The organism is Paenibacillus sp. OK003 (assembly GCF_900109515.1).
Taxonomy (GTDB): domain Bacteria; phylum Bacillota; class Bacilli; order Paenibacillales; family Paenibacillaceae; genus Paenibacillus; species Paenibacillus marchantiae.
Window position 1 is genome coordinate 287,420 of record NZ_FOBD01000006.1, and the last position, 57,671, is coordinate 345,090.

General features: G+C 48.4%; 49 protein-coding genes (2 of these 49 running past the window's edge). 42 read left to right on the forward strand and 7 right to left on the reverse strand.

What is annotated here, in order from left to right; translation table 11 throughout:
• From BMW94_RS11540 to BMW94_RS11565, 6 genes are all read left to right on the forward strand, one after another.
• Positions 1-1,680, forward strand: the 3' portion of a protein-coding gene (locus BMW94_RS11540) for a helicase-associated domain-containing protein (protein WP_090998405.1). It extends 234 nt beyond the left edge of the window; only the last 1,680 of its 1,914 coding nucleotides appear in the window; its start codon lies off the left edge, out of view; the stop codon is at positions 1,678-1,680.
• A gap of 141 nt (positions 1,681-1,821) precedes the next feature.
• Positions 1,822-2,259 carry a YlbF/YmcA family competence regulator gene (locus tag BMW94_RS11545; protein ID WP_090998407.1) on the forward strand — a complete coding sequence of 146 codons (438 nt, stop codon included), beginning with the start codon at positions 1,822-1,824 and terminating at the stop codon, positions 2,257-2,259.
• An 81-nt stretch (positions 2,260-2,340) separates the two neighbouring features.
• The gene (locus BMW94_RS11550; RefSeq protein ID WP_063565591.1) at positions 2,341-2,604 is read left to right on the forward strand and encodes a YlbG family protein; all 264 of its coding nucleotides are present in this window, start codon (positions 2,341-2,343) and stop codon (positions 2,602-2,604) included.
• A 217-nt stretch (positions 2,605-2,821) separates the two neighbouring features.
• A complete protein-coding gene (locus BMW94_RS11555) occupies positions 2,822-3,259 on the forward strand; it encodes a hypothetical protein (RefSeq protein ID WP_063565592.1) in 438 nt (145 codons plus the stop codon).
• A 131-nt stretch (positions 3,260-3,390) separates the two neighbouring features.
• Positions 3,391-4,308, forward strand: a complete 918-nt coding sequence (locus BMW94_RS11560; RefSeq protein WP_090998409.1) for a selenium metabolism-associated LysR family transcriptional regulator — start codon at positions 3,391-3,393, stop codon at positions 4,306-4,308.
• A 63-nt stretch (positions 4,309-4,371) separates the two neighbouring features.
• Positions 4,372-5,232: a PHP domain-containing protein gene (locus BMW94_RS11565; RefSeq protein ID WP_090998411.1), complete on the forward strand. Its 861-nt coding sequence runs from the start codon at positions 4,372-4,374 to the stop codon at positions 5,230-5,232.
• A 104-nt stretch (positions 5,233-5,336) separates the two neighbouring features.
• On the opposite strand, the gene BMW94_RS11570 is transcribed toward BMW94_RS11565, so the two are convergent.
• Together BMW94_RS11570 and BMW94_RS11575 are read right to left on the reverse strand one after the other, a co-directional pair.
• Entirely contained in the window at positions 5,337-5,783 is a 447-nt protein-coding gene (locus BMW94_RS11570) for a GNAT family N-acetyltransferase (RefSeq protein ID WP_090998413.1), read from the reverse strand.
• A 191-nt stretch (positions 5,784-5,974) separates the two neighbouring features.
• Positions 5,975-7,741, reverse strand: a complete 1,767-nt coding sequence (locus BMW94_RS11575) for an Rqc2 family fibronectin-binding protein (protein ID WP_090998416.1) — start codon at positions 7,739-7,741, stop codon at positions 5,975-5,977.
• A gap of 315 nt (positions 7,742-8,056) precedes the next feature.
• On the opposite strand from BMW94_RS11575, the gene BMW94_RS11580 reads away from it, so the two are divergent.
• The 19 genes from BMW94_RS11580 to spoVM all read left to right on the forward strand — a co-directional run bounded on the left by BMW94_RS11580 (position 8,057) and on the right by spoVM (position 29,681).
• Complete coding sequence (locus tag BMW94_RS11580; protein ID WP_090998418.1) at positions 8,057-10,921, forward strand: calcium-translocating P-type ATPase, SERCA-type; 2,865 nt, start codon at positions 8,057-8,059, stop codon at positions 10,919-10,921.
• A 185-nt stretch (positions 10,922-11,106) separates the two neighbouring features.
• Positions 11,107-11,940, forward strand: a complete 834-nt coding sequence (gene dapF, locus BMW94_RS11585) for a diaminopimelate epimerase (protein ID WP_064636605.1) — start codon at positions 11,107-11,109, stop codon at positions 11,938-11,940.
• A 176-nt stretch (positions 11,941-12,116) separates the two neighbouring features.
• On the forward strand, positions 12,117-14,006 hold the full coding sequence (locus BMW94_RS11590; protein ID WP_090998420.1) for a bifunctional homocysteine S-methyltransferase/methylenetetrahydrofolate reductase: 1,890 nt from the start codon (positions 12,117-12,119) through the stop codon (positions 14,004-14,006).
• 19 nt (positions 14,007-14,025) lie between these two features.
• Positions 14,026-14,925, forward strand: coding sequence for a YicC/YloC family endoribonuclease (locus BMW94_RS11595; protein ID WP_090998422.1), 900 nt, complete (start codon positions 14,026-14,028; stop codon positions 14,923-14,925).
• A 51-nt stretch (positions 14,926-14,976) separates the two neighbouring features.
• Positions 14,977-15,237 carry an extracellular matrix/biofilm regulator RemA gene (gene remA / locus BMW94_RS11600; protein WP_006209218.1) on the forward strand — a complete coding sequence of 87 codons (261 nt, stop codon included), beginning with the start codon at positions 14,977-14,979 and terminating at the stop codon, positions 15,235-15,237.
• 13 nt (positions 15,238-15,250) lie between these two features.
• A complete protein-coding gene (gmk, locus tag BMW94_RS11605) occupies positions 15,251-15,823 on the forward strand; it encodes a guanylate kinase (RefSeq protein ID WP_024631121.1) in 573 nt (190 codons plus the stop codon).
• A gap of 157 nt (positions 15,824-15,980) precedes the next feature.
• Complete coding sequence (gene rpoZ / locus BMW94_RS11610) at positions 15,981-16,196, forward strand: DNA-directed RNA polymerase subunit omega (protein ID WP_024631120.1); 216 nt, start codon at positions 15,981-15,983, stop codon at positions 16,194-16,196.
• Between the two features lie 120 nt (positions 16,197-16,316).
• Positions 16,317-17,552 (forward strand): bifunctional phosphopantothenoylcysteine decarboxylase/phosphopantothenate--cysteine ligase CoaBC, encoded by a 1,236-nt coding sequence (gene coaBC, locus BMW94_RS11615; RefSeq protein ID WP_090998423.1) that lies wholly within the window; start codon positions 16,317-16,319, stop codon positions 17,550-17,552.
• Between the two features lies 1 nt (position 17,553).
• Positions 17,554-20,103 carry a primosomal protein N' gene (priA, locus tag BMW94_RS11620; protein WP_090998425.1) on the forward strand — a complete coding sequence of 850 codons (2,550 nt, stop codon included), beginning with the start codon at positions 17,554-17,556 and terminating at the stop codon, positions 20,101-20,103.
• Between the two features lie 181 nt (positions 20,104-20,284).
• Positions 20,285-20,773 (forward strand): peptide deformylase, encoded by a 489-nt coding sequence (def, locus tag BMW94_RS11625; protein ID WP_090901049.1) that lies wholly within the window; start codon positions 20,285-20,287, stop codon positions 20,771-20,773.
• Between the two features lie 12 nt (positions 20,774-20,785).
• On the forward strand, positions 20,786-21,739 hold the full coding sequence (fmt, locus tag BMW94_RS11630) for a methionyl-tRNA formyltransferase (RefSeq protein ID WP_090998429.1): 954 nt from the start codon (positions 20,786-20,788) through the stop codon (positions 21,737-21,739).
• Positions 21,736-23,256, forward strand: a complete 1,521-nt coding sequence (rsmB, locus tag BMW94_RS11635; RefSeq protein WP_090998431.1) for a 16S rRNA (cytosine(967)-C(5))-methyltransferase RsmB — start codon at positions 21,736-21,738, stop codon at positions 23,254-23,256. Before fmt ends, rsmB begins: the two co-directional genes overlap by 4 nt.
• 253 nt (positions 23,257-23,509) lie before the next feature.
• A complete protein-coding gene (gene rlmN, locus BMW94_RS11640; RefSeq protein WP_090998433.1) occupies positions 23,510-24,550 on the forward strand; it encodes a dual-specificity RNA methyltransferase RlmN in 1,041 nt (346 codons plus the stop codon).
• Between the two features lie 7 nt (positions 24,551-24,557).
• Positions 24,558-25,334 carry a Stp1/IreP family PP2C-type Ser/Thr phosphatase gene (locus BMW94_RS11645; protein WP_090998435.1) on the forward strand — a complete coding sequence of 259 codons (777 nt, stop codon included), beginning with the start codon at positions 24,558-24,560 and terminating at the stop codon, positions 25,332-25,334.
• Entirely contained in the window at positions 25,331-27,538 is a 2,208-nt protein-coding gene (gene pknB / locus BMW94_RS11650) for a Stk1 family PASTA domain-containing Ser/Thr kinase (protein WP_090998437.1), read from the forward strand. Before BMW94_RS11645 ends, pknB begins: the two co-directional genes overlap by 4 nt.
• Before the next feature lie 62 nt (positions 27,539-27,600).
• Positions 27,601-28,518 (forward strand): ribosome small subunit-dependent GTPase A, encoded by a 918-nt coding sequence (rsgA, locus tag BMW94_RS11655; protein ID WP_090998440.1) that lies wholly within the window; start codon positions 27,601-27,603, stop codon positions 28,516-28,518.
• A 1-nt stretch (position 28,519) separates the two neighbouring features.
• Positions 28,520-29,179 carry a ribulose-phosphate 3-epimerase gene (rpe, locus tag BMW94_RS11660; RefSeq protein ID WP_053784310.1) on the forward strand — a complete coding sequence of 220 codons (660 nt, stop codon included), beginning with the start codon at positions 28,520-28,522 and terminating at the stop codon, positions 29,177-29,179.
• Between the two features lie 2 nt (positions 29,180-29,181).
• The gene (locus tag BMW94_RS11665; RefSeq protein ID WP_063565607.1) at positions 29,182-29,433 is read left to right on the forward strand and encodes a hypothetical protein; all 252 of its coding nucleotides are present in this window, start codon (positions 29,182-29,184) and stop codon (positions 29,431-29,433) included.
• Positions 29,434-29,600: 167 nt separating this feature from the next.
• Complete coding sequence (gene spoVM, locus BMW94_RS11670; protein WP_019424875.1) at positions 29,601-29,681, forward strand: stage V sporulation protein SpoVM; 81 nt, start codon at positions 29,601-29,603, stop codon at positions 29,679-29,681.
• A 197-nt stretch (positions 29,682-29,878) separates the two neighbouring features.
• Here the strand turns inward: spoVM and rpmB are convergent, their stop codons facing one another.
• Positions 29,879-30,067, reverse strand: coding sequence for a 50S ribosomal protein L28 (gene rpmB, locus BMW94_RS11675; protein WP_024631107.1), 189 nt, complete (start codon positions 30,065-30,067; stop codon positions 29,879-29,881).
• Positions 30,068-30,709: 642 nt separating this feature from the next.
• On the opposite strand from rpmB, the gene BMW94_RS11680 reads away from it, so the two are divergent.
• From BMW94_RS11680 to BMW94_RS11695, 4 genes are all read left to right on the forward strand, one after another.
• Positions 30,710-32,518 (forward strand): DAK2 domain-containing protein, encoded by a 1,809-nt coding sequence (locus BMW94_RS11680; RefSeq protein ID WP_090998442.1) that lies wholly within the window; start codon positions 30,710-30,712, stop codon positions 32,516-32,518.
• A gap of 28 nt (positions 32,519-32,546) precedes the next feature.
• Complete coding sequence (locus BMW94_RS11685; protein WP_090998444.1) at positions 32,547-33,410, forward strand: DegV family protein; 864 nt, start codon at positions 32,547-32,549, stop codon at positions 33,408-33,410.
• A gap of 10 nt (positions 33,411-33,420) precedes the next feature.
• A complete protein-coding gene (recG, locus tag BMW94_RS11690) occupies positions 33,421-35,466 on the forward strand; it encodes an ATP-dependent DNA helicase RecG (protein WP_090998447.1) in 2,046 nt (681 codons plus the stop codon).
• 113 nt (positions 35,467-35,579) lie between these two features.
• Positions 35,580-35,867: a stage VI sporulation protein F gene (locus BMW94_RS11695; protein WP_063565612.1), complete on the forward strand. Its 288-nt coding sequence runs from the start codon at positions 35,580-35,582 to the stop codon at positions 35,865-35,867.
• A 376-nt stretch (positions 35,868-36,243) separates the two neighbouring features.
• Here the strand turns inward: BMW94_RS11695 and BMW94_RS11700 are convergent, their stop codons facing one another.
• A complete protein-coding gene (locus BMW94_RS11700; RefSeq protein WP_090998449.1) occupies positions 36,244-36,825 on the reverse strand; it encodes a hypothetical protein in 582 nt (193 codons plus the stop codon).
• A 715-nt stretch (positions 36,826-37,540) separates the two neighbouring features.
• Here BMW94_RS11700 and BMW94_RS11705 point away from each other — a divergent pair.
• The 5 genes from BMW94_RS11705 to glsA all read left to right on the forward strand — a co-directional run bounded on the left by BMW94_RS11705 (position 37,541) and on the right by glsA (position 43,172).
• Positions 37,541-39,193, forward strand: a complete 1,653-nt coding sequence (locus tag BMW94_RS11705) for a sensor histidine kinase (RefSeq protein ID WP_090998505.1) — start codon at positions 37,541-37,543, stop codon at positions 39,191-39,193.
• 10 nt (positions 39,194-39,203) lie between these two features.
• Complete coding sequence (locus tag BMW94_RS11710) at positions 39,204-40,016, forward strand: LytR/AlgR family response regulator transcription factor (RefSeq protein ID WP_090998451.1); 813 nt, start codon at positions 39,204-39,206, stop codon at positions 40,014-40,016.
• A 120-nt stretch (positions 40,017-40,136) separates the two neighbouring features.
• Entirely contained in the window at positions 40,137-41,426 is a 1,290-nt protein-coding gene (locus tag BMW94_RS11715; RefSeq protein WP_175480656.1) for an L-lactate MFS transporter, read from the forward strand.
• A 207-nt stretch (positions 41,427-41,633) separates the two neighbouring features.
• Positions 41,634-42,116, forward strand: coding sequence for a GNAT family N-acetyltransferase (locus tag BMW94_RS11720; RefSeq protein ID WP_175480657.1), 483 nt, complete (start codon positions 41,634-41,636; stop codon positions 42,114-42,116).
• Between the two features lie 114 nt (positions 42,117-42,230).
• Positions 42,231-43,172 carry a glutaminase A gene (gene glsA, locus BMW94_RS11725; protein WP_090998456.1) on the forward strand — a complete coding sequence of 314 codons (942 nt, stop codon included), beginning with the start codon at positions 42,231-42,233 and terminating at the stop codon, positions 43,170-43,172.
• A gap of 194 nt (positions 43,173-43,366) precedes the next feature.
• On the opposite strand, the gene BMW94_RS11730 is transcribed toward glsA, so the two are convergent.
• Positions 43,367-43,708, reverse strand: a complete 342-nt coding sequence (locus BMW94_RS11730) for a YolD-like family protein (RefSeq protein WP_064636634.1) — start codon at positions 43,706-43,708, stop codon at positions 43,367-43,369.
• The gene (locus BMW94_RS11735) at positions 43,705-44,949 is read right to left on the reverse strand and encodes a DNA polymerase IV (protein ID WP_063565618.1); all 1,245 of its coding nucleotides are present in this window, start codon (positions 44,947-44,949) and stop codon (positions 43,705-43,707) included. The genes BMW94_RS11730 and BMW94_RS11735 overlap by 4 nt, the downstream gene beginning before the upstream one ends.
• A gap of 861 nt (positions 44,950-45,810) precedes the next feature.
• On the opposite strand from BMW94_RS11735, the gene BMW94_RS11740 reads away from it, so the two are divergent.
• From BMW94_RS11740 to BMW94_RS11765, 6 genes are all read left to right on the forward strand, one after another.
• The gene (locus tag BMW94_RS11740; RefSeq protein WP_090998458.1) at positions 45,811-48,036 is read left to right on the forward strand and encodes a hypothetical protein; all 2,226 of its coding nucleotides are present in this window, start codon (positions 45,811-45,813) and stop codon (positions 48,034-48,036) included.
• A 26-nt stretch (positions 48,037-48,062) separates the two neighbouring features.
• Positions 48,063-49,274, forward strand: a complete 1,212-nt coding sequence (locus BMW94_RS11745) for a HEAT repeat domain-containing protein (protein WP_090998461.1) — start codon at positions 48,063-48,065, stop codon at positions 49,272-49,274.
• Between the two features lie 22 nt (positions 49,275-49,296).
• On the forward strand, positions 49,297-50,694 hold the full coding sequence (locus BMW94_RS11750) for a glycosyltransferase family 2 protein (RefSeq protein ID WP_170867934.1): 1,398 nt from the start codon (positions 49,297-49,299) through the stop codon (positions 50,692-50,694).
• A 255-nt stretch (positions 50,695-50,949) separates the two neighbouring features.
• The gene (locus BMW94_RS11755) at positions 50,950-51,753 is read left to right on the forward strand and encodes a response regulator transcription factor (RefSeq protein WP_090900992.1); all 804 of its coding nucleotides are present in this window, start codon (positions 50,950-50,952) and stop codon (positions 51,751-51,753) included.
• Positions 51,754-51,890: 137 nt separating this feature from the next.
• Complete coding sequence (locus tag BMW94_RS11760; protein ID WP_063565622.1) at positions 51,891-53,258, forward strand: nucleotide sugar dehydrogenase; 1,368 nt, start codon at positions 51,891-51,893, stop codon at positions 53,256-53,258.
• 32 nt (positions 53,259-53,290) lie between these two features.
• Positions 53,291-54,190 (forward strand): hypothetical protein, encoded by a 900-nt coding sequence (locus tag BMW94_RS11765; RefSeq protein ID WP_254790211.1) that lies wholly within the window; start codon positions 53,291-53,293, stop codon positions 54,188-54,190.
• Positions 54,191-54,321: 131 nt separating this feature from the next.
• Here BMW94_RS11765 and BMW94_RS11770 read toward each other — a convergent pair whose 3' ends face one another.
• Complete coding sequence (locus BMW94_RS11770) at positions 54,322-55,158, reverse strand: helix-turn-helix transcriptional regulator (RefSeq protein WP_254790212.1); 837 nt, start codon at positions 55,156-55,158, stop codon at positions 54,322-54,324.
• Positions 55,159-55,702: 544 nt separating this feature from the next.
• On the opposite strand from BMW94_RS11770, the gene BMW94_RS11775 reads away from it, so the two are divergent.
• Positions 55,703-56,884: an LLM class flavin-dependent oxidoreductase gene (locus BMW94_RS11775; protein WP_090998509.1), complete on the forward strand. Its 1,182-nt coding sequence runs from the start codon at positions 55,703-55,705 to the stop codon at positions 56,882-56,884.
• Positions 56,885-57,097: 213 nt separating this feature from the next.
• On the forward strand, positions 57,098-57,671 hold the 5' portion of the coding sequence (locus BMW94_RS11780) for an ABC transporter substrate-binding protein (protein ID WP_090998467.1). Its footprint extends 701 nt past the window's final position; the window shows 574 of its 1,275 coding nt (coding positions 1-574); its start codon is at positions 57,098-57,100; its stop codon lies beyond the right edge, outside the window.

A 57,671-nucleotide genomic window follows, 5' to 3' on the forward strand; every position in this document is an offset into this window, starting at 1 on the left:
TATTACATACCAGAATCACTACTTCCTTTGTTAACCATTACCTACGCAGCACGAGTTGTACAGTTCGCTCAGCTGAAGACGAATGTAATACAGCAGGATGAAATGACACAAGATAAGGCCATATCCAGTATTGAAGTCCAGAAAGTGACGATTGTTCGAGAGGGAAAACCGGATATTGCTGCAGAGCTTCTTCATGTATTGGCTTGGATGGTAAGAGAAGGTCAAGCTCAAGGAGGACTTCCTTTAACAAGTAAAGGAACGATCCACAAAAAATTGGTGCAGAGATTAAGTCGGATGACGGTTCTGACTCCTGAAGACTTCTCTGAACTAGGTATTCGCTACGATCACGCGGATGTGTATCCAGTCCACGTAGCCCTTATTATTGATTTGCTGCTCAGTCTGGGTTTGATCGAAAAGGCGCATAATCGAATGCAAGTGTCACCTGACCGTCTTTATCACTGGTTAACGTTGTCGTGGTCTTCAATGCACCGAGAAATCTATAGCGTATGTATGGACCGATATGGTAAAGCGGAGCCGAAACTTCAGCATTTTCGTTATCAGTTGCTGATGTTTGCTTCACGGAAAAATGAATGGTTGAGTATTGCGGCAGGGATTTTAGATCACGATGGGCCAGAAGAAGCAATTGAAATAAGAGAGAGTGGAGGTTCTTCAGGATTATCCCTCTTAACACAAATCCGGGGTTGGCTCGATGTTCTGGCAGGTTTGGGATATGGTGAGGTTGGTGAGTCAGCTGCGGGAGAGCTTTTATATCGCTGGCAGATTGATCCGGGAATCTTATTAAACTTTGCGAATGACGAGGCAGAAAAACCGGAAAAGAATACGATTTTTGTACAGCCTGACTTTGACATTATGGTTCCACCAGATGTAACTCCACAGGTCCGCTGGAATCTGGACATTGGTGCAGAGCTTGTGAGCCGCGATCGAATGTCCATATACCGCATAACAAAGGAAGGAATCATCGCAGCATCAGAGATCGGTCTTACAGCGGATGTAATGATAAACTTCCTTAAACGGTATGCTGTCTTGGGAGTGCCTGAGCATGTGGAGCTAGCGATCCAGCAGTGGGGACAGGATGCAGAGGGACTTCACATGGATGCTAGGCAGAACGTTGATCAGGATGAATCGGTGGATAAAGTTAAGAAAAAGGACACCTGGATATATAAATCGAGAAGTGAATTACTTGAAAAGTTGAACAGGCCAGAGGCGGAAGCCATTCTAGATGAGTACATTGTCGGAGCAGATGAGTTCAAAGTCGGACTTGAGGTGCAGAAGGAACTCTTTTATATTCGTGGAAGAGTGGGGCTCATTCAATGTGACTCCAATCTGCACACGTATGAACAGGATCATTCCATCACGGAGCAGTCGGGTCTATTTCCTGGATATGGGGAGATCCCTGAGATGTGGCATAACGAGTGGCGAGGGTATCATGTGTCCACGGCTCGTCAGATTGCTGCAAAAGCCATTGAATGGCAAACAAAACTGGGTCTTAAGCTGAACAGCGATATTGTTTATGTTATCCCCGATCAGATTCAGGGTCATGAAGATTGGACCCTAACGGGCTGGTCCGTATCGGATGGTCGAACAAATCCCGCAGAACGTCGTACTTTTTCACCAAACGAATGGAACCAGATACGCCTGATTATTCCGGACTATGCATAAACTTGATCGACTTTGCCAAAGCAGATCGCCTGTTCCCTTTATTTCTATTTGCAGGAAAAACTCTTCTTAACTTTTCGGGGATATGATATGATGAAGTAGTCTACGTTAAGTAGAACTTTATATATAGATAGGATGAATTTCATGAGCGTAGCGGAAATGAACACGGTCGATATGGCCCAAGTGTTAACGGGCGCATATGAACTGGGCGACATGATCAACCAATCAGCCGAAGTATCGGATTATTTATATTGGAAGCAGCAAGTGGAGACGAACCCTGAAATTCAGGCGGGAATACGCAAGCTGAACGCCAAAAAAGAACTATTCGAAGAAACCCAGCGTTTTGGGCATTTTCACCCGGACTATCACGCCGCAAAAGATCAGGTTCAGGCTTTAGAGCTTGAATTGGAACATTTCGAGGCGGTAGCCCGCTTCAAACAGGCGGAGAAGGCATTGGACGATATGTTGTTCCAGATGTCGGAGACGATTGCATTCGCGGTGTCAACGACCATCAAGGTACCGAGCAATGATCCGAATCCGAAGGGCGGCTGCGGTAGCGGAGGCAAGTGTGGTTGTAGCTAAGATTATGATCAGAACATAAATTCATGACAGACCGGACCTTTCCGAGGCTCCGGTCTCCATTATAGAAAGGCGGGGAAAATGATGTTTGCGGAAAGGACAGGATTCATTATTTGGGTCAGTGATTTGAAAGCGGCTCGTAATCTCGAAAAGTATGGTACCGTTCATTACATCTCCCGCCGTATGCATTATGTCGTCATGTATGTTAATGCAGAGCGGGCTGAAGATACGATGAAAAATGTGAACAGACTTTCCTATGTGCGCAAGGTTGAACGTTCCTACCGGAATGAGATTAAAACAGAGTATGCTAGCAAAACGATGGACAAAACGAGTTTTTACGGGATATAACAAAAATGGTTTGGAAATGTGCAGTGAACTTGTTGCCACTGTACATTTCCAAACGATTAACCAGAGGGGCCCTTCGGGGCCGCTCTTTTATTGAATTAGGCATAAATTGGATTTTGTGAAAAAATCTGAAGTTACGCCTTGAGGTTGCGGGACTTATGTTGTAATATATTGGGTAAATAAATAGATAGAAAGTCCTATCTGGTGGAGAGTGATTCCCATGCGTGATAAGGTGATGCAACGTTGGAGCACGTACGAGCCTTTTTTCGTGGCTCTTGGAGACAAAAAAGTGGCCGACATCGTCATTACCAATCATGCCAAGATGCGGTATGCAGACCGTATTGAGCCGGCACGTAATGATGATGACCATATTGCGGCATGGTTATGGGAGTGTCTGAAGCAGGACCGTATTACACCATACTACCGTAATGAACAGGATGTTTACCTGATCGACGAAGATCTGGTTGTGGTTGCTGAATTTTCCGAACTTGAAGGGGAATATGACATTGCTGGCAATCCGCTTCATAAGATGATTGTTGTTACGTTTCTGGGGAAAATGTCCGAGACGATTGAACTGAGGGATTTAAAATCGTATTATTCTTGGCTAAGACATTCAAGACGAATGACTCTTGTCAAGAACAGTCGCAAGCATAAGTAAGTTTGGAATAATTCATATTTTCGAATTGATAGATTCAGGTTACATCGCATGCAGACAAGCTGCATGCTTTTTTTGTTGGAATTCAGGAAATCGGCTACAATGAGGAAAGCGTACAGAAGAGGGGCGAAGATATGAATTTTCATCAATTGCATATTTTTTATACCGTAGCAGAGAAGGGAAGTTTTTCAGCGGCTGCGCAAGCACTACATATGACACAACCTGCGGTGACGATGCAGATTCAATCACTTGAGGATTATTTTGGGACCAAGCTGCTGCATCGTTCTACCAAAAAAATAGAATTATCCGAGGCGGGTCGGACATTACTGCCTCACGCCAAACGCAGTGTAGAATTGGTCAGACAGACAGATGAGGCGATGTCCGCATTTACACAGATGCTGCAAGGCAGATTGCAGCTTGGAGCAAGTTTGACGATTGGTGAGTATGTGTTGCCACGAATGCTGGGCCCTTTTGCTCGCCAATACCCGGATATCTCGATCGTTATGAAAGTGATGAATACGACGCAAATTATGGACGATATCTTGAAACATCAGCTTAACTTTGGACTGATTGAAGCGCCAGTAAACCACCCGGATATGATTGTAGAGCCGGTCATGCAGGATGAATTGAAGCTGGTTGTTCCGGCAGGGCATGCTCTGGCAGATCGTGGGGAAGTAGAGCTTGAAGATGTGCTGAACTATGCGTTTGTGTTGCGGGAAAAAGGCTCGGGTACCCGTCAGGTGATGGAAGATCAGTTGCAGAACAGAAATATAGATCCGCAGGACATGAATGTGGTGATGGAGTTAGGCAGTACAGGTGCTGTGAAATCCGCCGTAGAAGCGGGTGTGGGCATCACGATGTTATCCCCGTCGTCGGTTCAGCATGAGCTTGCCCTTGGACTGGTTCACATGGTGGATATTCGTGGGCTTGAGTTCAAACGACAATTCTACGCTATACACCTGAAATCTTCATTGCTTCCCTTGTCAGCAGTAGCTTTTCTGAATTATTTGCGTCAGCATGAGCAGACATCATCAGTAGGACCGGCGGAATAAGAGGGTGATATTAATTTTAAATCCGTTCTGTTACTCACTAGATATAAGAAGGAGCTGTTATTCATGCATCAATTTAATGGACGTTGTGATCTTCATACGCATAGCCAAGCGTCGGACGGAATGCAGCCACCTGCCGAGAATGTGAAGCTCGCCAAACAAAGAGGACTGTCTGCAGTGGCGCTGACAGATCACGATACAGTAGCAGGTGTAGCCGAGGCACAGCGAGCTGGCCGTGAATATGGGATTGACGTTGTTTCAGGGGTAGAGGTCAGCACCCGCGCGGGCGGCAAGGATATTCATGTGCTGGGGTATTATGTGAATACAGAAGATGAGCAATTTCTGGAGCGACTGCGCGGGCTGCGGGAGGCGAGAGAAGAACGCAATCATCTGATCATTGCCAAACTGCAGGAGCTTGGACTCGAAATTAGCTGGCAGGAGGTCATTGATGGCCTTGGCCGACCGCTGGAGCCGGATGAAAGCATTGGTAGACCTCATATGGCCGATGTGTTGGTACGAAAAGGATATGCCGCTGATATGAGGGATGCATTCAATCGTTATCTGGCTGAAGGCCAGCCGGGCTATGTATCGGTTCCCCGAGTTGCACCGGAAGATGCATGCCAGTGGATTAAAGATGCGGGTGGGGCTGCTGTTATTGCCCATCCTGGTTTATACAGAGACGACGAATTGGTTCGTCGTATTCTGGAGGACTCCCGCCCTGACGGCATTGAAGTGGTTCATTCGGATCATGGACCAGAAGAGGAGCGCAGATATGCGGAGTTGGCACGGGAATTTGGGCTCATTCAAACAGGCGGTTCGGATTACCATGGTGTAAGACAAGGGGTAGTATTTCATGGGGATCTGGGTAGCAAAACCGTAACCATTGATGTGCTCAATAAACTCCGGGCTGCAGCGGGGAAGTCTTGATTCGGTGCTAAAATTGAATATGAAAAAAAGAAAGGACATAGAGATGGGGTGAGCGTTTGTCGCTAGCCATGTCTCTATGTCCTTTTTAAATTCATTATAATGGGTTAGGTGATGGAATAACTCACCCATGTGCCTTGAGTGGCTCCAAGACGTTCAAATAATTGCTGTGCCCGCTCGTTGGTTGCTGCTGTGATCCAGGACATGTAAGCACATCCGTGTTCACGTGTATACTGCTGACAGTGTTCAAACAGTCTGGCCTCTGCTTCGCCTTCTCTCCAAGCTTCTGTCACAAACAAGTCATTCATAATGGCAACGCGGTTTGCCTTCATCGTGCTGTAGGTAAAATAGAGTGTAGCGAATCCAATCAGTTCACCATCTTGCTCTGCAACGAATTGAACACCGATCTGCTGATCAAGCAGGTTTTTGATCAAAAGCTCGATTGCCTGATCACCAGGCCAGGGGTTGTTATAAAAGCCGACGACATACTCTTTCATTAATGCATTAAGCGGCAGCAAATCATTAAGTTGAGTTGGTCTGATATTTAGCGTCATGGGACACATCCTTAGAAGTTTATTTATAGATTTCACGATTGAATTATTATACATTAAAATGAATTTATATTCAAAATAAAAATAAATCAACAGCATTACGTCCATATTTATTTGAAACAAAGAAAATCCCCCGGTCAGTCTTTTGTTCCGGGGGATTTTTACGTTGCCTAAAAGGCTCGAAAGCAAACACCTTATCCATTTTTGATCGTGGAGGGCAAACTTTTAACCAGTTCTTCGTTCGGCGTCACAAACAGGGTCTTCTGATGGTCATAAATGACAAAGCCTGGTTTGGAGCCACTTGGCTTGCGCACATGTCGGATAAAGGTGTAGTCCACCGGTACGCTGCTGGATTCTTTGGCCTGACTGAAGTAAGCCGCGAGTTGTGCAGCTTCCTCCAGGGTTGCTTCGCCAAAGTCGGTGCTGCGAATGACGACATGGGAACCCGGGATGTCTTTGGTATGCAACCACGTGTCATTGGAAGAAGCCAGACGGTTGGTGACGTACTCATTTTGCAGGTTGTTTTTGCCTACGAGAAGTTCAATTCCCTCCGAAGAAGTAAACTGATGCACGGTAGGGCGGTCGTTTTTCTTCTTCTTTTTGCCTTTTTTGTTGCGGTCGCGAAGATAACCCTGCTGTACAAGCTCATCGCGAATTTCCTCGATGTCATTCATGGATGCGATCGACAGTTGCTGGAGCAGATTGTCGAGATAGTTGATCTCATCTTTCGTTTTTCCAAGCTGCTCATGAATAACAGCCAGACTGTTCTTGTATTTGTTATATCGTTTGAAATAACGTTGTGCGTTGTCAGACGGCGTAAGTAATGGGTCAAGCTGAATGGTAATATTGGCTTGATCTTCATCATAGAAGTTCACCAGCTCCACACTTTTGTCCCCTTTACTAACCTGATGCAGGGAGGCAAACAGCAGCTCACCCCATAATCTGAATTTATCCGCATCGTCGGCTTCCAGCAGATCCTTGTTCAGGTTGTCCAGCTTTTTGATATTTTTGCTCCGCTCATTTTGCAGAAAACGCAGCAGATCGCTCACTCTTTGCTTGACCGTATCCCGCTCGGCCTTGTCTCCGTAATAATCCTCCATACACTTGCTCATTGTGTCATAGGTTTTCTCTGCGTCCTGAATGCTCTGAAGCTGAACGGCCGAGAAAATCATTTTGCCTTTGGCGTTCAGCCCGGTCACAGGCGTATAACTATGATCTCTTACTGGCCCCATGATGGACTCAAAAGCATTCCACAGCGCATCGGCTTCGATTCGACCTTCACCTTCGCTTGCAGCTTGATCATCACCTTGATCGTTAGATACTCGAGAGGTAATCTCTCCTGCGATCAGCGGACTAAGACCGCTGAATGAGTTCACCAGCCAGCGAGAGGCCTCTTCTTCAGCAGCAGTATAGCTATTTTGGAATTCAGTGCTGCTCACTTCCAGTGGATTGCTTTTATGCTGCTCTGGTGGCTCGGTGTACGAAAATCCAGGCATAATGACCCGGTAACTACTGATGGACGGGGTTACGTGATGAATTCCATCCAGAATCGTTCCCGTGATCGGATCGACCAAAACAATATTACTGTGACGCCCCATCAGTTCAATGATGATTCGTTTGACCGAAACATCACCCAGCTCATCACGCTGACGCACGTCGATATGAATTATCCGCTCCATGCCAATCTGACGAATCTCCTCGATGATCGCGCCTTCGCAGTGCTTGCGCAGCAGCATGCAGAACATCGGAGCTTCAGTGGGGTTAACAAACGTTTTTTCGGTAAAATGCACACGCGGATATGTCGGGCTGGCCGAAATAAGCAATTTGCTATTTCCGCGCTGAGCACGAAGGGTCAGTACAACATCATGGCCGTTAGGTTGATGTATTTTGCTGATGCGTCCGCCCTTGCAGCCTTGCAGTTCATGTACGATAGCTCGTGTTACGATGCCGTCCAATGCCATTTTTTTCAACGTCCTCTCTATCTATAACTGAAATGAACACCGGGATATGTAAAAAAAGAACCCGTTGCAGATTCGTATTCGTTTCTATAGCAAAAAATCGGATTGCCACTGTGTATATAACCACAGACCTTTATTTTAGCTTATTCTGCCCATCAGGGAAAGGATTCGCCATCGGGTGCTAATTAGGGTCCTGTCCGAATACATATAGAGCAGGTAGTTTGTCCGGCATCGCGTACAACCTGTTGATTAGCATAGCCGGTGTAGTAGGTGTGACGTTTTACAGAGGAAATACAGACTGGGAGGGAATTTTGAAGCATGGAACATACCAAGTGGCACCAACTAAGCGTTGAAGAGCTTCGTAACACTCTTGGCGTCAGTCTTGAGGAAGGATTAACCGAAGAGACTGCAACAGAGAAGAGGAAGGTCGCCGGTTCGAATGAGCTGAGCGAAGGAAAGCGCATATCTCCAATCACATTATTGCTGAATCAATTTAAGGATTTCATGGTTCTGGTATTGATGGGGGCCACATTGGTGTCCGGATTGCTTGGAGAATACTTGGATGCTGTAACGATTATTGCCATCATCGTCCTGAATGCCATTCTTGGTTTTGTACAGGAATTCCGGGCGGAGCGCTCCCTTCGTGCATTGAAACAATTGTCGGCACCACTGGCCAAAGTGCTCAGGTCAGGTCAGGAATTACATCTGGCAGCCAAACTTCTGGTACCAGGGGATATTGTGCTTGTGGAGAGCGGTGATCGCATACCTGCCGATGTGCGCTGGCTATCCACGAACAGCCTCGATGTGGAGGAATCTGCACTTACTGGGGAATCGGTTCCTGTAAGCAAACATTGCCTTCCCATAGCTGCAGATGACGTACCGCTCGGAGATCAGAAGAACATTGGATTCATGGGAACGATGATCACTCGCGGTACCGCCAAGGGCGTTGTGATCCGGACAGGCATGGATACCGAGATGGGCAAAATCGCCGATCTGATCCAGAATACGGAGGAACAGGAAACACCGCTGCAACACAGGCTGGAACAGCTGGGGAAAATACTGATTTTTGTGGCGCTCGGATTAACCGTCATGGTTGTTGTTGCAGGTATTCTGCATGGACAACCTGCAGTAGGCATGTTTCTGGCAGGGGTCAGCCTTGCAGTGGCCGCTATACCCGAAGGGTTGCCAGCGATTGTAACGATTGCGTTAGCCCTTGGCGTACAGCGTATGATCAAGCGAAAAGCGATTGTGCGCAAGCTTCCGTCCGTCGAAACCCTTGGTTGTGCCTCGGTCATCTGTTCGGATAAAACAGGTACGTTGACCCAGAACAAGATGACGGTTACGGACGTGTGGCTGGAGGGACGCAGCATTAAGGTCACCGGGGATGGTTACGCACCGGAAGGGCAGATGCTGGAGAATGGTCGTACCTTGGAGTTGAAGAGTGATCAGACATTGCGAAGAATGCTCCAGATCAGTGCGCTATGCAATAATGCCAGTATTATCGAGAATGTTGGGGATGACACGCCGAATAAAAAGAAAGTTAAAGAGACCAAAAAGGATAGTAGGAAAGAAGCGAAGAAAGGTACTAAGAAAGATCATGTTAATGAAACAGTCAAGGAAAACAGTGTGGTATGGGAGCTGAAAGGCGACCCTACGGAAGGGGCGCTCGTAACACTGGCTTCCAAAATGGGGCTTACCCCGGCTGGTCTCAAAGAGTTATATGCACGCGAGCAGGAATTCCCGTTTGACTCTGATCGGAAGCGGATGTCCGTGCTGGTTCATCATCAGGGTGGACGCATGATATACACCAAGGGTGCACCGGATGTACTGATTGGGCAATGCAGCTACATTTTGTGGGAAGGCAATGTTGTACCTTTCACAGGAACGCTGCGGCAGAAAGTCATGGCGGCGAACGAGAATATGGCGGGTTCTGCACTGCGGGTTCTCGGGATGGCTTATCGCGATGTGCGGCCGGGTGAAAAAGTGGAGAATGAACATGCTGCTGAGAGCCAACTCGTTTTTGTCGGGCTTGCAGGCATGATTGATCCACCGCGGCGTGAGGCAAGGGATGCAATTGCGACTTGTCGCAGAGCAGGCATACGTACCGTTATGATTACCGGCGATCATGGCACGACAGCAGAGGCTATCGCCCAGCAGTTGGGTATCCTTCCACGGGGTGGGGCTTCACTTAGCGGCCAGCAATTGGCGGGCATGACGGATGAGCAACTGGATAAACAGGTGGAGGGCATTTACGTGTTCTCACGAGTATCGCCTGAGCACAAATTGCGGATTGTAAAATCATTACAGCGCAAAGGACATGTCGTAGCGATGACTGGAGATGGCGTGAACGACGCACCAGCCATTAAAGCAGCAGACATCGGTATTGCGATGGGAATTACAGGCACGGATGTGACAAAGGAAGCATCGGCGTTAATTCTGAGTGACGATAATTTCTCTACTATAGTAGCTGCAATTGAAGAAGGACGTAATATTTATGAGAACATTCGTAAGTTTATCCGGTATTTGCTGGCATCCAATGTTGGCGAGATTTTAACGATGTTTTTTGCAATGATGATGGGATTGCCTTTGCCACTCGTGCCGATCCAGATTCTGTGGGTCAACCTGGTGACGGATGGATTGCCAGCCATGGCGCTCGGTGTGGATCAGCCGGAAAAAGATCTGATGGAACACAAGCCGCGTGGCGCCAAGGAAAATATTTTTGCCAGACGACTTGGATGGAAAATCGTCAGTCGGGGTGTATTGATCGGACTTTGCACACTCGGGGCGTTCTGGCTTACCCTACAGGCCGCGCCAGATCAAGCTGGTCAGCTCATTAAAGCTCAATCTGTGGCCTTTGCTACTCTCGTTTTGGCACAGCTTATTCATGTATTTGACTGCCGTAGTTCCCGCTCCATTTTCCACCGCAATCCATTGCAGAACAAGTATCTGGTATTTGCAGTCATTTCATCCATCGTGCTGATGCTGGCGGTTATGTATGTAGAGCCGTTGCAGCCTATCTTCAAAACAGTACCTCTGGGTATGCGTGAATGGGCGATTTCTATCGTTGCCGCAGGTATTCCAACCTTCCTCATGGGAGTGGGCAGTGTGTGGGGAGGTCGTCGCAACCGTCGCCGCATGGGCCCTGGGCGTTTCGTACCGAAAAGTACAAAGTTTTCGGCATAAAATCAATAGCAATTGCTTATCGTTTTCGTTATGCTATCCTCAACATGATTCGAGGCGAAATTTCCTCGGCATTTTGCAGGATAGCTTTTTTTATTGGGAATGTTGGATATGAATATCCGGGGTATCCTGTAGAGAAGCAAGAATAACGCTTTGGCAGCAGACTGCCAAAAGGAGTGGGCAAGGTTATGGAATTTACAAAAATGCATGGACTCGGCAATGATTTTATTGTTGTATTTGGAGAACAACAGCTTCCGGCTGATGCAGCAGAATTGGCTGTAAAATGGTGCAACCGTTTCTTCGGCATCGGCGCGGATGGCCTGGTTTATATACTGCCTTCAGAGAAGGCTGATTTTCAGATGCGCATCATGAACTCGGACGGTTCGGAAGCAGAGCAATGTGGCAATGCCATACGCTGTGTATCCAAATATGTATATGATCATGGTCATGTGACTCAAGAACAGATTACGATTGAAACCATCGGTGCGGGTGTACAGCCCGTAAGCTTGAACATTCGTGATGGTAAAGTGCAAACCGTTCGTGTGGATATGGGAGAGCCTATCCTGAATGGACTTCAGGTTCCAACGACCGTCGATGCCAATCCGGTGGTGGATCATTCCATCGAAGCCAATGGACAGGAGTTCAAATTTACGGCAGTCTCCATGGGTAATCCTCATGCAGTCATCTATGTGGATGATGCTGTGAATTTTGATCTATCGACATGGGGGCCACTACTTGAGGTTCATCCCATGTTCCCGAAAAAAATCAATGTAGAGTTCGCAACGGTTCGCGATCGCGGATATGTGGATATGCGTGTATGGGAACGCGGTGCTGGACCAACACTGGCCTGTGGAACCGGAGCTTGCGCAACGCTGGTGTCATCCGTGCTGAACGGACATACGGATCGCACAGCGGTGATCAGCCTCAAGGGTGGCGATCTTCATATTGAGTGGAACGAAGCAGACAATCACGTCTACATGACTGGACCTGCTGAAGTTGTTTTCAAGGGAGTCACTTCGTAAAGAACACGTTTCAATGAGGAGGCCTTAGGGCCTCTTTTTTTACAGTTATATGAATTCCTACTTGTCCAGAGGGTTATGGAAACTGAATTTCACGAAAAACCTGTGTTTTTCTTCGTTTTCAGATGTTTTTTGTGTTACATTAGTATGAAATGATCAGTCAGGCGGGGGGAAAAGGGATGAAGGCGGATTTACGCAGTGTAATGCAGGAACGGGTCCTCATAGGGGATGGGGCGATGGGAACTTTCCTGTATCAGATGGGATTCCCGGTAGGGATTTCTTATGAAGAGCTGAACTTGATATCACCTGAAGTGGTGGCAGATGTGCATCGTCGTTACCGCGATGCAGGTACGGAAATTCATGAAACCAATACGTACTCTGCCAATTACGATAAGCTGTCCAAGTTTGGTCTGGAGTCCAAGGTCGAGGATGTCAACCGTGCCGGTGTGCGTATCGCCAAAGAAGTAGCTGGCGCAAACGGTTATGTTCTGGGCGCGGTTGGCTCCATTCGTGGAGGAAAGCGGACGAACGTATCAACAAGTGAATTGAAGCGTTTCTATCAGCAACAGATTTTTGCACTGCTCGAAGAAGGAGTGGACGGCATTCTGCTCGAAACCTTCTATGATATCGAGGAAATGGATATCGCCCTTCTACAGGCGCGCAAGCTGAGTGATCTCCCGGTAATTGGACAGTTCGCTGTTGAGGATGTAGGGCACACACTGGATGGATATACGATGCCTGAAGCTTTCCGAATCATGCGTGAGCAAGGGGCTGACGTCATTGGTTTCAACTGCCGTTCCGGTCCAAACGGAATTATGCGGGCGATGGAAACCGTATCAGGTCGTATCGGTGTTCCAATGTCTGTTTACCCGAATGCGGGTGCAGCGGATTACGTCGATGGTCAGTTCCGATATGGAGCGTCCCCGGAATACTTCGGACAGACCGCAGTGCAATTCGCTGATCTGGGCGCACGTATCATCGGAGGCTGCTGTGGTACGACACCTGACCATATCGCGGCAATTGCTCAGGCTCTTGTTGAATACACACCTGCTCCCATCCTGGAACCTGATCCTTCCGAGTCAAAACCGCGTATTATCCTGCATGAGAATGTAGATGAACGGTCTGGACGGGGTGGGCAGCCTACGATTGTGGATCTGGTCAAACAACGCCATACGGTCATCGTCGAACTTGACCCACCGCGTGATCTCGACATTGCAAAGTTTATGAAAGGCGCCGAGACACTGAAAGCGGCTGGTGCAGATGCGTTAACATTGGCTGATAACTCCCTAGCAGTTACCCGGATGAGTAACATGGCTCTCGGCCATCTTGTTCAGGACCGTACAGGATTGCGCCCACTGGTGCATATTGCATGTCGTGACCGGAATCTGATCGGGACACAATCGCACATGATGGGATTTGATGCTCTAGGCATTAATCATGTACTCGCTGTAACAGGTGACCCTGCACGATTTGGAGACTTGCCCGGATCAAGCTCGGTATACGATCTGACTTCTTTTGAAATTATACGTATGATCAAACAGTTGAACGACGGCGTGTCCTTCTCCGGTAAACCGCTCAAACAGAAGGCAGGCTTTGTTATCGGTGCCGCTTTTAACCCGAATGTGAAACATCTGGATAAGGCTGTGCAGCGGCTTGAGAAAAAGATTGCTTCCGGAGCCGATTATATTATGACGCAGCCGATATACGATCCTGAACTAATCGTAGCCATGCATGAAGCGACCAAGCATCTGGATGTGCCGATCTTTGTAGGGGTAATGCCGTTAGCCAGCGGCCGAAATGCAGAATATCTGCATAATGAGGTTCCGGGTATTCAGCTGTCGGATGAAGTGCGTTCCCGGATGGCTGGTCTCGAAGGCGAAGAAGGTCGAGCAATGGGTGTGAAGATCGCCAAGGAGCTTCTGGATGTAGCAACAGAACATTTCAAAGGAATCTATTTAATGACTCCATTTATGTTCTATAGTATGACGGCCGAACTGACCCAATATGTGTGGGAGAAGTCGGAGCATCAATGTCCTACTTGTTTCAACCCTAATAATCAATTACAATAGTGTAACGGATGTGATGCCGATGTCATTCAGTATGACCGGATACGGTCAATCCGCCTTTCATTTTGGAGGCTATAAGGTACAATTGGAAATCAAGTCTGTCAATCATCGTTATTGTGAAGTGATGATGCGTCTCCCGAGAGAGTGGACGTGTTATGAAGACGGATTGAGGAAAAAGGTACAGAGCCGCTTAAAGCGTGGGCGGATTGATGTTTATGTGATGAAAGAAAAAGATGAAGACCAGGCTCTTCCCGCTGTTCTGAATGAGCAGGCGGTCAGGGCCTATCTTCAGGCCGCAGAGCAATTGGAGAGCCGCTATGGTATGCAGGGCAAACCTAGCATTATGGATATGCTGGCACTTCCAGAGGTCATGGTTCATTCGGATGGGACGAGTTCGCTTCCGGAAGAGCAGAAGGACGAATGGGAGCGTGTCCTGCAGCAGGGGTTGGAAGAGGCTTTATCCGGTCTGGAGCAGATGCGCGCCCGCGAGGGTCTTCATTTGGCCAGTGATCTGGAACGACGTGTTAGTCGTCTGGAATCACTGCATACCGAGATGCTTGCTCTTGCGCCGACTGTGGTGAGTGATCATCGCAACAAGTTAAGACAAAGGCTTACGGAAATGCAGGAAGAAGGCTCTTTCCCTTTTGACGAGCATAAATTAGGTATGGAAATTGCTATGTTTGCCGATCGTTCTAACATAGAGGAAGAGCTTACGCGTCTACAGAGTCACTTTGGACAGAGCAGGGAACTGCTGAAAAGTGATGAGCCAGTAGGCCGCAAGTTAGACTTTCTTATTCAGGAGATGAATAGGGAAGTCAATACGATTGGATCAAAAGCCAACCATTTGGCTCTGGTGAACCGTGTTGTCGAGATGAAGGCGGAACTGGAGAAAATTCGTGAGCAAGCGGCGAATATCGAATGAACGGTCATATTTCGGCAAAAGAGTCGCATGTATAGGGGGAAGAACCTGATTATGGCAATCAAACTCATTAACATTGGATTCGGTAACATCGTATCGGCGAACCGGATTATATCCATCGTGAGTCCGGAATCGGCGCCGATCAAGAGAATTATACAAGAGGCAAGAGACCGTCATATGCTGATAGACGCAACATACGGAAGACGTACTCGTGCCGTTATTATTACGGATAGCGATCATGTCATTCTGTCTGCGGTACAGCCAGAAACGGTCGCCCATCGTCTTTCTTCGAAAGATGATGACAACGACGAATAAAATGGAGTGTAATATGTCTAAGGGATTACTGGTAGTGTTGTCCGGCCCATCTGGGGTCGGGAAGGGTACAGTATGCAGCGCTTTGCGCAAACGGGTGCCGGAATTGATTTATTCTGTCTCGGCAACGACTCGTCAGCCACGTCTGGGTGAGGAACATGGCGTCAATTATTTCTTCAGAAGCCATGAAGAGTTCCTGAACATGATTGCTGAAGATCAATTGTTGGAACACGCAGAATATGTAGGAAACTATTACGGAACACCGCGTGATTTTGTGGAGAAAACGATTAACGAAGGCCGGGACATCATTCTTGAGATTGAAGTTCAAGGCGCGTTGAAAGTGAAAGAAAAGTTCCCGGAAGGGATCTTTGTATTTCTGTTGCCTCCTTCATTGGACGAGCTTAAAGATCGCATTCAGGGCCGTGGTACGGAAAGTCAGGCGACGATTGATCATCGGATGTCCGTCGCGGTAGATGAGATCAGTCTGCTGGAGCAGTACGATTACGCTGTCGTTAATGATGAAATTGATTTGGCGTGTAAACGAATAGAAAGCATCATTATCGCCGAACATTGTAAGATCAATAAATAATCCATTTACCGCCGCGAAATGCGATAATCAGTGGAGCTGCTGTCATAGGATATATAGGTAGAGCAGCTCCAGTCTGGTTAGCGTATCCAGCGGTGCACCATAAATCCGTCAGGCGGCGAATTGTGATTATACTAATGCAAAGAGGTGTTTTGTAAATATGCTGTATCCTTCTATTGATGAAATGATGAACAAAGTCGACAGCAAGTATTCCCTTGTTGTGGCCGCTTCCCGCCGGGCAAGACAGCTTCGTGAAGGTGAGAAAACGGATTTGAGAAATGCCAGATCCCATAAACAGGTTGGCGTTGCACTTGAAGAAATTTATGGTGATCTGCTCGTTGTCATCAAAGGACAGGACGAAGAGGAAGAAGAGTAAGCCGCCTGCGGCTGCTCTTCAACTGCATACGGCGCAAGCCGGATTTATTTGACAACCGCGAGGTTGTTATTTTTTTCTCTATTCATCCTTATAAAGGTTGTATATATCGGGGGGATAACCATGTTGAACGGTAAAAAAATCGTGCTTGGTGTGACTGGCGGCATAGCCGCATACAAGGCGGCTACATTATGCAGCAGGCTGGTGCAAAAAGGAGCGGACGTTCATGTCATTATGACGAATTCCGCCAAACAGTTTATTACCGAATTAACGCTGCAAACCTTGACCCGAAATGTAGTATATAGTGATACATTTGATGAGCGGGAGCCTTCGGTCGTCTCGCATATTCATCTGGCTGATCTGGCCGATCTTGTGTTGGTTGCTCCGGCAACAGCCAATGTGATTGCCAAAATGGCACATGGGATGGCAGATGATATGCTCTCAACAACCTTGCTTGCAACCACTGCTCCGGTGATGATTGCGCCAGCGATGAATGTACATATGTATGATCATCCGGCGGTACAGCATAATATGTGTCTGTTAACCGAGCGTGGAACCATGATGATTGAACCGGGTGAAGGTCAGCTGGCGTGCGGGTATGTGGGCAAAGGGCGTTTGGAAGAGCCAGAGACAATTGTCGATGTGGTGGAACGTTTTTTTGAACAGCAGGAGTCTGTCAAACGGGAACGCAATGAACAGCTTTCTTTGTTGAGTGGAAAGAAGGTTGTGGTCACTGCAGGAGGAACCATTGAACGCATTGATCCGGTGAGATATATTACCAATGATTCTTCAGGCAAAATGGGTTTTGCCATTGCAGCGGCAGCGCGTGATCTGGGGGCAGATGTAACTTTAGTTATGGGAAATACCCAGGTTCAGCCACCAGCCAATGTACATGTGATCCCGGTACAGTCTGCGCAGGATATGTATGATGCGGTAGTAAGCCAATGGGATAATGCAGATATCGTGGTTAAGGCCGCAGCTGTTGCGGATTATCGCCCCAAGGAAGTGTACACAGAGAAAATCAAGAAGAAAGGCGATACATTATCGCTTGAACTTATTAAAAATATAGATATTCTTGAAACGCTGGGCAAGCAGAAGAGCCATCAATTTTTGATTGGTTTTGCTGCGGAGACCAATTCATTAGAAATGTATGCACGTGAGAAACTGGAACGGAAAAACTGTGATCTGATCGTAGCCAATGATGTCACCCAGGCGGGTGCCGGATTTGGAACAGATACCAACGCGGTGCACATCTATGACCGTGAAGGTTTGGTGGAGGAGCTCCAGGTGGTGGCCAAGGAAGAGGTGGCCCGCAGGTTGCTTTCGATTGCGGCGGAGCGCATTGCCGGGAGGAATTAATATGGAGATCGCCAAGGTTATTGTCGATGTTCCTGTGAAGGAAACAGACCGGCCGTTTGATTATCTGGTGCCGGAATCCATGCGTGAATGGATTGAGATTGGCAGCAGGGTAGGTGTACCTTTTGGTCATCGGACGGTGCAGGGTTTCGTGATTGATCTGGTGCCGCGCACGGGTACGGAGACTTTCAAACTCAAACCGATTCAGGAATTGCTGGATATCGTTCCACCGTTGTCAGAAGATTTGGTTGAATTGGCCGAATGGATGAGTGAACGTTATGCCAGCAACCGCATTTTGTCTTTGCAGGTGATGGTACCGACTGCGCTGAAAGGGAAAGCAGAGCGGTATATTTCCCTTGGAGATGCGTTGGATGGACAAATGGCAGGTTCGGCGTCAGGTGAAGAAGTTCTTTTTGTGTGGGGCGAAGAATCGACTTCAGAAAAAGTACAGCAAGATATTATTCGGTTTGTGAAGAGTCGTGGGCAGGTTCCGCTCCAGCAACTGAGTCGTAAATACCCCAATCATGCTGCGCTGATCAAGAAGTTGTTGCTCAGTGGTGTCCTGCTGGAAAGTCAGGCGATTAAGGACAAGCTCAATAAAAAAACGATGAAATCCATTGATCTTGCTGTGGATGTGGCGGCTGCGGAAGAGGCATTGAATTCATTCCCTGCAAAGGCACAACGGCAAAAGGAAGTTTTGGCTTTCTTGCTGGAAATGAAAGAACTGTTGCCGATGGCGATGAAAGAATTGCTGTCCGCACTTCAGGTATCAGCGGCTACAGTCAAAGGTCTGGAGGAGAAAGGGCTGGTTGTAACGGAGGACGTCGAAGTCTTTCGTGACCCTTATCAGGGACGCAAGTTCCGTGCGACCGAGCCACTGAATCTGACCGACGAGCAGCAGCATGTTTATAACCATATTAATGGTCGATTGCAGGAAAGGCGCCACGGCGTCTTTTTGCTTCATGGTGTAACAGGCAGTGGCAAAACGGAAGTATACCTCCAGACCATTCAGCGCTGTATTGAACAGGATCGACAGGCCATTGTGCTTGTACCCGAGATTGCACTGACACCGCAGATGGTTGAGCGTTTTAAAGGACGTTTTGGTGATCAGGTTGCCGTGATGCACAGTCGGTTGTCTGGTGGAGAGCGTTATGATGAGTGGCGCAAAATTCGGGAAGGTCAGGTGAAGGTTGCCATTGGCGCCCGTTCAGCTGTCTTTGCTCCGTTCAGTCGTCTTGGTCTGATCATTATGGACGAGGAGCACGAGACTTCATATAAACAGGAAGAAACCCCGAAATATCATGCCCGTGATGTTGCGGTAAAAAGAGCACAGCAGCATCAGGCGGTCGTTGTCCTGGGTTCAGCGACACCTTCGCTGGAAAGTTACTATGCTGCCCGTTCACAGAGCAATGATGATTTTGCACCACTTTTGTTGGAGATGCCTACCCGCGCACTTGGTAATAAGCTGCCGGAGGTACGGATTGTTGATATGCGCGAAGAGTTGAAGGACGGCAATCGCTCGATGTTCAGCCGCGCCTTGCACAAAGGATTGGAAGAGCGGTTGGAGCGTGGGGAACAGACCGTGCTTCTGCTGAATCGACGTGGCTATTCCACCTTTGTGATGTGCCGCAGTTGTGGATACGTTGCAGGCTGTCCCGAGTGTGATATTTCATTAACTTATCATCAGCGCTCCAATAATCTTCGTTGTCACTATTGTGGATATGCGGAAGCGGCGCCAGAAGTGTGCCCGGATTGCGGCAGCGAGCATATTCGATATTTCGGTACAGGTACGCAGCGGGTAGAGGAAGAATTGGCGAAGCTGTTCCCGGGTATTCGCGTCATTCGGATGGACGTGGATACAACGAGCGAAAAAGGGTCGCATGAGAAATTGTTGAAGCAGTTTCGCGAGAAAAAGGCAGACGTATTACTGGGTACCCAAATGGTTGCCAAAGGGCTTGATTTTCCTGATGTCACCCTGGTTGGTGTCATCACAGCAGACTCGGCGCTCAATTTGCCTGATTTCCGGGCTGCCGAAAAAACATTTCAACTGCTCACCCAGGTGGCGGGCCGTGCAGGTCGACATCAACTTCCGGGCGAGGTGTTTGTCCAGTCCTATACACCAGAGCACTATTCGATTGGGCATGCGAGCCAGCATGACTATGTTTCGTTTGTCCGTGAGGAATTATTGCATCGGCGCAATTTGCAGTATCCGCCTTACTGTCGCCTGATTTTGGTGACCTTCTCACATGAGCAGCTTCCGGTACTGATCCGGCTGGCGGAGAACTACACACGAATACTGAAAGAAAAGGCAAATGCTGTTGGCTGGTTAGGCAGTTTGGATCGTTTCAGCAATGATGCCTTTGACGTGCTTGGGCCGGTAGCATCACCGATTCCTCGGATCAAGAATAGATACAGATTCCAATGTATGATAAAATGGCGGGGGGATGTCGACGCCATTGGACTGGCGCTCGCGACGGCCCGGCGCATGGACGACGATGTTCAGGCGCAGAAGCTGCAAATTAGTCTGGATGTAGACCCGCAAATGTTAATGTGAGCATTTGTAGTAAAATGCGGATGTAAACAAGCGGTATAAACATAGATTAAAACAACATGAATGATGGCTCGATCTTAAAATCAGTTTTTGATACCTGCTACATAGCAGAAAATCAGTACTTATTTTTGAAATGAGCCTGATGTCCTGAAATTATGATGAGGATTAGGAAGGTGCTTACAACATGTCGATTCGTATTATCGTGAAAGAACCGGATGAGGTACTACACAAAAGAGCTAAAGAAGTAACTAAAGTTACACCTAATGTACAGAAACTGCTGGATGATATGGCAGATACGATGTATGACGCAGAAGGCGTAGGTCTGGCTGCACCACAGGTTGGTATTTTGAAACGGCTTATTGTGATCGATTGCGGAGATGAGCAGGGCCTGATCAAGATGATCAATCCGGAGATTATTGCAAGTGAGGGAGAGCAATTTGGACCCGAAGGCTGCTTGAGTATCCCTGGCATTAATGGTGATGTGCGTCGTTTTGAGACGGTTACAGTCAAAGGGCTGGACCGCGAAGGCAAGGAACTGATTATTACGGGCAGCGGGCTGTTGTCACGCGCATTCCAGCATGAGATTGACCATTTGGATGGCGTGCTCTTTACGGATATTGCTGAAAAAGTGTACGAAATTGCAGCCGATCAAACCGGGCCGCGTCGTAACTAAGGAGTGATCGACTTGAATATTGTTTTTATGGGAACGCCTGAATTTGCAGTTCCGTCTCTCGATATGCTTATTGCCGAGGGATATAACGTGGTTGGGGTAGTGACACAGCCGGATAAACCACAGGGACGTAAAAAGGTGCTTACACCAACACCAGTCAAGGCTGCGGCAGAACGCCACGGCCTGCCTGTATTTCAACCAGTGAAACTGCGTGCTCCAGAAGCGGTGGCCCGATTGGCTGAATGGAAACCGGATCTGATTGTGACTGCGGCTTTTGGGCAGATTCTGCCCAAAGCTGTGCTCGATATGCCCGTTCGTGGTTGTGTGAACGTGCATGGCTCTCTTTTGCCAAAATATCGCGGTGGTGCCCCGATTCAACGTTCCATTATTAATGGAGAGCCGGTGACGGGAGTTACACTGATGTTTATGGCGGAAGGCCTGGATACGGGAGATATGATCTCACGTGTGGAAGTGGAGATTACGGATGAAGATACATCAGGGTCCATGTTTGTAAAGCTCAGCGAAGCGGGCTCCAAATTGCTTCAGGAAGAAATGCCGCGGCTGGTTGCAGGCGAAACAACGGCTGTCCCACAGGATGAAGCTGAGGCCTCGTATGCACGTAATCTGACTCGGGATGACGAGAAGATGGACTGGAATCGGACGTCGCGTGAACTGTTCAATCAGATTCGTGGTCTTGTGCCGTTCTCGGGTGCATTCACAATGTGGGATGAGCAGGTCTTCAAGGTCTGGGCAGCAGCAAATCCGAAGCAGACAGATGTACTCTCGTCTTCGGATGCTGGACAAGCTGAGCCGGGAACGGTGCTACAATTGGGCAAGAACGGCATTGAAGTTCGCACAGGTGATGGCTCTCTCTGGCTTACTGAGGTTCAGCCAGCAGGCAAAAAAGTAATGCAAGTTGCTGACTTTGCCCGTGGTGGTACCCTGAAACCAGGAACGGTGCTGCAATGAGCGGAAATACACCTGGCCGTCCATCAGGAAATGGTCAACAAGTCGCAGGGAATGCGTCCGGGCGCGGCGGAAATCAACGTCGTCCGAACCATGGAAAATCGGGTCGTGCAGGACATTCATCTGCATCCCCATCTTCAGCCAATGGTGCCTCACGCTCGGAGCGGCCCAAAACATCTGCTCGTGCACTCGCCGTTAAGGTACTCAGCGCCGTTGAGCAAGAAGGGGCATACAGCAATCTTGAGCTGAACCGGCGTCTGAAAGAGGCCGATCTAAGTCCGGCAGATGCTGGACTGGCTACAGAGTTGGTCTATGGTACGATCGCAAGACGGAATACCCTTGATTATTTTCTGGAACGCTATGTAGCCAAAGGTGTATCCAAGCTGCAACCGTGGGTGCGCAGCCTGCTGCGCATCAGCGTGTACCAGATGTTATATCTGGACCGTATTCCGGAACACGCGGTGGTGAGTGAAGCTGTCAATTTGGCTAAGAAATTGGGCCATCAGGGCATCTCCGGTATGGTGAATGGCGTTCTGCGGAACATGATTCGCAATCGTGATGAGCTGCGTATTCCCGAACATCTGCCTGCTGCTGAACGTATCTCACTGGAGCATTCTCATCCGCTGTGGATGGTCGAACGCTGGATCAGCCAGTATGGCGAAGAGACAGCGGAAGCGATCTGTCGTGCAAATAATGAACCGCCTGCGGTTAGTGTTCGTGTGAACACGACAATGACTACACGTGAGAAACTGATGCAAGAGATGGTGAGCACGGGTGCGATCGTGGAACCTTCCCGACTTAGTCCGGACGGTATTCTCGTTCGCAGTGGTGGCAACATGGCTCTTACGTCCTGGTATCGGGATGGCTTGCTGTCCGTTCAGGATGAAAGTTCCATGCTTGTAGCCGAGGCAGTTGGGCCTGAAGAAGGTCAGACTGTACTGGACTGTTGTGCAGCTCCCGGCGGAAAGACAGCCCATATGGCTGAGAAAATGCAGGACCGTGGACGGATTGTGGCCAATGATGTACATGCTCACAAACGTCAGTTGATCATGGATCAGGCAGATCGTCTGGGACTCAGCTGCATTGATGCTGTGACAGGTGATGCGCTTGATCTGGATGCGCGTTATCCGGAGGCATCCTTTGACCGTATTCTGCTGGATGCGCCATGTTCCGGTCTGGGTGTTATTCGCCGCAAGCCGGATGTCAAATGGACCAAAACTGTGGAAGATATCCACGATATCTCCAATCTGCAACGTGAACTGCTGGAGCGGGTTGCACCGCTATTAAAGCCGGGCGGTATTCTGGTGTATAGTACGTGTACAATCGAGCCTGCGGAGAACGAGCATAGAGTCGCTGACTTCTTGGACCGGCATCCGGAATACAAGGCGGCTGAAGAGTCTGCCTGGTCTGGTCTGGAAACAGCCGAGTGGAAGGTTGTGAACGGTGGTGTGCAGATCCTGCCACAGTACGCTCACAGTGACGGATTTTTCATTGCCAGGTTGACAAGGATAGCGGATTAACAGTTTAATAGAGCACTGAAGGATAGCCGCCGAGGGGAACTTCGGCGGATTTCTTTGTGATTAGCCTCAAGGCTTAACATCAGTAAAAAGTGATGATAGGGTGCGACGCAGCCATTGAGGTGTTATAATGCATGAAGTAAAGGCATCAAGGGTATACATGGATGTAAAGTGGTCTTTGTGATAGAATAGGACGAATGGAAAGAAAAGATGGAAGACGATTAAAAGAAAAGAAGGAATAGGTGTTGACAACAAAATGAAACCTTTTATATATGATTATTCCCTAGAGGAGCTGCAACAGTGGGCTGTTGAGAACGGGGAACCGGCTTTTCGCGGTGGTCAGATCTTTGACTGGATTTATGTGAAACGTGTGAATGATTTCAGTGAAATGACGAACCTGTCCAAAGCGCTGCGTGAAAAGCTGACTGAACAATTTGAATTTGTTACACTTACTGAAATTACGAAGTTTGAATCCAAGGATGGAACGGTGAAATTCCTGTTCGGTCTGCACGATGATCATGCGATCGAAACAGTTATTATGAAGCATAACTATGGTAACAGCATCTGTGTAACAACACAGGTTGGCTGCCGGATTGGCTGCACGTTCTGTGCATCCACGCTGGGTGGACTCAAACGTAACCTTACAGCTGGCGAAATTGTCGCTCAAGTTGTGCAAGCCCAGAAAATTCTGGATGAACGCGGTGAGCGGGTCAGCAGCATCGTAATCATGGGTTCAGGTGAGCCTTTTGAGAACTATGAAGCAACAATGACGTTCCTGCGGATCATGATTCACGAAAAAGGGCTGAATATCGGTCAGCGCCATATTACGGTGTCCACAAGTGGAATTGTACCGAACATTTACAAGTTTGCAGATGAAGATACACAGATTAACCTGGCGATTTCCATCCATGCGCCAAATGATGCATTGCGTTCCAAATTGATGCCGGTAAACCGCCGTTTTCCTTTTGACGATGTGATGGAGTCGTTGCGTTATTACTTAGCAAAAACGGGTCGCAGAATTACGTTTGAGTACGCACTTATCGGTGGTGTGAATGATCAGCCGGAACATGCGGCAGAACTGGCAGGCGTGCTGAAGAACATGCTGTGCCACGTGAACCTGATTCCGGTCAACCATGTACCTGAACGCAAGTACGTAAGAACATCCAGAAGCGACATTTTCAATTTTCAGAAGATTCTTTCGGAGCAGGGTGTTAATGTAACCATTCGTCGTGAACAGGGACATGATATTGCTGCCGCTTGCGGTCAGCTTCGTGCAAAGCATATGGAGTTGAGGTGAGAACGTTTTGATCAAAACAGTTCATGTGAGCCATATCGGACGGGTGCGTTCGGTGAATGAAGATTCAGCCTGGATTCGAAATCTTGATACAGGTTATATTCTGGGTATTGTTGCCGATGGTATGGGCGGACATCTTGCAGGAGATACAGCGAGCCGCCTGGCGGTAGAGACGTTGGTGCAGGATCTGGGAACGCTTGAGCCGGGTCTTTCATATGCGTCTTTGTCAGCCGCACTCAGCGATGCTATTTTGCATGCCAACGAAGTGATCTTCCGCACGGCCTCCTCGGATGATAATTACCACAACATGGGGACCACCGTGGTTGCGGCATTATTGAACGATACGGAAGGCGTTATTGGTCATATCGGTGACAGCAGAGCATACAAAATTGCAAACCAACATGTCATCCAGTTGACCGAGGACCATACGCTGGTTAATGAATTGTTCAAAAATGGTCAGATCAGCAAAGAAGATGTCTCCCATCATCCGCGTCGCAATGTGCTGACACGTGCACTTGGGACAGACGCTGAAGTGAAGGTGGATCTGGATACCGTCAAGCTGGAAGAAGGCGAAGTTCTTCTCCTGTGCAGTGACGGGCTTAGTAATCTGGTCAGCAATGAGCAGATCATTCAGGTCGCAGGTAATCAGGAACTGGCATTGGAAGATCGGGCGGATCGCTTGCTTCAGCTGGCTTTGCTTGCTGGAGGAGATGACAATATCACGGTGGCATTATTCGAACTGCAAAAGGAAGGTTCCGTGACATCGGAAACGGGGTGTGAGTCATGATTGGGCACCAGCTAGGCGGACGCTATGAAGTGATCGAGCGTGTCGGCGGTGGCGGCATGGCTCTTGTGTACAAGGCCCAGGATCTGTTGCTCAACCGGAACGTTGCCATCAAAGTGTTAAGGCAGCAATTTGTGCATGACGAAGAGTTTATTCGCCGTTTCCGCAGGGAAGCACAGTCCGCAGCATCTCTGTCCCATCCCAACGTGGTCAGTATCTACGATGTGGGGCAGGAAGATGACGTTCATTATATTGTTATGGAGTATGTTGAAGGTAAAAACCTGAATGAAATTATTAAAGAGCGTGCACCTCTGCAGGTGGACGAAGCGGTTCGGATTGCCTCTCAGATTGCAGATGCTCTTGATCATGCACATCATAATCAGATCATTCATCGGGATATCAAACCGCATAATATATTGATTGGTCGTAATGGCCGTGTGAAAGTAACGGATTTCGGGATTGCCCGTGCGGTTACATCCACAACGATTACACAGACCGGATCGGTGGTCGGTTCGGTACATTACTTCTCACCTGAGCATGCCAAAGGCATTGTGACTGGCGAGAAGTCGGACTTATATTCTCTTGGTATTGTACTCTATCAAATGCTGACTGGGCAGCTTCCGTTCCTGGGAGAGAGTCCGATTAGCGTTGCTTTGAAGCATTTGCAGGAAGAGTTTGATGAACCGCGCAAATTTAATCCGCTTATCCCGCAAAGCGTAGAGAACGTTATTCTGAAATCCATGCGCAAAAATCCGCAGGAGCGTTACCAATCCGCTAAAGAAATGCAAACGGATCTGGAAACCTGCCTGATGCCGGAAAGACGTAATGAAACGAAGATTGATTTTCCAGATGAGGATGATATCGATCAGACCCGCGTTATGCCGGCGATTAAGCCGGAGCCGCGTGGAGTTACATCCACAGGTGCTATACCCGTGATGGAGTCTGACCAAGACAACAACAAGGGCAAACCCAAAACAAAGAACTGGAAGAAGCCAGCGCTGCTGATCTCGTTGACCGTGCTTATTCTGATTGCCATGGTTGGTGTTGTATGGTACGTGAAAGGCATGCTTGTTGTGCCTGATGTGACTGTACCCAATGTTGTAAGTCAGACCGAAGAAAAGGCACGTCAAATGCTGCAGGACAGCGGGCTTGTGGTCAGTGATAATGTCATCCGGGAGTACAAGGAAGGCGTTGATCCGGGTATTGTGTTCGATCAGAGCAGGAATGAAGGCGATATCGTCAAAGAAGGCTCTGAGGTCCAGCTGAGTGTTGGCGCGGAAAAAGCACTGTCCAATATGATTGATCTCAAAGACAAATCTTATGATGAGGCGGTCAAACAACTTACTGCATTAGGCATTAAAGAGGATCAGATTCAGCGTAAGGAAGAGTTCTCGAATGATAAGTCATCGGGTACTGTTCTGTCCCAAACTCCTGGGGTGAATGAAGAATACGATCCGGCAGAAGTTCAGATTGTTCTGACCGTGAGCAAAGGCTCCGAAACAATAAAAATGCCTGACTTGAAAAACCGTACTCGAAGTGAGGCGGAGAGTATGCTCAAATCCGCGGGGTTAGTCCTTGCTCAGGTTCAGGAAGAGTCGAGCTACACCGTAGATAAAGGCAAAGTGACACAGCAATGGCCTGTGGAAGCCGGTGCAGACGTGAATCCTGGTGACAAAATTACCATTTTCATTAGTACTGGATATCCGCCAGAGGCATTGAGCTACGCCTATAACATTAACGTTTCGCCAAAAGAAGTAGGAAAGAGCAGCAAAATTCGAATTACTTTCGAAGATGCTCGTGGCAAAAGTCAGGAATGGGGAACCCGGACAATCAAGTCTGCCCAAACGCTGACCATTCCGCTTATTCTGGCTCCAAACGTCGATGGTGTTGTCTCTGTCTATCGGGATGGCCAATTCCTGGATACGTATCTGGTGTCCTACAGCGATGCCAAAAACGGAACGGTAGTTGTGCCTACCATTGAGCCCGAGAAAGGTGCAGAGCCGCCTCCAACAACGGAGGAGCCTGAACAAGGCGGTGGTGGTGATGAAGGCACCGTGGATACGAATCAGGAAGGTGAACCGGATACACCTGTTGAGGGTGAAGGGGAAAATGGCGAGGCAGATACTTCTGCGATGAAGAACGGAAATGGTCTCGCCAAGGGAAAAGATAAGAAAAAGGAAGTCGTTAACGCATCAAGCCGTCCATAAGGGCGGCTTATTGCCGACGTTCAGGGTAAATGTACTGTAAATTAAAGGAGGGCGACGGAGCTATGCCAGAAGGTATCATCGTTAAAGCGCTAAGCGGTTACTATTATGTCATGCCACTGGAAGACAGCGGGGTGCCTTCGGTTGAAGGCTCCGCCGTTCAATGCCGGGCCAGAGGCATTTTCAGAAAACGGGGTACCTCACCGCTTGTGGGTGACCGAGTCGGCTATATGCTGACAGAGAACGGGGAAGGAACCGTAGATGAGATTCGCAAACGTGAGACGGAGTTAATTCGTCCACCTGTTGCCAATGTAAGTCTGGCTGTTCTGTTATTTTCCGTTAAAGAACCGGACATGAATCTCAATCTGCTGGATAAATTCCTCGTACATATCGAACAAGCTGGACTGGATGCACTGATTGTGCTCACCAAACAGGACCTAGCTGATCCAGAAAACGATGCACGTGATACAGTGGCTGAAGTAAAAGCTATGTACGAGCAAATTGGATATGAAGTTATCTCTACCAGTTCACGAACCGGTGAAGGCAATGAACTGCTCAAGGAGCGTCTTGCCGGCAAGATTAGCGTATTCTCCGGGCAATCCGGTGTAGGTAAATCTTCGATGCTGAATGCCTTGATGCCAGGTCTGACCCTGGAGACCAGTGCAATCAGCATGCGCCTTGGCCGAGGGAAACACACCACCAGGCACGTGGAGCTCATACCGCTGGATAATGGTGGCTTTGTCGCCGATACGCCGGGATTCAGCCAACTGGACTTCCTGGAGATTGGTGTGGAGGAGTTATCCACTTGTTTCCGGGAGTTCGCTCAATATGCGGATCAGTGTAAGTTCCGAGGCTGTACCCATACGCACGAACCAGGTTGCCGGGTGCTTGCAGCCAAGGCGGAGGGAATGATCTCCGAAAGCCGTTATCAGCATTACGAACAATTCCTTACAGAAATGAAAGACAAAAAGCGGAGGTATTAATATGATTAAAATTGCCCCATCTATTTTATCTGCGGATTTTGCCCGTCTCGGCGCGGAAGTGGCGGAAGCCCAAGCTGCTGGCGGAGACTGGATTCATGTTGATGTCATGGACGGTCATTTCGTCCCTAATATTACGCTTGGACCTGCGATTGTAAAAGCGATCGCTCCACATACAAGTTTACCTCTTGATGTTCATTTGATGATTGAGAACCCAGAGCGTTATGTGGAGGAATTTGCGAAAGCTGGCGCGGCTGTAATTACGGTTCATGCCGAGGCTTGTGTGCATTTGCACCGGGTTATTCATCTAATCAAGGAACAGGGAGTTAAGGCAGGGGTTGCTCTTAATCCGGGAACTCCGGCTAGTGCAATTCAGGAAGTGCTGGACGATGTGGATATGGTGCTTGTCATGACCGTAAATCCCGGTTTTGGTGGACAGGCTTTCATCTCTGGCACGATGAATAAAATCAAGCAAATTCGTAGCTGGCTGAACGAAAAAGGACGTCATGACGTGCATATTGAAGTGGATGGCGGTATTGCTGCCGACACGGCTCCGCTTGTGGTTGAAGCTGGAGCGGATGTGCTCGTAGCAGGAAGTGCTGTATTTGGACGTGAAGATCGCGCTGCCGCGATTGCCGAAATTCGCAGTAGTTACGGAGGCTGAGCATGAACCTCAAGGAGACGCTGTGGACCATGGCTGCGAGTCTTGTTACGGGACTGGTGCTTGCTATGTTTGCGGTCATTCAATCCCCATACAATGCGATTACGTCATTGATCGGGGTTGGTGTTGTCATTATGTACTTCCGTAAATTTGACCGTACAGGACTTCGGGTTACTTTTGTGATATTCAGCATACTGTATTACTTATTGAGTGTATTCATGATCGCTGCCTATCAATATATCCCTACCCAAACCTAAATGACCTGATAACCAGGCTCGTCATTGTGGAATAGGGACAGAGTGTTCCGCATAAATATGGTTACATGAGCAGGTTTCTCATGTAGCCTTTTTTGTCGTGTTTAAGGCAAGGAAGGCCTGGAGCATAGGATACGGCGGATGCATGAGCATGATGGGGAGGGTGAAGTATGAAATTTTACACATTCAAACTGCCGAAGTTTTTGGGAGGGTTTGTAAAGGCGATTCTTAATACGTTTCAAAAGAACTGACATGATTAAAAAGGTTCCATTGGCGAATACCGCCGCTATGGCTTCAGGATCATCTGGAATTCGGACCTGCGAAGCGCCATGCGGCGGCCATTCACATGCTGATGTGTGTATTCATGATTTTATTTCTGAATACCAAAAAAGCACCTGCAAGGAACAAGGTGCTTTTTGCTTACCCGATTTATAGTAGCTTTGCGTGATTATACGCGAGTCACTTTACCGGCTTTCAGTGCACGGGTGCTTACGTATACACGTTTTGGTTTACCGTTCACGAGAATGCGGACCTTCTGAACGTTTACGCCCCAAGAACGACGGTTACGGTTGTTAGCGTGGGATACGTGGTTACCGGTGCCCGGTTTCTTACCTGTCACATAACATTTGCGAGACATAGATTACACCTCCTATCCTAAAATAACCAGTTGCCCTAAGGAGACACGAATGCCATTCCAGACGGGCTAAATTGTTCTTCCTGACCGCAATGGTCAGGTTCCAGTAGCTAATGGCGTTGTTCAAGCCGGCATAGCCGGATCATTTCCATTACTAAACCTGCATAAAACAATACTTGAATATAATATCATATTGAAAAAAGCTTCGTCAACTGATCCAAAAACTTTATTTATTTCTCCTGTCTAATATAGTACAATGTTGATTAGTCCATAATACAGCGGTGAACAGGCTGTTGCCGCGGGGAAGCCGGAGAAAAAACTGGCCTTAGAGGTCGGTGGTCTGCTTTTTTGGCAACGCTGTGAGCTGCGGCATTTCATCATTGGCACCAGTCTCCATGCGGCATTCATGCCGGCTCTTGATACCGGTGCATATCCGTATGCCCCGAATTAGGGGTTACAGAGCAATTGCAGGATATCGGTTGCCCGGCCGCCCAGACCGTTAATCCGGCTGACATGTTGTATGATATGCCTGTGCCGGACAAGGTATGGACGAAGAATAACGCGATAAGCGTTTGCGCATGAACAGACCAGGTAACATCTTGGTGCAAGATGTTCGTGTATCAAGCTAGGAAGGGGAATTCTCACTTGAGTATACGTTCTTTAAATGGAACAGATTTCACCGCAATGGTACTCGCCGGAGCGGAACAACTTGGACAGCATGCAGAGCACGTCAATTCCCTGAATGTTTTCCCTGTGCCGGATGGCGACACGGGAACGAACATGAATTTGACAATGAGTGCAGGAGTCGCAGAGATTAAACGCAAGAGTTCTGCCTCCATCGGAGAAGCTGCCGGTATTTTATCAAAAGGCCTGCTTATGGGCGCACGGGGGAATTCCGGAGTCATCTTATCGCAATTGTTCCGCGGATTCAGTCGTTCAGCTGCTCCTTACGAGGAATTGAATACACTCCAGTTCGCCGCAGCCCTGCAGAACGGTGTGGACGCAGCTTATAAAGCCGTAGTGAAACCCGTTGAAGGGACCATTCTTACCGTAGCCAAGGAAGCGGCGAAACATGCCAACTACTACGCAAGACGGACGAATGATATTACTGAATTAATGAATGAAGTTTTGTTAAAAGCAAAAGAAGCACTGGCAATGACTCCGGAATTGCTGCCTGTATTGAAACAGGTCGGTGTTGTGGATTCAGGCGGTCAGGGGCTTGTATATATTTACGAAGGCTTTATGGACGTTCTGTTGCAAACGGACGGGGTAAGTCGTACATCCTTCCAGAAAGACGTACAACCAACCGTAGCGGCCTCTGCATTGAAACCGGCTGCACCGTCAGAAGTGGTTTCTGCGAAGCCTGCACAGCAGGTCATCGTGCCGGAGATGCCAATGTCTGCCCAGGCGAGACTGGAAACGGAAGATATTGAGTTCCTGTATGATATGGAGTTCTTTATTAACCGCGAGCTTGGAGAGAACGCAGGCGTTGCATTTGATGACGAAGCATTCCGGAAAGCGTTGTCAGTTAACGGGGATTCCATCATTATCATTGCTGACGATGAAGTGATTAAGGTTCACGTGCATTCCAAGACACCTGGGGATGTATTAAACCTGGCTCTCCGTTATGGAGAAATCACACAAATTCACATTCTCAATATGCGTGAGCAGCATCGTGATCTGCTGACTGCAGGCATGGACATTGCGCCTTCGCCTGAGCTGTTCGCAGAGATTCCGCCTGAAGCGGCGCGTAGTGTGGAAAAAGCCGTGCTCCCAGCAGATGAGATGGCACCATATGGTTTTATCGCGGTATCTTCCGGTGACGGCATTGCAGAGATTTTCCAGAGTCTTGGCGTGGATGTTGTTCTGTCTGGTGGACAGACGATGAATCCGAGCACGGAAGATTTTGTGAAAGCGGTGCGTTCGATCGCGGCAGAACAGGTATTTATTTTGCCAAACAACTCCAATATTGTACTTGCTGCGCAGCAGGCTCGGGAACTGCTTGAAGATGAGCGTCGAATTTTTGTGATTCCGAGCAAGACAATTCCTCAGGGCATGGCAGCGGCTTTTGCTTTCCAAGAGGATGAGTCTGCCGAAACTAACCGTGACCATATGCTTGAGGCGATTAGCCGGGTACAGTCCGGTCAAGTGACTCATGCGGTCAGAGATACACAATATGATGAGCTTGATATCAAAGCGGGACACTACATCGGTATCCACAATTCCAAGATCGTGGCAACGGACGAAAGCATGCTGAACGCATGTGAAGGTCTGCTGCAACAGATGATGGAGAGCGGAGATGAAGTGGTGACCATCCTTGAAGGGGACGAGGCTACCCCTGAGATTACCACTGCGCTTGTCGCATGGCTTGAAGAACAATATCCTGATGCTGAGGTAGAGGTGCATCTTGGAGGACAGCCGGTTTATTATTATTTGTTCTCTGTAGAGTCCTGAAGCACTTAAGCAAAGAGGAGGGGATCTGATGAGCCACAAGGTTGCGATCGTAACCGATAGCACGGCAGATATACCGGAAGAACTGATCCGTAAATACGGGATTCATGTTGTTCCGCTGCGTGTTTTGTTCGGGGAAGAAGCTTATGCAGACGGCGTTGATCTGACTTCGGAACAGTTCTATGCAAAATTGGAGAAGGTATCTGTGCTGCCTACAACCTCACAGCCTTCTCCCACCGATTTTATGAATATCTATAACACACTGTTGGATGAGGACCCGGAGCGGCCCATTGTATCGATTCATTTGTCTTCCGGCATGAGTGGTACCTATCAATCGGCACTGCTTGGCAAATCGTTGCTGGAACGTGAGGTCGATATAACGGTACTGGATTCGAAGTCTGCATCCTATGGATATGGTTTATTGGTCGTACAGGCTGCCGAGCTTGCCGAACAAGGCAAATCCGCTGTGGAGATCGCTGCGGCTGTAGGCGCCATGCAGCGAAGCCGCAAGCTGTTCTTTCTCGTAGATACATTGGAGTATTTGCAGAAAGGCGGTCGGATTGGCAAAGCTGCGGCCATCTTGGGAACACTGCTGAATATTAAACCGATCTTGTCCATTGATGAGGAAGGCGTTATTTACGCAGTGGAGAAAGTCAGAGGTCACAAAAAAGCCATGGCACGCATTATTGAGCTGTTTCAGCAGGATCTGGCGGGTCAACGTGTTAATCTGGCGGTAGGTCATACCGCAGACCCCGGATCAGCGATCGCTTGTGCAGAGCAATTACGTGGACATTTTACACTGAATGAAGTGGTGTATACCAATATTGGAGCTGTCGTTGGCAGCCATGTTGGGCCTGGCGTAATTGCCATCTTTATGTGGCCTGTTCCGGAATGAGGGATTAGACATGAAATGGGAAGAAATATCGGTTAAACAAATTAGCGGCGTGAGTGCTCTCAAAGAGGGAGAGCTTCACGCCTTTGGCATCTCTACTGTAAAAGACTTGCTTGAATATTATCCGTTCCGTTATGAGGACTATCGGCTGCGTTCGCTCAGTGAAGTGAAGGACGGGGACAAAATTACGGTACAGGGTAAAGTGATGGGCATCCCGGTGTTGCAGCGTTATGGCAAAAAGTCACGCCTTACCTGTAAGGTGATGACGGAAGAATGGATGATTTCAGCCACCTGGTTCAATCGGCATTTTCTGAAGGAGCAGCTTACGCCCAATCGGGAGATTGTCATTACGGGGAAATGGGAACAAAAACGGATGCAGATGACCGTAACGGACTCGGAATTCCCGGACAAAGGGGAAGGGCGATCGGGCACGCTGCAGCCTGTGTATTCGGTATCCGGCAAGCTTACGCAGTCCTGGATGCGCAAAACGATTAATCAGGGGTTAGTCCAATTCGGGGAGATGATCCCCGAAATTCTGCCTCAATCACTCATGAACAAATATGGATTCATGCCTCGCAAACAGGCGATTGCCGGGATTCACCGTCCGCAGGATAACCGGGAAGGCCAGCAGGCCAGACAGCGGATGGTGTATGAGGAGCTGTTTTTGTTCCAACTCAAGATGCAGGCGTATCGTGCATTGAACCGGGATCGTATGGATGGTGTAGTGCACACAACGGATAATACGACGATTCGGGAGTTTGTCCGCAGTTTGCCATTTGAACTGACGGATGCGCAGAAGAAGGTAGAGCTTGAAATTCTGCATGATATGCGTTCACCGTATTCGATGAATCGATTGCTGCAAGGAGATGTAGGCTCAGGTAAAACGGTTATTGCGGCGATTGCGCTGTATACGACCGTTCGTTCCGGTTTTCAGGGGGCTCTGATGGTCCCTACGGAGATTCTGGCAGAACAGCATATGCGCTCACTGCAAAAGCTGTTTGAACCTTTTGGCGTAACGGTGGGGCTGTTAACGGGCAGTGTGAATGGACGGAAGCGCAAAGATCTGATTGCATCCTTGCAAATGGGCATGATCGATATCGTCGTGGGTACACACGCTTTGATCCAGGAGGATGTATTTTTCCGCGATCTGGGTCTTGTCGTTACGGATGAACAGCATCGCTTCGGTGTGAACCAGCGCAGCATTTTGCGGCGTAAAGGCTATAACCCGGATGTGTTAACGATGACGGCGACGCCGATACCGCGAACACTGGCCATTACGGCTTTTGGTGATATTGAGGTATCGACCATCTCGGAACGTCCAAAGGGACGGATTCCAATCTCGACGTACTGGGTCAAGCATGACATGATGGATCGGGTTCTTGGTTTTATTTCGCGAGAAGTGGACCAGGGACGCCAGGCCTATCTGATCTGTCCGCTCATTGAAGAGTCGGAGAAGCTGGATGTACAAAATGCCATTGACCTGCATATCCAGATGCAGCAGAACTTTCCGAAGTACCGTGTAGGTCTGCTGCATGGACGGATGACGGCTGGCGAGAAGGAAGAGATGATGCGTGACTTTTACAGCAACGAAATTCAGCTTCTGGTCTCCACAACAGTTGTGGAGGTCGGGGTCGATGTGCCTAACGCAACGCTGATGGTCATTATGGATGCGGACCGCTTTGGTCTGTCACAGCTGCATCAGCTTCGTGGCCGGGTTGGTCGGGGCGCTCATGCATCCTATTGTGTGCTCATTGCTGATCCTAAGACAGAGGTTGGGCAGGAGCGCATGAAGGTCATGACGGAAACCGAAGATGGATTCGAAGTATCCCGTCGAGATCTGGATCTGCGGGGACCGGGCGATTTCTTTGGCACCAAGCAAAGTGGATTACCGGAGTTCCGTCTTGCCGACATGGTTGCGGATTTTGCCGTATTGGAGCAGGCGCGAGATGACGTCTCCAGCCTGATTGCCGATGCGAGCTTCTGGACGTCTGTTGACTACGCTCCTTTACGTGACTTTTTACAGCAGCAGCAAGTATTCCAGGGTGATCTGATCGATTGATCGGGCTATGAATGTGTGGTTTTCCACATTTTCCGTGGGAAAATGTCAAGTGTACAGGCCCTCCTGTCATATGAATAAGAAGTGAGTTCATTATTCAGGAGGTGCTGTACGTTTTGGGTTACCAACAATATGGAATCAGTCCGCAGCTGGTGGAGCGGATCAAAACGAAGATGAAAAATCCCGCTGTCAAAGAGCGTATCAAAAAATTGATAGATGGGGTTACCAAGTCCGATTTGCAGGATAAGGCCAAGGTAAGAAGGCTGGTCAAGTCGTCAGCGGTCATTTTGAACGAGAATTTTTCTGCGACTCAGGAGGAACAATTTGTTGCTTTTGTTCTTGCGCAGAAGATCGATCCGAACAATACGTTTCATTTGATTAAGCTGTGGGGCATGTTTAGGTAGGGATTCGATGGAATGTTGGGTGGTATAAAATGAAACAGTTTCATTTACACGGGGTACTACGATGACAGAACAACCTTCCGATCGCTGTTATCCCCGGATTTTTTGAATTACCTTTTTCAAAGGGTAAAATCCGGGGATAAAGGCGCACGCTTCGCTTCTTCAGGTTTTTTCTGTCCTCTCCGTTATTGTGTAAATTTTAGTTTCACTTTATAAAAACCAAATTACATCGAATGTGTATGAAGTAATTTTAGTGGATGGGGGTTCATAAGTCAGCAAGATGACTTATGAACCGCCCTTTTGTTTAAATCAAAGAACATATGTTACTTGATACAAAATACTATTGGATTCAATCTTCTTTAAATTTTCGAATTGGGATTTAATCTATGTTTTCTATACCCCACTCACCTTTTTCGTTTTTAGTAAAGCAGTAGGTAATACCTTGATTCTCAATACTTCCGTCTGAGGATTTTCTAACAAAGCGTACGCCTACTCTAATTTGTTCTGGATGATCGAGTTTTTCTAAAAGATCCAACTCATAGAACATGAATTGATCGGCTGTGTTTTTGTAATAAAAGCCTTCTCTAATGGATTCCAAAGACTTGTTATTCAGATTCTGCCTAAACTTTTTTTCGTTGTTCTCTACAATCGATTCCAGATTGTTCCTTAACTTAGAGATAATCTTTTCGTCAAAGAAGCTGCTTTTATATTTGTCGAAATCAATGTAGACGCCCTTCTTAAATTCGGCCGCTGTGATGTCCTTAATTTCTTCAATCTCCGCTGGCTCAATCAGACTTTCAATGTTTTTTGGTGTAATGTTGGTTGAAGGGGCTCCGCTTGTTTTGTTGCTAGGTTTTTCGCTATTGTAAAGGGGGTAATTGTCGTCCGCTTTTCCGCATGCAGAAAGAAGTAAGGCTCCAATTATACATAGAGATAAAATACCACAAGAGAGATTTTTCATTAAGGAAACTCCTCCTTGGAATGCGAGATAAACGAAGCATGTTGATTATAATCCAGTTCTAATAGGAGAGAGACAGGAAACTGGTGTCATCCCATCACTCTTTATTCTTAACAAAAAAAGGGCTAGTGGCTATTAAAGATGCTATAAATACTAAAATTAAAATGGGATTAGAAGGTACTGTTTCGTATATGTAGTTTTCGACGATTAGTACGAGGATCGAAATACTTAAAATCACTCTCAGCACATGAGCAGACGATCGATTAGGGTTTTTGGTACGCTTGGAGATAAAGTAAATGATGTACCACAAACCACTAAAAAGCAGAAGTGAACCTACGAGTAGCATTACAAACATTTAAATACACCTTTCTTAAATAAATTTCAGTTTAATTAATTAGCATAATGTTCCAATTAATTATAACACAGTGGATTTCTGGAAGTGGAGTTTTATGTGTAGGAAAGTGAAGCTTTGTTGGTAGGGAAGAGAATGGTTTGGAGCAAAATGAATTCTGTATCGTCTGTTCAATAGGTTAGCGACTTTCGGTTACTTCCTTGTGCATTTCATTTTCACAGGATCGACTTTGCTTTCCTTCTGGGGGAGCGGTAAACTGTTGCATACGAGCATACATGGATTTCAAAGTGAGGAAAACGCTGCTGCGATTAAGGTCGTTTATTTTTGACGGATGTGGAGGAAGTCAGATTGACGGAGATGTTTACGATGCTGCTGGGTTTGTTTGAACGGGCGGCACTGCTGATTATATTTTTATTCTTTCTGTCGAGGATACCGCGGTTTAGACAGATTTTGCAAAAGGGAAAATTGAGATGGCAGGAGTACATTGCGGTTACGTTGTTATTCTGTGCATTTGCTATCTTCGGTACCTATACCGGTATTAATGTGGAAGGTTCGCTGGTGAATGTGCGCATTATTGCTGTTATGTCTGGCGGTATTCTGTTCGGGGGGCCTGTGGGCATCATTACCGGGATTGTGTCCGGGGTGCATCGGTACTTGATCGATATGGATGGGGTCACGGCGATCCCATGCCTGATCACGAGTATCCTTGCAGGTCTGGTCTCCGGGTATATACATAAGTATACGCCTAAGTCGAAGCGCTGGATGATCGGTATTGCGGCCGGAATGATCTGTGAGGCGCTTACGATGCTGCTCATCCTGCTGTATTCCTATCCCGATCCACTGGGGGCCGACATTGTCTCGAAGATTGCGCTGCCGATGATATTAGGTGAGGTGAATATTGGGCTAATCGTACTGTTGGTGCAGAGTGTGGAAGGGGAAAAGGAAATGATTGCAGCTCGTCAGGCCAAGCTGGCGCTGGAGATAGCCAACAAAACCTTGCCGTACTTCCGTTCCATTGATGAAGACTCCCTGCGTACGATCTGCCGGATTATACAGGAGGATATTCAGGCTGATGCGGTTGCGATTACGGATACCCGAAATGTACTGGCTTATGTGGGATTTGGTGAGGAACGATATCACATCGGTAATGAAATTATTAGTGAGATGACGAAGAAGACGATCTCCAGCGGAGAGATTACGATCAGCAATGATGTCATTGACGAAAAAACGCCGGATATTCACTCCCTGCTCATCATTCCGCTCAAAGAGCGGGGCGAAGTGACGGGTGCTCTGAAAATCTATTACCGAAAAGCGTACAAGATTACGTATCCGCTTCAAACGATGGCTGTGGGCCTGTCCCAGATTATTTCCACCCAGATGGAAGTATCACGTGTGGAGGAGATCAAGGCTGCGGCCAATAAAGCGGAGCTGCGTGCATTGCAGACCACAATTCATCCTCATTTTCTATTCAATGCGCTGAACGCGATTGCCTCATCGATTCGCACCAAGCCGGATCGGGCGCGTGAGCTGATTGTGAATCTGTCTGGATATATGCGCTATAACCTGGAGCTGTCGGATGAGCTTATCGATATTCACAAAGAGCTGGAGCAGGTCCGCAATTATGTGGAAATCGAGAAGGCGCGCTTCGGCAGCAGGCTTAACGTTATCTATGATATTGATGAGGTGGCTGTGCATATTCCAAGTCTGGTCATTCAGCCGCTTGTGGAAAATGCCATTATCCACGGTATTCTCAAGGTGAAAGGACCCGGGACCGTACGGATTCGGGTACAGGACTATCCTGACTTTGTGCGAATTGGGGTCAGTGATACAGGAGCAGGCATTGGAGTCGACATTATTGAGCGTGTATACCATGACCGGATGCCAGCCAACCAGATCGGGTTGTACAACGTGCATCGTCGGGTGAAGCTCATTTATGGACAAGGGTTAACGATTACACGGCTGGAGCAAGGAACCGATATTTTATTTGATGTACCCAAAGGAGATGTAGTAACAAGGTGAGGAACTGTCGATGAGAGCTCTTATTGTTGAAGATGAAATTCCGGCAAGTGAGGAACTGAATTACTTGATACAGGAACATAGCCAAATTGAAGTGGTAGATTGTCTGGAAGATGGACTGGATGTGCTGAAGTTTCTGCAGGAGCAGGAAGTCGACGTTATTTTTCTGGATATAAATATCCCTTCGCTGGACGGCATGATGCTGGCACATCATATTGGAAAGTTTGCGAGCAAGCCATATATCGTATTCACAACGGCTTATAAGGAGCATGCGGCTGAAGCGTTTGAGCTGGAGGCGTTTGACTATATTCTGAAGCCCTATGATGAGAAACGAATTGCCACGATGCTGAATAAACTCGAAACGGCGTTCAAACGGGATCATGAGCAGGAGGAACGTGAACGTGGCGGCGACGATGGACAGGCTCACAATACGGCACAAGCCAACGATGAATGGTCTGCATCAAATATGCAGGCGCGGGAATCCAATGCCCAGACGGAACGACGCATTAACCTGCTGCGCAATGACAATATTATTGTGACAGACACCGCCGATATTTATTATGCAGAAGCTCAAGAGAAAGTGACGAAGGTGTATACCAAAAACGGTGAGTTTACGATGCCGGTCAGCATCTCGGATTTTCACGGCCGATTACCGCAGGAAACCTTTTTCCGCTGCCATCGCTCTTACGTGGTGAATTTGTCTCAAATACGTGAAATTGTGCCTTGGTTTAACAATACGTACCTGCTTCGTTTGCGTGATCTGGAGGCTGAAGTGCCCGTTAGCCGGGGCAAAGTCAAAGAATTCAGGCAGCTCATGCGCATCTAGAGGCATTTCATTCCGCATCTGATGCAACTCATGCTCAAATCGGTGTAATGAATCCCCTTTCATGTATGATTAGCTTGTGAACGCATTCATATATATGACATCGGCAAAGGGGAGATCACGATGAAAGCAGCTATTTCATCCGCACCTAATTCAGCATCTGCATCTATGAAAATGAACCGCTGGCTTATTGTACTGGGAACCATCATTGTACAAATGGGTCTCGGAACCATCTACACCTGGAGTTTATTTAATCAACCGTTGTCTGATCGTTTCGGATGGGACGTCAGCTCGGTCGCGATAACATTTTCGATTACCAGCTTTGCTTTGGCATTTGCCACACTATTTGCCGGCCGACTGCAAGAACGATGGGGGCTTCGTCGCCTGATTCGGGTAGCCGGAGTTGTGCTTGGTCTGGGACTCGTGCTCAGTTCTCAAGTGAGTTCGTTGACACTGCTCTACATCCTGGCCGGATTTGTGGTTGGATTCGCGGATGGTACGGCGTACATTACTTCCCTGTCCAACCTGATCAAGTGGTTTCCTGAGCGAAAAGGTCTGATCTCAGGTATTTCGGTCGGGGCCTTTGGTACAGGCAGTCTGTTGTTCAAATACGTGAACTCGGCATTAATTGGTGCTGTTGGTCCTGCTCAAGCTTTTATGTACTGGGGCATTATTGTATTGGTATTGATCATGGGCGGCTCGTTCCTGATCCGTGAAGCGGTTGTTCGTGAACAAGCTCCAGCAAGTAGCACGGACGGTGCGAAGCAACCAGAAACACGTCATGATTATACGGTCAAAGAAATGCTGCGCACGAAAGAAGCGTATATGCTGTTCGTTATTTTCTTCACGGCCTGTATGAGTGGACTGTATCTGATCGGTATTGTGAAAGACATCGGTGTGCAGTTGGCAGGTCTTAATGTGGCTACGGCGGCCAATGCGGTGGCGATGGTTGCGATCTTTAACACTGCTGGACGTATCATTCTGGGGGCGTTGTCGGATAAAGTAGGACGGATGAAAGTTATTGCCGGAGCACTGCTGGTTACGGCTGTTGCCGTAATGACGCTGAGCCTGGTACCGCTGAGCTTTGGCATCTTCTTCGCCTGTGTAGCCGCTATCGCATTCTGTTTCGGTGGCAATATCACGGTCTTCCCGGCGATTGTGGCAGATTACTTTGGACTGAAAAATCAGAGCAAAAACTACGGCGTCATCTATCAGGGATTTGGATTTGGTGCCTTGGCTGGATCGTTTATCAGCGCCATGCTGGGCGGATTCCATCTTACCTTTATTGTGATCGCTGTACTGTGTGCCGTCTCGCTCTTGCTGGCGTTGATTATTACGCCTCCGGGTCAAGGACGTCGTACACGTCAACGTGAACAGCAGATGAATCTTAACCCTTCATCCCGGGCAAGCTGATCGTAGTGGGGACGAAGTTCTATTTTATAAAAAGCAAGCTGGGCGGTTTCCTACGGAGGCCGCTTTTTTGGTACCTGCTGGACCCGATAGGAATGAGACTTCTGTACATGAAGCGGTTGTGTGCAATGCATACTTGGCTTCTGGTATACTCTAGGTGAAATAAAAAGAGCAAGTCCTGGTTAGCCATTTGGAGGAGGTATGTACGTCATGAATTTCTTGAAATATGCACCATCTGATTTTGCTGATTATTATGCTCTTGTGTCCAATATTGAAGTCATGCAGCAGATTACCGAACGTGCTCTGCCTGAGCATGAAGCTACTGCGGAATTTGAATCCATGCTGAATTATAATCTCGGCAACAATTGTGGCTATTATCGGATAGCTGGAGAAGATGGGGTAGGAATGGCCTACGCCAAACTGATCCCGGATGAATCCGATCCGTCCCGGGCGGAAATGGGTTACATGATTCTGCCGGAGCATTGGGGGAGAGGACACGGGACTTCCATCGCAGCTCGGCTGATTATTCAGGCACAGGCGGCGGGAATTGCCGTACTCTACGCGGTTATCGATCCGTCCAATGCGGCATCCCGTCGAATATTGCTCAGACAGAACTTTGTATCTACATGGGTTGGGGACTATCATGGATTACCCGGCGAGATTCTGGAGCTGAATCTTCAGGGGAAGCGGTAAGGGATCAGGCTTGCGGGTAATACATACTATACCGGGTATTTTGCATCACTTCGATAGTAACTTGTCATTCGGAGGCGTGTGAAATGCTCATACAGAGATGTGGAGGAGATGGAGATGAGCAATGCTGCAATGGAGCGTCTGAACCAGTTGCTGCCGGAATGGCTGGAGACCAGCCGTCTGCACACCGGACAGGGGAAAGTCGCTTCTTATATTCCTGAGCTGTTCAAGGCCTCACAGGACGAACTGGGTATCCATATCATGGACGCCGAAGGCAATCATGTGTCAGCCGGAGATTGTGGTGTCCCGTTTACGATGCAAAGTATCTCCAAGGTATTTACACTCATTCTGGCCCTGATGGATCATGGGGAGGAAGCGGTCTTTTTTAATGTAGGAAAAGAACCTACCGGCGATGATTATGATTCCATGATCAAGCTCGAACTGGTCGAACCGGGCATTCCGTTTAATCCATTGATCAATGCGGGTGCAATTACGGTATCGTCCCTGATTGCCGGGGATTGCAAAGAGGAGAAGTCACGGCGCATTTTGGAATTTTTCCGCAAGCTGGCCAATAATGATCGGCTGGGCTATAACGAGGCGGTGTATCGGTCCGAATCGGAGACAGGCCATCTGAACCGCTCGCTTGGTTATTTTCTGAAGCACAATGGTGTGCTCAAGGATGACGTCGAAGATGTGCTTGCCGTCTATTTCCGCCATTGCTCCATCGAGGTGACTTGTGCGGACCTGGCCCGTATGGCACTGGTGCTTGCTTATGACGGGACAGATCCGATTACCGGGATTGAGCTTATTCCTCGTCGTTATGTGCAGATCGCCAAAACGTTCATGACTACCTGCGGTATGTATAATGCATCAGGCGAATTCGCGATTCAGGTCGGGTTGCCTGCCAAGAGTGGAGTGTCGGGTGGAATTCTGACTCTGGTTCCAGGCCAGTTTGGCATCGGTCTTGTAGGTCCGGCACTGAATCGGAAAGGAAACAGCATTGCAGGCGTGCATCTGCTTGAGCGTCTTTCCAGAGAATTTGACTGGAGTTTGTTCTAACGAAGTCATCCCCTCACCCTCCTGAGTAGCCGATGAATCACCAATTCGTGCTTTTGCTTCTTTGGAACGAAATGGTCCGATAGGAATGTGGCTTGTCGGCTGCTTCAGTCCTGCATCAGACCCGTAGGAAAAGGGTCCTGCATAGCCATGGCCATGCTGCATCTATTCCGGTATACCCGCAACCCCAGCCCGCATCATTCATTCGCGAGTACCACATCCGTAATAAGATTCATCTGAATGTCCCGAGTCCCACTCTCCATCAGCAGCTTAAGGGTACGGGCAGGGGAGTCCAATCGGAGCACCTGTCCGGTAAAGCGGATATCATCATGTTCATGGAACAGGGTGATGGTGACTGTATCCCCGAGCAGCATGGAGTTACTAAGCAAACGGGACATTTCTTCCGCTGCCTGGGCATCCAGAGATGGACGGGTACGGGGAGCAAGTTGCTCCTGATGAATGATGTAGGCTTCCCGGTGTTCGGGAAGCATCATGCGCGACGACTCAAAAATCCCGTTTTGCTGTAATTTTTTACTCATTTATAGTGACCTCCAATTTTATGAGAACGGTCCTGTGCCTGTGCGGAGGAGCAGAGCGAGGAGGCTCGCATGATCGCGGTTTCTCCGAACTTGCGCTTGATGTCATCCGTGGCACGTTCCAGTTCTCTTTTGCGTTCACGGTCATCGAACCAGGATAGCTGTACCTCGGAATCGGGCACGAGTCCGGTCAATGACACGCTGATGCGGCGAATGGGTAATCCGTCCCAATGGCGCAGAAACAAAGCTGCTGCCGCATCGTATACTTCATCGGTGATGTTGGTAGGTTCATTCACCTTCATCTGGCGGGAGAAGCCGGTTGGACGATCGTAATCCTGCCCCCGACATCCTACAGAGACGACATTGCCCATGAGCGATTTGTCCCGGGAACGCCGGCTGACCAGCTCCGCCAGTTCGAGCAGCACCACTTTGATGTCTTCCCACGATTCATAGTCCCGAGGCAATGTCATCTGATGTCCAATGCCCTGCTGCTGGTGAGCATATGTCCCGGGTTTTACCGGAGAATCATCGATCCCGCGGGCAATACGCCACAGTACCTCACCATTTACACCCCAACGCTCTCTCAGCCGGGACAATGGAGTCTGCGCTAGATCCCCAATCGTATGAATCCCCATCTTATAGAGATGCTGCCCCATCCGGGAACCGACCATAAACATGTCTCGAACAGGCTTTTTCCACAATGTTGTCTGCACGTCCTTGCGGGGCAATGTATAGATGCCTCCGGGGACTTTTTTGGCATACAGGTCACAGGCCATCTTGCTGACAACCTTGGTGTCGCTGATGCCGACGCGGATATAGACGCCAGTCTCTTCCATTACCCTGTCCTGAATACTGCGGGCAATCGTTTCGGGACTGCCGAACAGATCTAAACTTCCGGTGACATCCAGAAACTGTTCGTCAATGCTATACGGTTCAACCAGATCGGTATAGGACTGAAGGATACGGGTAATGTGTAGGGAAACACGAATATATTCGGCCATCCGGGGACGAATGACGACCACATCGGGGCATTTGGCAAGAGCCTCACCCAGCCGTTCTGCTGTAGTAATCCCATAGGACTTAGCGAGTGGACAGGCTGCCAGAATAATGCCTGAACGGCGTGCAGGATCTCCCGCAACAACAAGCGGACGGTCTCTGTATTCAGGATGTGCAGACTTCTCCACACTGGCATAAAATGACTGGCAATCGGCCAGCATAATGACACGTCCGTCTTTGCGGGGCATAGTACTTCTCTCCTTTTATTCATGATTCGGCTGCTTCTGTGCAGCGATAGGGTACATTCAGTCAACGTTATTTTACAGTTTATTTACAGTATGGAACAAGTGTTCCTGTTTTATAAGCATATCCGACAATCCCGGATGCGGCAACCGGAATTATTTTGCAAATTGGACACAATTATTGGATGGACCTAATAGAGTCAAAATTTAGGAAATAAGATGTATTTTTTTACATTTCGTGTAAGAGATCCGTGACTTCCGGGTGATGACCGGGCGTTCATTCGGCTTTATGTAAAAGTAATATAAATGGGCACAGTCCTATAGGGGGGGACTGATGTCCTTTTTTCATTTTCTGCACTTTTCAGAAAACCTTGATAGGGCGCGGGTTTTCAAGGATACGTTATCGGACTATAGTATCAATTTTGTAATCTTTATGGTTAATACTGTAAAAATGTCCGCAACTTTAAAATATCATTCGCGTTTAATGGGGTAAGCGTTCAAGCGGAAACAGATCTCGCAATCCGCGTTGCATATAACAATAACGGGTAGAGATGTGCAAGCCTGGAAGAACCTCAAACGGACGGTTAAAGTGGCATATATTCGTGTCCATGGGACATAAGAGCAAGAAGGGCTCATGGATGCTAGTTGATGGCGCATTTTACGAATTATGGGCAGAATGTTGCAGTTCACGTTTGCTTCCATCAGCCTAGTTACAAATGCAGAGTCTTAGAGCTATAGTGAGAACTACACCGCTGACATCTCTACCCAAAGCGGACATCCGATGCGGGATTTGCCGCAGACCTTCATGTCATTTAAGATCCGCAGATGAAGCAGGATGCATACTAGAGAGGTGAGCAATTAAGAGCCATGAGCAGACGAAGACGTAGACGCTGGTTGCTAACGATGTTTGCAGGAGCGGCCGTAGTGACAGGCGGAATATTTGCCGGATGGCACTATATGCAGCCCCAGCTCGTTACGTACACAGCTGATAATGGCACGGAGATGAAATTCAAGACCGATGGAGACCGGTTCATGGAATATGGACCCGATGGCGCATGGCGGGAGATGTTCGTGAAAGGTGTGAACCTGGGTGCTACATCACCAGGACATTACCCGGGCGAATTTCCGTTGACCAAAGAGGATTACTTGAAGTGGTTCAAGCAGATTGAGGATCTGGGGGCCAATGTAATCCGGGTGTACACGGTACATGAGCCGATTTTTTACACCGCATTGGTTGAGTATAACCGTGGCCGGGAGCAACCGTTATATTTTATACAGGGCATATGGTCGCCGGAAGAAGAGTTGATCGAGAAGCAGGATGCCTATGCTGACCATATTGAGCAGACGTTCAAGCAGGAGATTGAAAAGGCGGTATCGGCTGTATATGGGGATGCGGACATTCCCGATAAACCGGGAGAGTCAAGCGGCAAATACAAGACGAATGCCGGGAAATATCTGATGGCTTGGCATGTGGGGACCGAGTGGGACCCTTCGATGGTGAACAACACGAATGAGAGCCATCCTGACGTGCCGCAGTACAAAGGCGTTCATTTTTCGGGGACGCAGGATGCATCACCGTTCGAGAATTGGCTGGCTGAGCTGCTGGACTATACCGCTGTGTTGGAGAAAAAATACGGGTGGGAGCATCCGATGACCTTCACCAATTGGGTAACCACCGATGTGCTGGATCATCCGGGCGAGCCGCTGTTCGAAGAGGATTTGGTGAGTGTGGATGCGCGACATATTCAACCGGAAGAGTGGCAGGGCGGATATTTTGCCGCATACCATGTGTACCCTTATTACCCGGACTTGTTCCATACGGACCAGACACTCCAGACCATCAAGGATGAGAACGGCGAGTACAACACGTACAAAAGTTATCTGCGCAAGCTCAAAGCCGAGTTTTCCGATATGCCTGTAATGATTACAGAGTACGGTGTACCGTCTTCGCTTGGGATCTCCCATCTGGGTATGGGAGGTCGGGATCAGGGCGGACATAACGAGGTCGAGCAGGGCGAGATCGACGCATCGCTGACTCAGGATATTTATGATGAAGGGTATGCGGGAGCGATTTTGTTCATGTGGCAGGATGAGTGGTTCAAAAAAACCTGGAACACGATGCCACTGGAAATTCCGGCTGATCGTCGGGCCTACTGGCTGAACGTGCTGACGAATGAGAAGATGTTCGGTCTGCTCGCCATGGACCCCGGTAAGCAGGAACAGCTGACCATCGACGGGAAACTGGATGACTGGAATACGCTGAAGAAGGAAGAGGTCACCGTCTGGCAAGGCAAGGTAGATGGCATCAAGGAAATGAAAATGACCCATGATGAAGCCTACCTGTACATTGGCATGACGCTGGATCAACCTTTTGACCCGGACCAGACCTTGCTGCGCATCGGAACGGATACGCTGGATGGCGGCAATCAGCCGGGTACGAGACTTCCGGATCGAACGCTGAGTGACGGACTCGAAACAGTGATTACATTGGGACAGAATGATGAATCACAAGTGGAGATCGCCAAGGACTATGACTTTAACCAGCGCCTCTATGGCAAGGACGGTTACGGGATGCTGCCCGAGGAGCAAGAGAAAGCGGCAGATCCATTCCATCCATGGAACCTGGCGGTCAGCCTGCGGATGACCCCACCGGATACCCGTTCCGCCCAACCGTTCATGAATGAGAAGGTGGGTACATTGAAACGGGGAACGACAGCTCCAGATCAATCCGATACCGATTCTTTAACCGCGTGGCAATATAACGGTAATCAGGTCGAGATGCGTATTCCATGGATGCTGCTTGGATTCGGTGACCCAAGTTCACTGCAAGCGATCAAGTATGGAGCGTTGAAAGGTGGACGGGAATTCGAAACGGTCGCAGTTAAAGGCGTGACCCTGGTTCCGTGGCTAATGGATCGTTCTACTGGAAATATCTCTTGGCCTGGTGGTGAACAGAAGACACTGGATGTGAAGACATTGCCTATATACAGCTGGCAGCCCTGGGAGCAGGTACAGTACAGTGAACGACTGAAACTGAGCTACGAGGAAATGAAGAAACGGTATGAACAAATTCCAAGTTTTCAGACCGAATAAATGAGTATAAAGGAGGACCTTTTCACATGTTTCCGAATTTGGCTTTGGCTTATCTATTTCTATACATCTGTACGGCGCTCGTCGTTGTGGGTGTAATCCTGCTGTTTGCCATGAAAATGTCCCACAACGGCAAACGGCGCAAGATTGAGTTTTATAAATTAAAGCAGCGTGACTACTTTACGTATCTGCAGACGGCGCTGACAGAGGACAGTCCCCTGAGATTGCCGCCTGGGAAGCTGGCCCCGCTTGAGCGTCGGGTCATCCAGAGCAAGCTTATTGAATGGATTGATCAGTTCAAGGGAGAGTATCGCAACAAATTGATTGTACTCTGCCGTGAAGCCGGATTTGTAGAGCATGATCTGAAGGAACTGAGTCGTATTCGTTACGGACGTCAGATTGATGCAGCGTATCGATTGGGCGGCATGCGTTGTCCAGAGGCCGTTCCAGGCTTGATGGAATTGCTTAAGGATGAGAAGCCTGGTCCGATGGCGATTATGATTGGTCGTTCGATCGCAAGATGTACCATCCGTCAGGGTGAACTGAAAGACATGCTCGCGCTGCTGTTGACCAAAGGAAAATCGATTCATCATCTGGCAGCAGATATTTTGCTCGAAACCAGTCTGGAACCAAGCCGAATTCTGCTTGAGCTGCTGGAAGATCGCAATCCTGATTTTGTCAAAGTGGGATTGGTTGCGATGTGGGGACAAGCTGTACCGGAAGTGATGCCTGCACTCGACAGACTCGTTGGTGCAGAACATCAGGATGTACGGGCAGAAGCGGTGAAGCTGTACCTTAGCGCAAGTCCGGCACTTCAGGACGAGACCATTCTAAAGCTCATGCAGGATTCGGACCCGGAGGTGCGTGCCGAAGTGGTGCAGGCGCTCGGTTCGAAACATGCGGCAGGCAGCATTCCACTGCTGCGCAAAGCGCTGCGTGATGAAGATTGGGGAGTACGTTATAACAGTGCGGAGAGCCTTGGCAAGCTGGGTGAACCGGGATTTGAAGCCTTGTGTCAGGCCGCTGTGGAGGGCACAGGTGCTGAACGGGAAATTGCAATGCAGCAGATTGAGAGCACGATGCAGCACTCAGGAACAGACCACAAAGCCGTTGACCAGATGATTGCACATAACAAAAAAAGGCTGCTGTATGATCGGTACTTCGGTCCCGTACGTGGGAACCGGACAACAAGCAAGAAACGTACAGGTGTGGCTGCGGTAGGAGGAGATTACACTGCTTAGAGATCTACTATTAATCTACGGCATGGTTGCAATCTATTATGTCGTTGCCGTAAATACGCTCTACTTTTCCATTCTGGCCTTATCATTCCGTAACATTTGGACGATCTTCAGGCGATCGCATTATTCCAAATACAATACGTTGTCAGGCTCGGAGCTGGTACCCTCGGTTTCCTTGCTGGTGCCCGCATACAACGAGGAACTGACGATTATCGAAAATGTGAACTGCCTGATGACGCTGAATTATCCAACGTATGAAGTCATCGTGGTGAATGATGGTTCAAGCGATACCACCCTGAAGGTGTTGCTGGAAGAATATCGTCTGAAGCCGGTACCCAACACGATGATTCGGGGCAAGATTTCCTGTCAGAAAATTCGCGGGATCTACCACAATCCGGAATTCCCCGACCTGTATGTCATTGACAAGGAAAACGGCGGGAAGGCCGATTCCCTCAATGCCGGAATCAACCTGTCTCATTATCCGTTGATTTCTTCTATCGATGCCGACTCTTTGCTGGAGAAGGATGCCCTGATTCGCATGGCTCGCATGTATATGGAGAATCCGGAAGAGACGGTGGCTATTGGCGGGGATGTACGGATAGCCAACGGCTGCAAAATTGAGAATGGGGCAGTGCAGGACGTTTCACTGCCTCGCAAGATTTGGCCGATGTTCCAGTCCATCGAGTATCTCAAAGCTTTTCTCGGCGGACGGATCGGTTGGAGTCACATGAATGGTCTGATCATCGTCTCAGGTGCCTTTGGCATGTTCCGCAAGGATGCGGTTATCGCAGTTGGGGGATACCGGGACGGTTATCCGGGTGAAGACATGAACATTATCATCAAGCTTCACCGTTATATGCTGGAGAATAAATTGAAATACCGCGTAGCCTTCTGCCCTGAAGCCGTGTGCTGGACACAGGCGCCGGATTCCTACCGGATCTTGTCCAGTCAGCGCAAGCGCTGGGGACGTGGAAATCTGAAGAACATGATTGAGAATCGCGGCATGTTGTTCAACCCGAAATATAAAGTTATGGGCATGCTGACCATGCCGTACAACATCCTCTTTGAAGCGCTGAATCCGTATTTCCGAATTACCGGACTTCTCGCTCTCACGGGATATGTACTGATGGATATGACCCAGTGGCCGATACTTGTGCTGTTTGGATCGCTCAACATTGTGAGTGGTTATCTGCTCAGTGTGGGAGCCCTTGTGCTCGAGGAAATTGCATTCAAGCGGTATAACAAGCTATCGGATCTGGTCAAAATGCTGTTCTACTCCGCTCTGAAATTCGTAGGCTATCATCAGCTCGGCGTGCTGTGGAGATTGCAGGGGCATATCCAGTTCATGCAAAACAACAACTCATGGGGTACCATGACACGCCAGAGCTGGTCCGAGGAAGAGAAGACAAGCGAGGCGGCCTAAGCACAGCGTAATCAAGGCAATACAGCAGAACAATATAGATGTTCAACTAAATATTTACACGAGAACGGAGAGGACAGAAATAACCTGAAGAAGCGAAGCGTTCGCCTTTATCCCCGGATTTCCCCTTGTCAAAAAAGGAATTAAAAAATCTGGGGATAACAGCGATTGGAAGGTTGTTCTGTCATCGGAGTGTCAGTGTAAATACCCACTAGTTGGACTTGTATAGATAACCGAGGGAGAAGGGTGGAAAAGAACATGCCAAATACGGCGACATTGCAGCGTGAGGCTGCCGTTAATGTGTACCGCAGTGTAGAACAGGGATTGAAAGAAACGGGTGCCGAAACATGCGGCTTAATGTTCATCCATTGTGCAGGGCAGTCTCAGCCGGAGCAGCAGGTCAGGACATATCTGGAGCAGACCAGTGAGTCTGCCTTCCAGGTCTGGCAGGATGGAGCCACACAGGCAATTGCTGTCCTGTTGCCAGGGTTGACGCTGGATGAGGTCCATTATGAGGGGCTTCGCATCAAGCATGAATTGCAGGAGACGGTACCTGGTGCCGATCCGCAAATCACGCTGGCAAGTTTCCCGGCAGGTGAACGTCCTTCAAAGGCAACCATTCAACATATGGCTGAGTCCGCCAAGCTGGTAGACCCGTCGGAGATTCACATCTACACGCTGGACAAAACGGCAGACGAGCCGGAACGAATTTTGATTGTGGATAACGATCCGACGGTACGCGAGTTCCTGCAATTGCGTCTGAAGATGCAGGGGTATGAAACTTATGAAGCGGTGGATGGACTGGCTGCACTGGAACTGATTGAGAAACTCACGCCTGACCTGGTGCTGACCGAATTGAACCTGTATGGCATTGATGGCCTGCCGTTCATTCAACATATTCAGAACCTGGATGTGGAGCAGCCGCCCAAAATCGTCGTATTGACGGAACAACGTGTGGAACAAACGATCAGCCAATGTTTCCGCAGCGGAGTCGATGATTATATGACCAAACCGTTCTCACCTGTGGAGCTGGATGCCCGAATCAGACGTTGCCTGCATTAAACGCAACCACAAGTAAAGCCAAGAAAAACAGATAGCCTTCATTCATCTTTATCAGACAAATAAGTATATCACAGACAAACATCTATCAAATGGATTCGTCAATCAACCAAAAAAATACACTGCCCGGAGGGAATATCATGGAGAATCAACAATTCCACACATTACTGAATGCGATCGAAAATAAAGAAGCGGTGCTCGGCGTGGTCGGGCTCGGTTACGTAGGATTACCACTTGCGGTGGAAATGGTCAATCAGGGTTTCACGGTAATCGGGATTGATCTGGATGCATCCAAAGTGGAGAGCATCTATCAGGGAGATTCCTATATTCACGATATTTCGTCCGAGGAATTGAAAAAAGTGATGCAAAGCGGTCGCTTCCAGCCTACAACGGATTACAGCATGCTGCGCGTGATCGACGCGTTGAGCATCTGCGTACCAACACCGCTTAGTGAAAATCAGGACCCGGATACGTCCTATATCGAGACGGTTGTGGATCAGATTAAACTGCATATGAAACCAGGCATGCTGATTACCTTGGAGAGCACCACTTATCCGGGTACAACCGAAGAGCTGATCCAGGATGAGCTGGACAAGATCGGACATGAAGCAGGCAAAGACTACTTCCTGTGCTTCTCGCCTGAACGTGTGGACCCGTCCAACGGACGATTCACTACGTTTAATACACCAAAAGTCATCGGGGGAACAACTGAAGCTTGCCTCAAGCTGGGAACAGCGTTGTACAGCAAATACGTTGAAACAGTTGTACCTGTATCTTCGCCAAAAGTAGCTGAAATGTCCAAACTGCTGGAAAATACGTTCCGCAGCGTAAACATTGCCTTTGTTAATGAAATGGCCATGATGTGTGACCGTATGGGCATCGATATCTGGGAAGTTATCGACGCAGCTGCGACGAAGCCGTTTGGCTTCATGCCTTTCTATCCGGGCCCTGGCATCGGTGGTCACTGCATCCCGCTTGATCCGATGTACCTGTCCTGGAAGGCCAAAGGATTCCGTTTCTACAGCAAGTTTATTGAGCTGGCGCAATCCACCAATGACAATATGCCATATTATGTACTGAACAAAACATCAACCATCCTGAATGAATACGCGAAATCGGTACGTAAATCCAACATTCTGTTGCTTGGTATGTCGTACAAGCCAAATATTGCGGATTTACGTGAATCTCCAGGACTGGAAATATATGAACAGTTCAAGGAAGGTGGAGCCAATGTCAGCTATTATGATCCACATGCTGAATCGTTCCTGGACAAGCATGGCGAGACGGTATATAGCGAAGTATTCAACTTGGAACAGTTCAAGAAGTACGACTGCATCGTGCTGATCACCAACCACAGCGATTTGCCTTACTTTGATATTGCCGAGATGGGCGTGCCAATTCTGGATACACGTAATGCGTTCAAAACGTATCCACATCCGCACATTTACAAGATTGGTCATTCGGTACAGCACCCTGTGCTTGAGCCAAGTGAAGCGTTGCTCGTCTGAGGAATATAACGAACAAGTGGGGCAAACTGTCGGTGAAGGCAAAATGGGCCATCTTGGCCCTGCTGTTCTGCCTGCTTCTTCTGCCCTGGCTTCTCAAATGGTTTTCACATGAGGAACACAAAGCGACCTGGCTGTGGGACGCTTCCATTATTGCAGAGCAGACGCCTGAAATTATCTCCTTCTCCAAGGCGCAGGGCGTAGATACCATTTTCCTGCAAATTCAGGATGAGGTACCCGATGCGACATACCGCAAATTCATCGCGGCTGCGCGGCAGGCTGAGATCCAAGTACATGCCCTTAACGGTCATGCAGACTGGGCCTATACGGAGAAGCGGGAAGAGGGACTTGCGTTTATAGAAAAAGTACGGGCATATAATGCAGCTTCGGCCAAAAATGAACGCTTTGAGGGAATTCAGCTGGATGTGGAGCCTTATCAGCTAAAACGCTGGGAGAACGAGCAGAACAGTGTGATTGCGGAGTGGAGCGACAACATGAAGGCCTGGACCAAAGCTGGTAATGATGCCGGACTCTACATGAGTGCCGCGATTCCTTTCTGGCTGGATGCACGCGAGTCGGCAGAAGGCGGAGGTACATTCAGCCGCTGGGTGATTGATCACTTTGATGCGGTAGCCATCATGGCTTATCGGGATCGTGGTCAGCAGATGTATGATCTGTCCAAGGAAGAGCTGAATGAAGCGGATGAGCTTGGCAAGAAGGTATGGGTTGGAGCCGAACTGGCAGACACGCATGAGGGCGATCATCTAACTTTTTTCAGCAAATCCATCACCAATATGGACGAAGAAATGAAGAAAGTGTTTGATCTCGGCGCTTCTCATTCCTCTTTTGCAGGTGTCGCAGTGCATCATTATGAGGCATGGTATGCAAAGGAAAACGGAATTCCGCTGGCTCGAAAGAGCGAGGAGAAGAAGTAGCGGGTGCATGTGGTTAACAAAAAGATCGTTGTGAATTGTAAACGGGAAAAGGCAGGTCTCCGTCAAGGAGGCTTGCCTTTTTGCTTTAGGTGGTTTTAGATAGCTTTCACTAAGGGATATTTGGCGATAAATCAGCTTTTGTTGTTCTCGGCCGTTCGATATCGGTTGGGTGGCAGACCGACCTGCTTTTTGAATGCTTTGGAGAAAGAAAACAGATCAGGGTAACCCACCGAGTGTGCTACTTCAGTTAACGTTAACGGGGTCTGAACAAGCAGCCGTTTGGCCTGATTCATTTTGAGACGTTGAATATACTGGACAGGAGACAGGCCGTAGGCTTTGCGGAATTGTTTGGCAAAATGGGTCCGATCCACACCTGCGTGTGAAGATACACCTTCCACAGTAATGCCGCCGGCAAAGTGAATATCCATGTACTCCTTGCCCTTTTGCAGCCATGGTGTGGCAGAGTCTGGTTGAAGCACTCGGGTAGCGGGGGACTTGGCAATCCGGTCAAACAATCCGAGAAAACGGGTAAGTCGTCCCAGGTCGCTTGCGCCTCCCTGAGGTTTGCGAACCTCTTCCATAAAAGCACGCATGCCACTTGCCGTGTCCGGCGTGAGTACACCTGAACGATGCGGTGCGTCCGGGGTAAGCCCGATCCGTGCCAAAAGTTCAGCTGCATGTGTTCCATCAAAGGCAATGAAAATTTTGTGCAAAGATTCCTTTGGGTCGGACCAGTACTCATGGGTAACCTGTGGATACAGGCAGAAAGCATCACGGGCACGCAGGGAATAACGATGTCCGTTCTGTATGAAAGTTCCCTCGCCCTCCAGAACAAAAATTAAATAATGAAAGGGCGTCGTTCGAGGGCCAATATGATAGTTGCTCTTGGCTATATTACGACCGATTCGAATCGGCCAAGCTCCACCGGCTTTCTCGAACTCAGACGGAGTAAAAAAAATTATATCCAAAAACTCGTGGTGGTCCTCCTTCATGCTCTCGATCATCAGGAACACCTCTTTAATATAAGTATAGTTTGTAATCTCTAAAAGTTTCTCTTATAACCTATTATACAGGTGGGTTTTGTAAATATTCAAGATCGAGAAGACCTATTCCTGTGAATTCACCACAAAATGACAAAATAAAAAGGCCGCGAAATGACATTGATCACAGACAAATCAATTGTTATGATGTCCATACCTATTAAACCAAGTTAATTAATCGGCATTTGGAAGTGTACGTACTTATAAAATGATTAGAAATTAGGCGCACTTTAAAAATAAGGTTTAACGAGTGCGAACGTAGTGAAGGGGACGAAATCGATTCTGAAGAAGCAACGCGTTCACCTTTATCTCCGGATTTTCCCCTTTGATAAGGGAATCAAAAAAATCTGGAGATAACAGTGATCGAAAGAACGATTCGTAACCGGAACGGCCAATGTGCACAACACCGATCTTATTTTTAACATGACTTTATTTATAGAAGGGATTGACTTGCGTGAGCGAACAGGAAGAGATGAAGTTTGGTTGGTTTTTGCCTACAGCAGGAGACGGAAAATATGTAGGGGTTGCCCCGGAGAGAGAACCGAGCCTGGATTATTTGGTTCAAGTAGCGCAGACAGCGGAGACGGCAGGTTTTGAATTTGTATTGATTCCGACAGGGGGAGCCTGTCTGGATGCGTGGGTTGTGGGTTCGGCTGTCATGAGTCACACGAAAACACTGCGTCCGCTTGTGGCCATTCGACCGGGTCTGGTCACCCCTGTATTGGCGGCGCGTATGGGAGCGGCACTGGATCAACTGTCTGGCGGTCGTGCCATGATCAATGTGGTGACAGGCAGTTCGGTTCGGGATCTGGAGGAACTGGGAGATCCACTGGCTCATGCCCATGATGAACGTTATGAACGGGCGAGCGAGTACATGGAAGTGATGAAGCGTTCATGGACGCAATCGGCCGGGCTCAATCTGACCGAGTTTGCTGGAAGTGGTGCCATATCAAATCAGAATGCATCCGAAGACAATTCGGAGTTTAACGGTAAGTATTATAATTTCAAAGGTCCGGTAGGCATGCCTGAAACGGTGCAAAAGCCGTATCCGCCGTTCTACTTGGGTGGAAGTTCACCGATTGCAAAGCGGGTCGCTGTTGAACACGCAGATACATTCCTCATGTGGGGCGAGCCGCATGACTGGATTCAGGAGCAGATCGAAGAAATTGAAGTCATTCGCGAACAGATCAAAGAGGAAACCGGACAAGATCGTCAGCTCCGTTACGGCATGCGTGCACAGGTACTCATTCGGGATACGGAAGAAGAAGCATGGGCGGCGGCTTGGGAGATTATTAGCAAAGTACCACCAGAGGCCATCGAAAAAGCCAAAGCAGCCTTCGCAGAGACGGATGCAACCAACCAACGCAGACAGAATGAGCTGCGGGAACTGTCCGAGAAGCAGCAGTTTGTCGTAGGTCCCAACCTGTGGACAGGTTTGTCAGTTGTACGTTCCGGCGGAGCGATCCTCATTGTCGGTACAGCAGAACAGGTCGCAGAACGATTGATGGAATATGGAGATCTGGGCGTGACGACTTTCATTCTGTCCGGTTATCCGCATCTGGAAGAAGCCGAAATCTTCGGCCGCACGGTTATGCCCATTATTCGTGAGAAGTGGAAAACAAGACAGGAGAAGCATTCAGTTACTACCAACTAAGTGAGTTAACCCTTTTTTTACACTTTAACGGAGAGAGCAGAGCCGATCTGAAGAAGCGAAGCGCTCGCCTTTATCACCGGATTTTCCCATTGAAAGGAATAATTCAAAAAATCCGGGGATAACAGCGATCGGAAGATGGTACTGCACTCGGAGTGCCCAGTGTAAAAACATTCATGCAACTCACATTAATCATCCTTCAGGAGGTCTTCTTTCATGAGAAAAAAACAAAAATATATCCTGCCCCTTGTCAGTATGCTGGTAATGTCCATCCTGCTGTCTGCCTGCGGCGGCGGGGATAACGCGGCATCAGGAGGGGGCGAATCCTCCGGTTCGGCCAAAGTAACAATCAGCTTCATGCACTGGCGTGGAGAGGATGTGGAAGCACTGAACAAGACGATTGATGCGTTTGAAAAGGAAAATCAGAACATCCATGTGGAAATGCAGACTCTTCCTTCAGACCAATATCAATCCACTGTACAATCCAAAATCAGTGATGGTTCAGTTGGGGATGTATTTGCTTCCTTCCCTGGTGCACAGTTCGAAGCCTTCACCAAAGCCGGATTGTTCACTGATCTGACCGGATCGTCGTTTCTGTCTGCATACAATCCTAAGCTAATTGAAGCAGGCCAGCACGATGGCAAGCAATATGCAATCCCTTATCAACTTGTATATAACGATCCAATCTACAATGTGAAGCTGTTTGAAAAATACGGACTGACACCACCGACGGATTGGGAAGGCTTCCTGGCGCTTTGCCAGACGCTGAAAGACAACGGCATTATTCCGA

Coding starts and splice junctions, on each gene's coding strand:
- BMW94_RS11560 (WP_090998409.1), top strand. CDS start 3,391: ATGAATTTTCATCAATTGCATATTTTTTATACCGTAGCAGAGAAGGGA.
- BMW94_RS11580 (WP_090998418.1), top strand. CDS start 8,057: ATGGAACATACCAAGTGGCACCAACTAAGCGTTGAAGAGCTTCGTAAC.
- BMW94_RS11775 (WP_090998509.1), top strand. CDS start 55,703: ATGAAGTTTGGTTGGTTTTTGCCTACAGCAGGAGACGGAAAATATGTA.
- BMW94_RS11750 (WP_170867934.1), top strand. CDS start 49,297: ATGGTTGCAATCTATTATGTCGTTGCCGTAAATACGCTCTACTTTTCC.
- priA (WP_090998425.1), top strand. CDS start 17,554: ATGGAGATCGCCAAGGTTATTGTCGATGTTCCTGTGAAGGAAACAGAC.
- BMW94_RS11740 (WP_090998458.1), top strand. CDS start 45,811: ATGAGCAGACGAAGACGTAGACGCTGGTTGCTAACGATGTTTGCAGGA.
- BMW94_RS11700 (WP_090998449.1), bottom strand. CDS start 36,825: ATGAAAAATCTCTCTTGTGGTATTTTATCTCTATGTATAATTGGAGCC.
- BMW94_RS11715 (WP_175480656.1), top strand. CDS start 40,137: ATGAAAGCAGCTATTTCATCCGCACCTAATTCAGCATCTGCATCTATG.
- remA (WP_006209218.1), top strand. CDS start 14,977: ATGGCAATCAAACTCATTAACATTGGATTCGGTAACATCGTATCGGCG.
- BMW94_RS11555 (WP_063565592.1), top strand. CDS start 2,822: ATGCGTGATAAGGTGATGCAACGTTGGAGCACGTACGAGCCTTTTTTC.
- def (WP_090901049.1), top strand. CDS start 20,285: ATGTCGATTCGTATTATCGTGAAAGAACCGGATGAGGTACTACACAAA.
- BMW94_RS11720 (WP_175480657.1), top strand. CDS start 41,634: ATGAATTTCTTGAAATATGCACCATCTGATTTTGCTGATTATTATGCT.
- BMW94_RS11550 (WP_063565591.1), top strand. CDS start 2,341: ATGTTTGCGGAAAGGACAGGATTCATTATTTGGGTCAGTGATTTGAAA.
- spoVM (WP_019424875.1), top strand. CDS start 29,601: ATGAAATTTTACACATTCAAACTGCCGAAGTTTTTGGGAGGGTTTGTA.
- rpoZ (WP_024631120.1), top strand. CDS start 15,981: ATGCTGTATCCTTCTATTGATGAAATGATGAACAAAGTCGACAGCAAG.
- dapF (WP_064636605.1), top strand. CDS start 11,107: ATGGAATTTACAAAAATGCATGGACTCGGCAATGATTTTATTGTTGTA.
- BMW94_RS11760 (WP_063565622.1), top strand. CDS start 51,891: ATGGAGAATCAACAATTCCACACATTACTGAATGCGATCGAAAATAAA.
- BMW94_RS11565 (WP_090998411.1), top strand. CDS start 4,372: ATGCATCAATTTAATGGACGTTGTGATCTTCATACGCATAGCCAAGCG.
- rsmB (WP_090998431.1), top strand. CDS start 21,736: ATGAGCGGAAATACACCTGGCCGTCCATCAGGAAATGGTCAACAAGTC.
- BMW94_RS11705 (WP_090998505.1), top strand. CDS start 37,541: ATGCTGCTGGGTTTGTTTGAACGGGCGGCACTGCTGATTATATTTTTA.
- rlmN (WP_090998433.1), top strand. CDS start 23,510: ATGAAACCTTTTATATATGATTATTCCCTAGAGGAGCTGCAACAGTGG.
- BMW94_RS11730 (WP_064636634.1), bottom strand. CDS start 43,708: ATGAGTAAAAAATTACAGCAAAACGGGATTTTTGAGTCGTCGCGCATG.
- BMW94_RS11570 (WP_090998413.1), bottom strand. CDS start 5,783: ATGACGCTAAATATCAGACCAACTCAACTTAATGATTTGCTGCCGCTT.
- BMW94_RS11710 (WP_090998451.1), top strand. CDS start 39,204: ATGAGAGCTCTTATTGTTGAAGATGAAATTCCGGCAAGTGAGGAACTG.
- glsA (WP_090998456.1), top strand. CDS start 42,231: ATGAGCAATGCTGCAATGGAGCGTCTGAACCAGTTGCTGCCGGAATGG.
- BMW94_RS11590 (WP_090998420.1), top strand. CDS start 12,117: ATGAAGGCGGATTTACGCAGTGTAATGCAGGAACGGGTCCTCATAGGG.
- recG (WP_090998447.1), top strand. CDS start 33,421: ATGAAATGGGAAGAAATATCGGTTAAACAAATTAGCGGCGTGAGTGCT.
- BMW94_RS11575 (WP_090998416.1), bottom strand. CDS start 7,741: ATGGCATTGGACGGCATCGTAACACGAGCTATCGTACATGAACTGCAA.
- BMW94_RS11745 (WP_090998461.1), top strand. CDS start 48,063: ATGTTTCCGAATTTGGCTTTGGCTTATCTATTTCTATACATCTGTACG.
- BMW94_RS11735 (WP_063565618.1), bottom strand. CDS start 44,949: ATGCCCCGCAAAGACGGACGTGTCATTATGCTGGCCGATTGCCAGTCA.
- rsgA (WP_090998440.1), top strand. CDS start 27,601: ATGCCAGAAGGTATCATCGTTAAAGCGCTAAGCGGTTACTATTATGTC.
- BMW94_RS11755 (WP_090900992.1), top strand. CDS start 50,950: ATGCCAAATACGGCGACATTGCAGCGTGAGGCTGCCGTTAATGTGTAC.
- rpe (WP_053784310.1), top strand. CDS start 28,520: ATGATTAAAATTGCCCCATCTATTTTATCTGCGGATTTTGCCCGTCTC.
- BMW94_RS11665 (WP_063565607.1), top strand. CDS start 29,182: ATGAACCTCAAGGAGACGCTGTGGACCATGGCTGCGAGTCTTGTTACG.
- pknB (WP_090998437.1), top strand. CDS start 25,331: ATGATTGGGCACCAGCTAGGCGGACGCTATGAAGTGATCGAGCGTGTC.
- BMW94_RS11685 (WP_090998444.1), top strand. CDS start 32,547: ATGAGCCACAAGGTTGCGATCGTAACCGATAGCACGGCAGATATACCG.
- gmk (WP_024631121.1), top strand. CDS start 15,251: ATGTCTAAGGGATTACTGGTAGTGTTGTCCGGCCCATCTGGGGTCGGG.
- BMW94_RS11545 (WP_090998407.1), top strand. CDS start 1,822: ATGAGCGTAGCGGAAATGAACACGGTCGATATGGCCCAAGTGTTAACG.
- BMW94_RS11595 (WP_090998422.1), top strand. CDS start 14,026: ATGTCATTCAGTATGACCGGATACGGTCAATCCGCCTTTCATTTTGGA.
- rpmB (WP_024631107.1), bottom strand. CDS start 30,067: ATGTCTCGCAAATGTTATGTGACAGGTAAGAAACCGGGCACCGGTAAC.
- coaBC (WP_090998423.1), top strand. CDS start 16,317: ATGTTGAACGGTAAAAAAATCGTGCTTGGTGTGACTGGCGGCATAGCC.